This is a genomic window from Bacteroidetes bacterium endosymbiont of Geopemphigus sp. (assembly GCF_002904345.1).
Classification (GTDB): Bacteria; Bacteroidota; Bacteroidia; order Flavobacteriales; family Blattabacteriaceae; genus GSPS2-BC2016.
In genome coordinates, this window is record NZ_PEIH01000005.1 from 482125 (window position 1) to 536930 (window position 54806).

At 37.3% G+C, this 54806-nt stretch carries 72 protein-coding genes and 1 pseudogene (1 of these 73 running past the window's edge); 23 read left to right on the forward strand and 50 right to left on the reverse strand.

Annotated features, from left to right (window positions below):
- Positions 1-424: 424 nt before the first annotated feature.
- From CS842_RS08140 to CS842_RS03550, 3 genes and pseudogenes are all read right to left on the reverse strand, one after another.
- Positions 425-525, reverse strand: a pseudogene (locus tag CS842_RS08140) (TM2 domain-containing protein); the annotation flags it as partial.
- A gap of 446 nt (positions 526-971) precedes the next feature.
- A complete protein-coding gene (argS, locus tag CS842_RS03545; RefSeq protein WP_103327504.1) occupies positions 972-2744 on the reverse strand; it encodes an arginine--tRNA ligase in 1773 nt (590 codons plus the stop codon).
- Positions 2745-2772: 28 nt separating this feature from the next.
- Complete coding sequence (locus CS842_RS03550; RefSeq protein WP_103327505.1) at positions 2773-3843, reverse strand: branched-chain amino acid aminotransferase; 1071 nt, start codon at positions 3841-3843, stop codon at positions 2773-2775.
- Between the two features lie 142 nt (positions 3844-3985).
- Here CS842_RS03550 and CS842_RS03555 point away from each other — a divergent pair, with 142 nt between their 5' ends.
- From CS842_RS03555 to CS842_RS03565, 3 genes are all read left to right on the forward strand, one after another.
- On the forward strand, positions 3986-4204 hold the full coding sequence (locus CS842_RS03555) for a hypothetical protein (protein ID WP_103327506.1): 219 nt from the start codon (positions 3986-3988) through the stop codon (positions 4202-4204).
- A 65-nt stretch (positions 4205-4269) separates the two neighbouring features.
- On the forward strand, positions 4270-4725 hold the full coding sequence (locus CS842_RS03560; RefSeq protein WP_103327507.1) for an MnmC family methyltransferase: 456 nt from the start codon (positions 4270-4272) through the stop codon (positions 4723-4725).
- Positions 4718-5074 carry an NUDIX domain-containing protein gene (locus CS842_RS03565; protein ID WP_241518433.1) on the forward strand — a complete coding sequence of 119 codons (357 nt, stop codon included), beginning with the start codon at positions 4718-4720 and terminating at the stop codon, positions 5072-5074. Before CS842_RS03560 ends, CS842_RS03565 begins: the two co-directional genes overlap by 8 nt.
- On the opposite strand, the gene CS842_RS03570 is transcribed toward CS842_RS03565, so the two are convergent.
- Positions 5068-7521: an alpha-ketoacid dehydrogenase subunit alpha/beta gene (locus CS842_RS03570; RefSeq protein WP_103327509.1), complete on the reverse strand. Its 2454-nt coding sequence runs from the start codon at positions 7519-7521 to the stop codon at positions 5068-5070. The two genes, CS842_RS03565 and CS842_RS03570, sit on opposite strands and share 7 nt — an antisense overlap.
- Before the next feature lie 118 nt (positions 7522-7639).
- On the opposite strand from CS842_RS03570, the gene ndk reads away from it, so the two are divergent.
- The 11 genes from ndk to CS842_RS03620 all read left to right on the forward strand — a co-directional run bounded on the left by ndk (position 7640) and on the right by CS842_RS03620 (position 15322).
- Positions 7640-8059 (forward strand): nucleoside-diphosphate kinase, encoded by a 420-nt coding sequence (gene ndk, locus CS842_RS03575; RefSeq protein WP_103327510.1) that lies wholly within the window; start codon positions 7640-7642, stop codon positions 8057-8059.
- A gap of 318 nt (positions 8060-8377) precedes the next feature.
- Positions 8378-8749 carry a zinc-binding metallopeptidase family protein gene (locus CS842_RS03580; protein WP_103327511.1) on the forward strand — a complete coding sequence of 124 codons (372 nt, stop codon included), beginning with the start codon at positions 8378-8380 and terminating at the stop codon, positions 8747-8749.
- 293 nt (positions 8750-9042) lie between these two features.
- The gene (locus tag CS842_RS03585; RefSeq protein WP_103327512.1) at positions 9043-9507 is read left to right on the forward strand and encodes a zinc-binding metallopeptidase family protein; all 465 of its coding nucleotides are present in this window, start codon (positions 9043-9045) and stop codon (positions 9505-9507) included.
- A gap of 330 nt (positions 9508-9837) precedes the next feature.
- The gene (locus tag CS842_RS03590) at positions 9838-10119 is read left to right on the forward strand and encodes a hypothetical protein (RefSeq protein WP_265614163.1); all 282 of its coding nucleotides are present in this window, start codon (positions 9838-9840) and stop codon (positions 10117-10119) included.
- A gap of 16 nt (positions 10120-10135) precedes the next feature.
- On the forward strand, positions 10136-10252 hold the full coding sequence (locus CS842_RS07440) for a hypothetical protein (RefSeq protein WP_277621785.1): 117 nt from the start codon (positions 10136-10138) through the stop codon (positions 10250-10252).
- A 470-nt stretch (positions 10253-10722) separates the two neighbouring features.
- The gene (locus tag CS842_RS03595) at positions 10723-11166 is read left to right on the forward strand and encodes a hypothetical protein (RefSeq protein WP_146037445.1); all 444 of its coding nucleotides are present in this window, start codon (positions 10723-10725) and stop codon (positions 11164-11166) included.
- Between the two features lie 126 nt (positions 11167-11292).
- Complete coding sequence (locus CS842_RS03600; RefSeq protein WP_103327514.1) at positions 11293-11511, forward strand: hypothetical protein; 219 nt, start codon at positions 11293-11295, stop codon at positions 11509-11511.
- A 51-nt stretch (positions 11512-11562) separates the two neighbouring features.
- Entirely contained in the window at positions 11563-12165 is a 603-nt protein-coding gene (locus CS842_RS03605; protein ID WP_103327515.1) for a LemA family protein, read from the forward strand.
- An 18-nt stretch (positions 12166-12183) separates the two neighbouring features.
- Positions 12184-12627, forward strand: a complete 444-nt coding sequence (locus tag CS842_RS03610) for a TPM domain-containing protein (RefSeq protein ID WP_103327516.1) — start codon at positions 12184-12186, stop codon at positions 12625-12627.
- Positions 12596-13375, forward strand: coding sequence for a TPM domain-containing protein (locus CS842_RS03615; RefSeq protein ID WP_103327517.1), 780 nt, complete (start codon positions 12596-12598; stop codon positions 13373-13375). The genes CS842_RS03610 and CS842_RS03615 overlap by 32 nt, the downstream gene beginning before the upstream one ends.
- A gap of 78 nt (positions 13376-13453) precedes the next feature.
- Positions 13454-15322, forward strand: a complete 1869-nt coding sequence (locus CS842_RS03620; protein ID WP_103328026.1) for an LTA synthase family protein — start codon at positions 13454-13456, stop codon at positions 15320-15322.
- 64 nt (positions 15323-15386) lie between these two features.
- Here the strand turns inward: CS842_RS03620 and CS842_RS03625 are convergent, their stop codons facing one another.
- Complete coding sequence (locus tag CS842_RS03625; protein WP_103327518.1) at positions 15387-18026, reverse strand: valine--tRNA ligase; 2640 nt, start codon at positions 18024-18026, stop codon at positions 15387-15389.
- 106 nt (positions 18027-18132) lie between these two features.
- Here CS842_RS03625 and CS842_RS03630 point away from each other — a divergent pair, with 106 nt between their 5' ends.
- A complete protein-coding gene (locus CS842_RS03630) occupies positions 18133-18501 on the forward strand; it encodes a DUF1573 domain-containing protein (protein WP_103327519.1) in 369 nt (122 codons plus the stop codon).
- A gap of 43 nt (positions 18502-18544) precedes the next feature.
- On the opposite strand, the gene CS842_RS03635 is transcribed toward CS842_RS03630, so the two are convergent.
- From CS842_RS03635 to CS842_RS03645, 3 genes are read right to left on the reverse strand one after another with little or no spacing between them, the layout of a single operon-like run.
- On the reverse strand, positions 18545-18955 hold the full coding sequence (locus CS842_RS03635; protein ID WP_103327520.1) for a hypothetical protein: 411 nt from the start codon (positions 18953-18955) through the stop codon (positions 18545-18547).
- 4 nt (positions 18956-18959) lie between these two features.
- Positions 18960-19295, reverse strand: a complete 336-nt coding sequence (locus CS842_RS03640; protein WP_103327521.1) for a hypothetical protein — start codon at positions 19293-19295, stop codon at positions 18960-18962.
- A 40-nt stretch (positions 19296-19335) separates the two neighbouring features.
- Positions 19336-19608 (reverse strand): YtxH domain-containing protein, encoded by a 273-nt coding sequence (locus tag CS842_RS03645; RefSeq protein ID WP_103327522.1) that lies wholly within the window; start codon positions 19606-19608, stop codon positions 19336-19338.
- A gap of 137 nt (positions 19609-19745) precedes the next feature.
- On the opposite strand from CS842_RS03645, the gene CS842_RS03650 reads away from it, so the two are divergent.
- The 4 genes from CS842_RS03650 to CS842_RS03665 are packed head-to-tail and all read left to right on the forward strand — an operon-like array spanning position 19746 to position 23868.
- Positions 19746-20951 (forward strand): pyridoxal phosphate-dependent aminotransferase, encoded by a 1206-nt coding sequence (locus CS842_RS03650; RefSeq protein WP_103327523.1) that lies wholly within the window; start codon positions 19746-19748, stop codon positions 20949-20951.
- Entirely contained in the window at positions 20948-21967 is a 1020-nt protein-coding gene (gene murB, locus CS842_RS03655) for a UDP-N-acetylmuramate dehydrogenase (RefSeq protein ID WP_103327524.1), read from the forward strand. The genes CS842_RS03650 and murB overlap by 4 nt, the downstream gene beginning before the upstream one ends.
- A gap of 28 nt (positions 21968-21995) precedes the next feature.
- Positions 21996-23051, forward strand: coding sequence for a tetraacyldisaccharide 4'-kinase (lpxK, locus tag CS842_RS03660; protein WP_195909861.1), 1056 nt, complete (start codon positions 21996-21998; stop codon positions 23049-23051).
- Positions 23014-23868 (forward strand): purine-nucleoside phosphorylase, encoded by an 855-nt coding sequence (locus CS842_RS03665; RefSeq protein WP_103327526.1) that lies wholly within the window; start codon positions 23014-23016, stop codon positions 23866-23868. Before lpxK ends, CS842_RS03665 begins: the two co-directional genes overlap by 38 nt.
- Before the next feature lie 69 nt (positions 23869-23937).
- On the opposite strand, the gene CS842_RS03670 is transcribed toward CS842_RS03665, so the two are convergent.
- The 38 genes from CS842_RS03670 to gpmI all read right to left on the reverse strand — a co-directional run bounded on the left by CS842_RS03670 (position 23938) and on the right by gpmI (position 49139).
- Positions 23938-24141 (reverse strand): hypothetical protein, encoded by a 204-nt coding sequence (locus CS842_RS03670; protein WP_103327527.1) that lies wholly within the window; start codon positions 24139-24141, stop codon positions 23938-23940.
- 299 nt (positions 24142-24440) lie between these two features.
- Positions 24441-25739, reverse strand: a complete 1299-nt coding sequence (eno, locus tag CS842_RS03675) for a phosphopyruvate hydratase (RefSeq protein ID WP_103327528.1) — start codon at positions 25737-25739, stop codon at positions 24441-24443.
- A gap of 80 nt (positions 25740-25819) precedes the next feature.
- Positions 25820-26356, reverse strand: coding sequence for a 50S ribosomal protein L17 (gene rplQ / locus CS842_RS03680; protein WP_103327529.1), 537 nt, complete (start codon positions 26354-26356; stop codon positions 25820-25822).
- Positions 26357-26366: 10 nt separating this feature from the next.
- Positions 26367-27359, reverse strand: coding sequence for a DNA-directed RNA polymerase subunit alpha (locus tag CS842_RS03685; RefSeq protein WP_103327530.1), 993 nt, complete (start codon positions 27357-27359; stop codon positions 26367-26369).
- 27 nt (positions 27360-27386) lie between these two features.
- Positions 27387-27995: a 30S ribosomal protein S4 gene (gene rpsD / locus CS842_RS03690; RefSeq protein WP_103327531.1), complete on the reverse strand. Its 609-nt coding sequence runs from the start codon at positions 27993-27995 to the stop codon at positions 27387-27389.
- Positions 27996-28021: 26 nt separating this feature from the next.
- On the reverse strand, positions 28022-28405 hold the full coding sequence (gene rpsK, locus CS842_RS03695; protein ID WP_103327532.1) for a 30S ribosomal protein S11: 384 nt from the start codon (positions 28403-28405) through the stop codon (positions 28022-28024).
- 22 nt (positions 28406-28427) lie between these two features.
- Positions 28428-28805, reverse strand: coding sequence for a 30S ribosomal protein S13 (rpsM, locus tag CS842_RS03700; protein WP_103327533.1), 378 nt, complete (start codon positions 28803-28805; stop codon positions 28428-28430).
- Positions 28806-28808: 3 nt separating this feature from the next.
- Entirely contained in the window at positions 28809-28925 is a 117-nt protein-coding gene (gene rpmJ, locus CS842_RS03705; protein ID WP_103327534.1) for a 50S ribosomal protein L36, read from the reverse strand.
- A gap of 10 nt (positions 28926-28935) precedes the next feature.
- Positions 28936-29175, reverse strand: a complete 240-nt coding sequence (gene infA, locus CS842_RS03710) for a translation initiation factor IF-1 (RefSeq protein ID WP_103327535.1) — start codon at positions 29173-29175, stop codon at positions 28936-28938.
- A 9-nt stretch (positions 29176-29184) separates the two neighbouring features.
- Positions 29185-30564 carry a preprotein translocase subunit SecY gene (secY, locus tag CS842_RS03715; RefSeq protein ID WP_103327536.1) on the reverse strand — a complete coding sequence of 460 codons (1380 nt, stop codon included), beginning with the start codon at positions 30562-30564 and terminating at the stop codon, positions 29185-29187.
- Between the two features lie 12 nt (positions 30565-30576).
- Positions 30577-31026, reverse strand: coding sequence for a 50S ribosomal protein L15 (gene rplO / locus CS842_RS03720; RefSeq protein ID WP_103327537.1), 450 nt, complete (start codon positions 31024-31026; stop codon positions 30577-30579).
- A 5-nt stretch (positions 31027-31031) separates the two neighbouring features.
- Complete coding sequence (gene rpmD, locus CS842_RS03725) at positions 31032-31223, reverse strand: 50S ribosomal protein L30 (RefSeq protein WP_103327538.1); 192 nt, start codon at positions 31221-31223, stop codon at positions 31032-31034.
- A 3-nt stretch (positions 31224-31226) separates the two neighbouring features.
- Positions 31227-31751 carry a 30S ribosomal protein S5 gene (gene rpsE / locus CS842_RS03730; RefSeq protein WP_410468505.1) on the reverse strand — a complete coding sequence of 175 codons (525 nt, stop codon included), beginning with the start codon at positions 31749-31751 and terminating at the stop codon, positions 31227-31229.
- A gap of 18 nt (positions 31752-31769) precedes the next feature.
- The gene (gene rplR / locus CS842_RS03735) at positions 31770-32120 is read right to left on the reverse strand and encodes a 50S ribosomal protein L18 (protein WP_103327540.1); all 351 of its coding nucleotides are present in this window, start codon (positions 32118-32120) and stop codon (positions 31770-31772) included.
- A 10-nt stretch (positions 32121-32130) separates the two neighbouring features.
- Positions 32131-32679, reverse strand: a complete 549-nt coding sequence (gene rplF / locus CS842_RS03740) for a 50S ribosomal protein L6 (RefSeq protein ID WP_103327541.1) — start codon at positions 32677-32679, stop codon at positions 32131-32133.
- 10 nt (positions 32680-32689) lie between these two features.
- The gene (gene rpsH / locus CS842_RS03745) at positions 32690-33091 is read right to left on the reverse strand and encodes a 30S ribosomal protein S8 (protein WP_103327542.1); all 402 of its coding nucleotides are present in this window, start codon (positions 33089-33091) and stop codon (positions 32690-32692) included.
- Between the two features lie 22 nt (positions 33092-33113).
- Positions 33114-33383: a 30S ribosomal protein S14 gene (gene rpsN, locus CS842_RS03750; protein ID WP_103327543.1), complete on the reverse strand. Its 270-nt coding sequence runs from the start codon at positions 33381-33383 to the stop codon at positions 33114-33116.
- A 3-nt stretch (positions 33384-33386) separates the two neighbouring features.
- Positions 33387-33935, reverse strand: a complete 549-nt coding sequence (rplE, locus tag CS842_RS03755; RefSeq protein WP_103327544.1) for a 50S ribosomal protein L5 — start codon at positions 33933-33935, stop codon at positions 33387-33389.
- A 14-nt stretch (positions 33936-33949) separates the two neighbouring features.
- Positions 33950-34261, reverse strand: coding sequence for a 50S ribosomal protein L24 (gene rplX / locus CS842_RS03760; RefSeq protein WP_410468504.1), 312 nt, complete (start codon positions 34259-34261; stop codon positions 33950-33952).
- 12 nt (positions 34262-34273) lie between these two features.
- A complete protein-coding gene (gene rplN / locus CS842_RS03765) occupies positions 34274-34642 on the reverse strand; it encodes a 50S ribosomal protein L14 (protein ID WP_103327545.1) in 369 nt (122 codons plus the stop codon).
- A gap of 4 nt (positions 34643-34646) precedes the next feature.
- The gene (gene rpsQ / locus CS842_RS03770) at positions 34647-34901 is read right to left on the reverse strand and encodes a 30S ribosomal protein S17 (protein WP_103327546.1); all 255 of its coding nucleotides are present in this window, start codon (positions 34899-34901) and stop codon (positions 34647-34649) included.
- 10 nt (positions 34902-34911) lie between these two features.
- A complete protein-coding gene (gene rpmC, locus CS842_RS03775; protein WP_103327547.1) occupies positions 34912-35112 on the reverse strand; it encodes a 50S ribosomal protein L29 in 201 nt (66 codons plus the stop codon).
- Between the two features lie 11 nt (positions 35113-35123).
- A complete protein-coding gene (rplP, locus tag CS842_RS03780; protein WP_103327548.1) occupies positions 35124-35546 on the reverse strand; it encodes a 50S ribosomal protein L16 in 423 nt (140 codons plus the stop codon).
- Between the two features lie 11 nt (positions 35547-35557).
- A complete protein-coding gene (gene rpsC / locus CS842_RS03785) occupies positions 35558-36268 on the reverse strand; it encodes a 30S ribosomal protein S3 (protein ID WP_103327549.1) in 711 nt (236 codons plus the stop codon).
- 5 nt (positions 36269-36273) lie between these two features.
- A complete protein-coding gene (gene rplV, locus CS842_RS03790) occupies positions 36274-36675 on the reverse strand; it encodes a 50S ribosomal protein L22 (protein ID WP_103327550.1) in 402 nt (133 codons plus the stop codon).
- 21 nt (positions 36676-36696) lie between these two features.
- Positions 36697-36975, reverse strand: coding sequence for a 30S ribosomal protein S19 (gene rpsS, locus CS842_RS03795; RefSeq protein ID WP_103327551.1), 279 nt, complete (start codon positions 36973-36975; stop codon positions 36697-36699).
- 9 nt (positions 36976-36984) lie between these two features.
- Positions 36985-37809 carry a 50S ribosomal protein L2 gene (gene rplB / locus CS842_RS03800; RefSeq protein ID WP_103327552.1) on the reverse strand — a complete coding sequence of 275 codons (825 nt, stop codon included), beginning with the start codon at positions 37807-37809 and terminating at the stop codon, positions 36985-36987.
- Between the two features lie 12 nt (positions 37810-37821).
- Entirely contained in the window at positions 37822-38112 is a 291-nt protein-coding gene (rplW, locus tag CS842_RS03805) for a 50S ribosomal protein L23 (RefSeq protein WP_103327553.1), read from the reverse strand.
- A 7-nt stretch (positions 38113-38119) separates the two neighbouring features.
- On the reverse strand, positions 38120-38749 hold the full coding sequence (rplD, locus tag CS842_RS03810) for a 50S ribosomal protein L4 (RefSeq protein WP_103327554.1): 630 nt from the start codon (positions 38747-38749) through the stop codon (positions 38120-38122).
- Positions 38740-39366, reverse strand: coding sequence for a 50S ribosomal protein L3 (gene rplC / locus CS842_RS03815; protein ID WP_103327555.1), 627 nt, complete (start codon positions 39364-39366; stop codon positions 38740-38742). The genes rplD and rplC overlap by 10 nt, the downstream gene beginning before the upstream one ends.
- A 23-nt stretch (positions 39367-39389) precedes the next feature.
- Positions 39390-39695, reverse strand: a complete 306-nt coding sequence (gene rpsJ / locus CS842_RS03820) for a 30S ribosomal protein S10 (protein WP_103327556.1) — start codon at positions 39693-39695, stop codon at positions 39390-39392.
- 21 nt (positions 39696-39716) lie between these two features.
- Positions 39717-41816, reverse strand: coding sequence for an elongation factor G (fusA, locus tag CS842_RS03825; RefSeq protein WP_103327557.1), 2100 nt, complete (start codon positions 41814-41816; stop codon positions 39717-39719).
- Between the two features lie 2 nt (positions 41817-41818).
- Positions 41819-42295, reverse strand: a complete 477-nt coding sequence (rpsG, locus tag CS842_RS03830; RefSeq protein WP_103327558.1) for a 30S ribosomal protein S7 — start codon at positions 42293-42295, stop codon at positions 41819-41821.
- A gap of 21 nt (positions 42296-42316) precedes the next feature.
- Positions 42317-42697 (reverse strand): 30S ribosomal protein S12, encoded by a 381-nt coding sequence (gene rpsL, locus CS842_RS03835; protein WP_103327559.1) that lies wholly within the window; start codon positions 42695-42697, stop codon positions 42317-42319.
- A 2207-nt stretch (positions 42698-44904) separates the two neighbouring features.
- On the reverse strand, positions 44905-45138 hold the full coding sequence (locus tag CS842_RS03840; RefSeq protein ID WP_103327560.1) for a hypothetical protein: 234 nt from the start codon (positions 45136-45138) through the stop codon (positions 44905-44907).
- Between the two features lie 1245 nt (positions 45139-46383).
- The gene (map, locus tag CS842_RS03845) at positions 46384-47190 is read right to left on the reverse strand and encodes a type I methionyl aminopeptidase (protein WP_103327561.1); all 807 of its coding nucleotides are present in this window, start codon (positions 47188-47190) and stop codon (positions 46384-46386) included.
- Positions 47187-47390, reverse strand: a complete 204-nt coding sequence (locus CS842_RS07165; RefSeq protein WP_241518434.1) for a hypothetical protein — start codon at positions 47388-47390, stop codon at positions 47187-47189. The genes map and CS842_RS07165 overlap by 4 nt, the downstream gene beginning before the upstream one ends.
- Before the next feature lie 225 nt (positions 47391-47615).
- The gene (gene gpmI / locus CS842_RS03855) at positions 47616-49139 is read right to left on the reverse strand and encodes a 2,3-bisphosphoglycerate-independent phosphoglycerate mutase (protein WP_103327562.1); all 1524 of its coding nucleotides are present in this window, start codon (positions 49137-49139) and stop codon (positions 47616-47618) included.
- A 423-nt stretch (positions 49140-49562) separates the two neighbouring features.
- Between gpmI and CS842_RS07890 the strand changes: the two genes are divergently transcribed.
- From CS842_RS07890 to CS842_RS07445, 3 genes are all read left to right on the forward strand, one after another.
- A complete protein-coding gene (locus CS842_RS07890; RefSeq protein ID WP_146037490.1) occupies positions 49563-49784 on the forward strand; it encodes a hypothetical protein in 222 nt (73 codons plus the stop codon).
- A 467-nt stretch (positions 49785-50251) separates the two neighbouring features.
- On the forward strand, positions 50252-50602 hold the full coding sequence (locus CS842_RS03860; RefSeq protein ID WP_195909862.1) for an FAD:protein FMN transferase: 351 nt from the start codon (positions 50252-50254) through the stop codon (positions 50600-50602).
- Positions 50603-50853: 251 nt separating this feature from the next.
- Entirely contained in the window at positions 50854-50985 is a 132-nt protein-coding gene (locus tag CS842_RS07445) for a hypothetical protein (RefSeq protein WP_265614158.1), read from the forward strand.
- Between the two features lie 280 nt (positions 50986-51265).
- Here the strand turns inward: CS842_RS07445 and tsf are convergent, their stop codons facing one another.
- The 4 genes from tsf to rplM form a co-directional block, all read right to left on the reverse strand.
- On the reverse strand, positions 51266-52087 hold the full coding sequence (tsf, locus tag CS842_RS03865) for a translation elongation factor Ts (RefSeq protein ID WP_103327564.1): 822 nt from the start codon (positions 52085-52087) through the stop codon (positions 51266-51268).
- 85 nt (positions 52088-52172) lie between these two features.
- The gene (rpsB, locus tag CS842_RS03870; protein WP_103327565.1) at positions 52173-52940 is read right to left on the reverse strand and encodes a 30S ribosomal protein S2; all 768 of its coding nucleotides are present in this window, start codon (positions 52938-52940) and stop codon (positions 52173-52175) included.
- Between the two features lie 131 nt (positions 52941-53071).
- A complete protein-coding gene (gene rpsI, locus CS842_RS03875; protein ID WP_103327566.1) occupies positions 53072-53458 on the reverse strand; it encodes a 30S ribosomal protein S9 in 387 nt (128 codons plus the stop codon).
- A 5-nt stretch (positions 53459-53463) separates the two neighbouring features.
- On the reverse strand, positions 53464-53919 hold the full coding sequence (gene rplM / locus CS842_RS03880; RefSeq protein ID WP_103327567.1) for a 50S ribosomal protein L13: 456 nt from the start codon (positions 53917-53919) through the stop codon (positions 53464-53466).
- 339 nt (positions 53920-54258) lie between these two features.
- Between rplM and dnaK the strand changes: the two genes are divergently transcribed.
- Positions 54259-54806 carry the 5' portion of a molecular chaperone DnaK gene (gene dnaK / locus CS842_RS03885; RefSeq protein WP_103327568.1) on the forward strand. The gene runs 1381 nt beyond the window's last position, so only the first 548 of its 1929 coding nucleotides appear in the window; the start codon lies at positions 54259-54261; its stop codon lies off the right edge, out of view.

A 54806-nucleotide genomic window follows, 5' to 3' on the forward strand; every position in this document is an offset into this window, starting at 1 on the left:
GTATAGCGTTTACTTTATAAAGATCTGCTCTAGAATATGTTTTACAAGTTTTTTTAAGAGAAATCTGGACACAAATTTTTTCCAAATATTACTATTACTATAAATTAATAAAATAGCTAACCAAAATAAAAGGCCATTAGTCTCTATGTGTTAGCCCCCCTTTCTTTATTAGGATTTAGCCTTTATATTATCATATTTTTCAGACCCATGAAGGGTAGTCTCTTTATCTTGAGGATATATTTCAGGACGAAGGTAAGGTTGTTCTTTATACGTAAGCTAATTTTTTAAAGAGAACAAGTTGGGCATTATTCAATTTTCTAACTTTTTTATTACGAAAACTTGCTGTTAAGTAATTATCAATCAATTCAACTTTTCTAGTTGCTAAATAAATGCGATTTACTTCTTTAAGTTGTTCTATTTGATTTTAACCGTATTTCATTGCAAAGCTCTCTCATATGACATACACGAATAAACAATAAATTCGATGAAAGCAATAATCCCTGGAATAAAAGTCCAACAAAGAATAAAATCTGCATTCATATTTTTTGTAGCTGAAAGCTATTTATTTCTTTTTACTTTCTCAGTATATTTGGTATTTTCTACTGAGATTAAAAAATTATCCATTTTTTGAATGTTTTAGTGTATTGATATAAATTAAGTTGGTTGCGTAAGGTATCAACTAAATACTGTATCGCATCTTTTTTTTGCGATTTTTCAATATGTATTTTTGCAATCTTTTTTAAACAACCCAACTAATACTGTCAAATTCTGTGAATTGGCTCTGAATAATTTTTTTTAAAACTTTAATAATATAATCTTGATCATTATATTTATCCATATATAATGTAAGAAACCTATTAATATACTCGATAGAGTTATCTTTTAACACCATAAGATAGGATTACAAAAAGATTTTACATAGGAAGTGCAAACTTTAATCACATCACTTTAAAATTAAAACACCTTTTAGGTTACATATTATCAGGCATATTGATTCCCAAAAATTTCATGGCAATTTTCAAAACTTTTCCACATGTGAGAGCGAGTTTTAAACAAAAAGCCGCCTTTGAAGGATCGTGAGCTTTAAGAATATTTACATTTTGATAAAAATCATTGAAAGATTTGGCTAGTTCATAGACGTAGTTTACCACAAGGGAGGGATTAAGATTTTTAGCGGAAAAATTTATGGAGTCAGGATATTGTTCTAAAATTTTCAGCAAAGATTTCTCATATTCTCCTAATAAGCAGACCGAGAGATTTTCATAGGCGTTTCCACAAGCCTTAGATTCAAGTGAGCGAATGCGTGCATAGGTGTATTGTATATAGGGACCTGTATTGCCTTTAAAATCTACGGAAGCTTTTGGATCAAATAATATGCGTTTTTTAGGATCTACTTTTAAAATATGATATTTTAAAGCGCCCAGACCAATAGTTTCATAAAGTGATTCTTTTTCTTCAGGAGCACTATCTTTCAACTTTCCCAAATCTTGTGTGAACGATTTGGCTACCTGATGCATTTGTATCATCAGATCATCCGCGTCTACTACAGTTCCCTCACGAGATTTCATCTTCCCTGAAGGAAGCTCCACCATTCCGTAAGAGAGATGAAAAAGTCGATCGGCCCATGGATAGCCCATACGTTTTAAAATAAGGAAAAGCACTTGAAAATGATACTCCTGTTCCTCTCCAACAGTGTAAATAAGCGCTTCTATGGGATATTTTTCAAAACGCTCTACCGCAGTACCCAGGTCTTGGGTAATATATACTGATGTGCCGTCCTTCCTTAAAAGAAGTTTTTCATCAAAGCCTTCAGCAGTCAAATCAACCCACACTGAGCCATCCTCTTTATGAAAAAAAACTTTCTTTTTAAGTCCTTCTTCGATAATCCTCTTGCCCAGTAAATAGGTATTGCTTTCATATTGCGTATCGTCAAAATCAATTCCCAAGCGCTGATAAGTTTGCTCAAAACCCTGATATACCCAGCTATTCATCCTGCGCCAAAGGGCTATAGTTTCAGCATCTCCCCTCTCCCAAAGACGCAATAATTTATGAACCTCTTGCATCATTGGAGCTTTTTCTTCAGCTCTGACTCTCTTATAACCTTGTGCGCATAGGTCAGCTATTTCTTTACGATAGGCTTTTTCAAAAGCTACATAATACTTTCCTACAAGGTGGTCCCCCTTGAGATTACTGCTTTCAGGGGTTTCACCGCCTGAAAATTTCTTCCAGGCCAACATAGATTTGCAAATATGTATCCCACGATCGTTGATGATCTGCGTTTTAATGACCTTTCGACCCATGGACTTAAACAACTCAGCTATCGAATGACCCAGGAGATGATTTCGGATATGCCCAAGGTGCAGGGGTTTGTTAGTATTAGGCGAAGAATACTCTATCATCAAAGTACCTTTGAGAGAAGATTTTTGGAAAAAAAAGTCATCTTCACAAAGATCTTGCAATAGCCTGAAGTAATAATCATCGGTACACTCGAAATTCAAAAAACCTTTGACAAGATGAAAAGAGCGAACCATGGGTGCATGTTCTTTGACATAAGAGCCTATCTCCCGTCCTATATGCTCTAATGGTTTTTTAAAGATTTTGAGCAGAGGGAAAAGGACTAGGGTAATATGACCGGAAAATTCTTTTCGCGTAGGCCGAATATCAAGTTTTACAAGACTTACCGAAGAGAGATGTTGAACAGCCTCATATAAAAAAGGTTTTAAACGCTCGAGTGTAGTTTTCACTGAGATTTTTTTTAATGAACTTTAAATCTTAACCAACAGTAAAAGAGCTTTTTACAAGCTTCCTCCAGCCAAAAAAATCTTCTGAGCGATTGTATTGAATTTCCATTAAACGACTTTTCAAACGCAACCCAAATGATTTATCATCGGAAATTTGAGGTAAAGAAAAATCTTTACCTTGATAACCTATGATTTTGTAAGGACAAACAACTACAGCCGTTCCGGTGCCAAAAGCCTCTTTTACCATACCCTTCTTAAGGTTTTCCACAAGCTCAGCTACTGTTAATTCACGCTCCTGCACTTCTATACCGTCATGAGAGGCCAATTCTATAAGGCTTTTGCGTGTAATACCACCTAGTATTTTATCGCTGATAACAGGGGTAATCAGTTGATTTCCTATGCGGAAAAAAGCGTTCATCGTACCGGATTCCTCAATACGATCATGGGTGGGTGAATTGGTCCATAAAACCTGATCGTAAGATTGCTCATTGGCTAAACGAGTAGGATAAAAAGCTGCCGCATAATTACCAGCTGCTTTTGTAAAACCTACACCTCCTTGTGTAGCACGACTGTACTCCTGCTCGATTTTAATACGCAAAGACTGTGAATAGTACGTATTAACAGGAGTACAGATGATCATAAGTAAAAATTCACGAGAAGAAGATGCGAGTATTTTTGCCTCATTGGCTATCATAAAAGGCCGTATATAAAGCGCCTGGCCATAACCTTGAGGCACCCAGTGACGATCCAAATCAACAAGCTTAGAGAGGCCTTCCAAAAAGATTTCTTCAGAAAAAGAGGGCATGTTAAGGCGCTCTGCTGAGCGATTCAAACGCCTAATATTTTCCTGAGGGCGAAATAAAAAAACATCGCCATTTTCATCTTTATAAGCTTTCATACCTTCAAAAACAGCTTGCCCATAGTGAAAAACCGATGCAGCCGGTGAAAGGGTCAAAGGCTCTAAAGGCTTGATTTTTGGTCTTTGCCAACACCCCTGTCGATAAGCGCAATAAAACATATGGTCTGAGAGTTCAGAGCCGAAAGAAAGATTTTTTAAATCTACATCCGATATTCGTGAATGCAAAGATTTTTTGATCAGCATGATTTTAATTTTCAACAGGGGGGTAAATATAGCCATTTTCATTGAGCTCCTACAAGAATTTAATAGCTGAAAAAAGCTTAAATACCTTAATCTCAAATACCTTAATATTGTAGATATTTTACCTATACCTTTTAAGTATTCTATGAAAAGAACTCTAGAGATAACAGCAGATGGCTCCACCAGTCTTTACCTGGTGGATTACAAGGAATCTTATCACTACATATACAGCGCTATACAAGAAACTAAACATATATTTTTACGCAATGCTCTTAATGAATTTGTAAATAAAGAAAAAATTAGTATCTTGGAAATGGGCTATGGCATCGGTCTAAATCCTTTCCTAAATTTTTTTGGAAAGTGAAAAAGTCCTATGAAATCGATTTACGGCCATAGAGAAATATCCTTTAAAAAAGAAAGAATAGGCAAATGCTCAATCATCTTTACCTGTTAAAGGCCGAATCTTACCCCGATAGTTACGAAAAACTTTTCACCAGCCCATGGGAAACTTCTATACCGATTTTCGGTGGTTTTTCATTGACCAAAATGAAACAAGACCTTCATAATTTCCATTCGGAAAGGCGTTTTGATATTATTTATTTCTATGCCTTTATCCCAAATATACAAGCTGATCTTTGGAGCATAGCTTTTATCAAAAAACTCTACGGCATGACGGCTAATGGAGGTCTTTTACTTACCTATTATTCCAAGGGAGATGTGCGCAGAAATTTACAAGCCGCCGGTTTTATTATAAATAAAACGACCACAGGACCTCCTGAAAAAGAGAAACCACACAAGCTTTTAAACCTCATAAAATATGACCGGACAATTCAATGTAAGAGTATACGGAATTCTAAGGGAATCGGGAAAGATTCTATTGCTTGAAGAGCCCTACACCGATAAAATCCTCACTAAGTTTCCGGGAGGCGCCCTTGAATTCGGCGAAGGTCTTAGAGAGGCGCTTCAAAGAGAATTCCTTGAAGAGCTAAACCTTCCGGTAGAGATCGGTCAACATTTTTACACTACTGATTTTTTTCAGCCTTCAGCCTTTAAAAAAAATGAACAACTCATCGCTATCTATTATAAGGTTGACACCTTTCATATAGAAGCCCTCCGCATTATGGAGAAAAAGATACGGCAGCTTCACTGGATCGCCGCGGAAGATCTAAGGGAAGATAAGGTGACGCTCGCGGTAGATAAAAAAGTGGTCGATCTTTTAAAAGTCGCTCAATAAATCAAAGGATATTTCTGCGGATCACTCTCATGCATCAATGCATATACCCCTTCCACTACATCTTCAACAGAAGGTTTTGAAAAATAGTCGCCATCTGAGCCATAAGCCGGACGATGTTCTTGAGCAGTGATGGTGATGGGTTGACTATCGAGCTGATAATAGCCGTTTTGCTCTTGCAGTATTTTTTGCAAAATATAAGCCGATGCACCTCCCGGAACATCCTCATCGATGATGACCAACCTATGGTTTTTTTCCAAACTCTTTACGATATCATGTGACAAATCAAAAGGAATCAACGACTGAACATCAACTACTTCAGCTTCTATTCCTTTTTGAGCCAATTCATCGGCAGCGACCATAACGATACGCCAGGTAGAACCATAACTCACTAAGGTCACGTCTTTTCCCGAACGGGTGCGCTCGATTTGACCTACAGGGGTTCTGAATTCTCCAAGGTTTTCAGGCATTTTCTCTTTAAGGCGATAAGCGTTAAGGCATTCGATGACAAGCGCCGGCTCATCAGTTTCCATCAACGTATTGTAAAAACCGGCTGCTTTGGTCATATCACGCGGCACGAGCAAAAGCATTCCTCGTAGAAAATGGATCAGCCCCCCCATTAAAGAGCCTGAATGCCACATGCCTTCCAGACGATGACCGCGAGTGCGCACGATAACCGGAACTTTCTGAGCCCCTCTGGTACGGTATTGCATGGTGGCTATATCATCACTCATCAACTGCAGGGCATATAAAATGTAGTCGAGGTACTGTATTTCAACAATAGGACGCAAGCCTCGCATAGCCAGTCCTATACCCTGACCGATCATACTAGCTTCGCGTATGCCCGTATCGCCCACGCGCATCTCGCCATATTTTCCCTGGAGACCTTCCAGTCCTTGGTTGACATCACCGATCTTACCGGCATCTTGGCCAAAGATCAGTAACTGTGGGTTTTTATCAAGCAAACGATCAAAATTATCCCTTAAAATAATGCGCGCATCTACCTCTAAAGACTCATCGCTATAGGTAGGAATTACCTCTTGAACAGTGAGTACTGAAAGATCAGAACAACTGTAAAGATGAGAAGAATAGTTCTCTCTTTCTTTTTCCATATTTTCCCGATACCATTGCGCGAGAGATGACTTTTTTTCAGCAGAAACAGAGGATACCAGATAAAGACTTTTACGAACGGCGGAAAAGACATTTCTTTTACTAAGCTCCTGCTTTGACTTTACGTCTTCTAAAAGTTTAGCAAGTGTGTTTTTATCCTGATCATCAGAGACGCTCTCATAAAGATTTACCATCAGGTCTAAGGCTTCGTTCTTAGAGCTCACAAGTGATCCCTGAAAAGCGTCCCAGGCAGCTTTCTGCTCTTGACGAACATATTTTTTAGCATCTTCCTCTATTTGATCCAATACCTCAGAGGTGGTTAATTGAAATGGTTGCTGATCGTCTGTAAGTTCGAAATCAAGAATCCATTGACGAAATTTTTTCAGGCAGTCATAGGTACGTTCCCATTCAAGACGCTCAGAAGATTTATAGCGCTCATGAGAGCCCGATGTGGAATGACCCTGAGGTTGGGTAAGTTCGGTAACGTGCACTAGAACAGGAACATGCTCTTCACGAGCGATCTTCTCGGCGCGGGCATAAGTTTCAATCAATTCCGTATAATCCCAACCCTTGACGGAAAAAATTTCAAAACCACGTTCGGAATTCGCGCGTTGAAATCCGCTCAACATTTGAGAAAGGCTCTTTTTAGTGGTATGATATTTTCCAGGCACCGAAATTCCATAATCATCATCCCATACCGAAATAATCACAGGAACCTGAAGTACACCAGCTGCATTAAAAGTTTCCCAGAACAAACCCTCAGAAGTGCTTGCATTACCGATGGTTCCGAAAACAATTTCATTTCCGCCATTGGAAAAACGCTCGGAATACGACTTGAGAGAAGGAGAATCTTTATAGATTTTTGAGGCCTGAGCTAAACCGAGTAATCTTGGAATTTGAGAGGCCACGGGAGAAAGGTCAGAAGCTGAGTTTTTTTGTTTTGAAAGCATGAGCCAGTGGCCGTTTTCATCCAGCAAAGGCATACCAAGATGATTTGTCATCATTCTTGAAGAAGAGCTCGGTTCCGCTTTAGGGTCGGCATGTGCATAGAGCTGGGCAAAAAATTGTTTTACCCCAAGTGCCCCGATAGCTATCATAAAGGTCTGATCGCGATAATAACCTGATCTAAAATCCCCTTCTTTAAAAACCCGAGCCATAGCCAACTGAGGCAATTCTTTCCCGTCGCCAAATATACCAAATTTGCTTTTCCCGGTCAAAACCTCCTTACGTCCTAAAAGGCTAATTTCTCTGCTGGTACAGGCAAGTCGGTAATCTGCTAATACAGATTGTCGAAATTCTTCAAAAGATAAATTTTTATCGGTTTGCAGTTCTGGTTGCATTAAAAATATTTTTATAGAAATAGCTTGAAAACCAACAAAATTAATAATTTCATAATAGCTCTAATGCAAATTCATAAAATGATTTATACTAAGTTTGCGTTCTTGTTGATTTCAAATTATGCCAGGAAAAAACACCTTCGCCATGATTAAACCCGATGCTATAAAAAAGGCTTGTATCGGTCCTATTTTAAATAAAATTCATCTTGCTGGCTTTGATATAATAGCGCTGAAGATGTCTAAATTAAGCAAAGAAGAAGCCCAGAGTTTTTATATCATTCATAAAGAGCAGAGGTTTTTCGAGTCCTTAGTAAATTTTATATCATCAGGACCGATAGTGGCGGCTGTTCTTGAAAAAGAAAATGCTGTGGAAAATTTCCGCACACTTATTGGCTCTACTAACCCGCAAGAGGCAGCTGGGGGAACTATACGAAAGCTTTATGCTGAATCTATAGAGCAAAATGCTATTCACGGTTCTGATAGCGATCAAAATGCGCTCAAAGAAATCGCTTTTCATTTCTCCAGACGGGAGCTACTATAACAGGTTCTCCTGCTTTAAAACTTTCTTTTTTAAAGGAGTTATTTCCATATTTGATAAAAAAAGTATATTTATGGGAATCTCTGCGCTTGAACCCAAGTCGCTCTGGGAAGTTTTCACTCAATTGAACGCCATCCCGCGTCCTTCTAAAAAGGAACAAAAGGTAATAGAGTTCGTGAAAATTTTGGCGAAAAGTGCAAGCTATCCACTTCTGTTGATGCCGCAGGGCATGTAGTGATAAAAAAAACTGCTACCAAAGGCTTTGAAAAGCATCCAACGACACTATATGCCAGGGCCGTTTTTATATAGTACACCAGAAAAATGCTGAAACTGAATTCGATTTTACTACCGAAGGCATTCACGTGTATATCGATCAAGATTGGGTGGAAAGTCCAGGGCACCACTCTAGGCGCTGATAATAGTATCGGAGTGGCGACGATATTGGCCTTATTAGATTCTGATAAATTGTCGCATCCATCATTAGAGGTGCTTTTTACAGTAGATGAAGAATCTGGAATGGGGGGCGCCCAAGGTCTAGATGCAAAAATGTTATCTGGAAATATTTTACTCAATCTTGATTCTGAAAAAGATGATGAGCTTACCGTTGGATGTGCCGGAGGAATAGAAACCACTATTAGTGGTTCTTATAAAATGAAAAACATTCGAAAAAATCAGGATTTGAGATTCGTATAAAAGGACTCTCAGGAGGTCATTCAGGTTTAGATATTCATCTTGGACGAGGCAACGCAAACAAGCTTATCAGCAGAATTCTCTATGAGTTCTTGCAGATATGTTCGATAAATCTTATTGAAATTCATGATGACCCAGAGAGGCTTTTGCCGTCATAAGTATTTCAAAAAAAACACGAAGGAATCTTTGAAAAAAGAATCGATAAAATCTCACAAGAAATTCAAGAAGAATTTAAAAGTAAAGATCCGAATCTGGGAATTCATTACACAAAACTTAATAAATTCCCTAAAAAAGTCATGGGAAAAGACTCTCGCAAAGCCTTGCTCAAATCATTGCTCGCCTGCCTTGATTGGGTACTCTCGATGAACTCTGACATCCAAGAGCTTACTGAAACCTCTTTGGGTTTCTCAAAACTCGAGATACAAGACGGAAGGATTTATATAGAGAGTTTGCAACGCTCATGTGTTAATTCTGCTAAAAATTACATGGCTGAAAGTTTCGGAACTGCCTTTGAAGCCATAGACTTAAAAGTAAAACATAGAGAGTCATATCTTGGATGGGTACCGAACAAGAATAAATCTATTATTAGCTCTCATGAGAAACTCTCTATGAGACTCTTTTTAGTGAAAATCCGGAAATTTCTACCGGACCTACCATTGAATATTCGCATTCACCCCGATGAGCGCGTGAAGATTTCATCGGTACAAAAATTTTGGAAATATTTAACGGATATCCTGGAGGATATCACTAAAAACGATTGAATTATAACATTTTATAATATTCATTCCAATAATTATTTTATTTTCATTAGATAATATGGAGTTAAAGGAAAAACGAAAACAACAGCGCAGAGCATGGCGGCACCAAGAACGCATGACGTTATATTTCAGATCAGCTCATTATTACGATCATTATTACTGGTATAGTTATCAGATGCTTCCGAGCTTGACCACTAGTTCTCTGTTTTTATACTTTATGCTCAGATAATTTAAGAAATTTAAAGTGGACGATGGAACAATAGTGTTGTACACCTTAGCGCCGAAGAAATCACCTCAGAAGTATTAAATGACCTATGGATTAACCAGCATCAATTGGAAAAACAGGGCAAAAAACCTGTGATCATCGTTGAGATGATTCGAAATAAATCACATGAACATATTGAAAATGAACCCTTCACTAAGGATTTAGAAAAGGGTTTTGTTCGCACAGGAAAAATTCGAGTAGTGGAGGGAGAAAAAGAACGCGAAGCATTGCGCACTAAAAGGGACGATCAGCAGCAAAACGCCACTGTGGAAACGATAAAGAAATGGAGATTGGAAACAACAGGAGCGGACTATATATTACAAGGCAGTATCAACTACTATCGTAGATAGCTACAAACGAAAAAAGGTGGTATACTATCAGATAGATTTACAACTTACTGATCTTCAGACAAATGAAGTGATCTGGATAGGTGATAAAAAAAATTTAAAAACTAAAATTATAATATCTTATGTTTTTGAATAATATTCAGAGATGAAAAAGAAATTCTTCGTTTGTAAAATACGACGCTTTTTTTTCATACTTATTTCTGTTATTTTTTTTAGAATCTTGCAGAATTTATCATCAAAAAGCTTTACTGTTTCAACGAGATTTGCAATATGAAGACCCGGAACATGCGCTTTTATCACTTGAACAAGTTAAAGTATTAAAAAAAAACGTAATGACCTCCTGTATTTAGTTGAAAAAAGAAAGCTCGAGTACTTAAACGCAAGACCTAAAGAGAGCAGCAAATTTTTTAATAAAGCTGATTACCAGATAGAAGATTTTTAAACGGCTTTGGCAAGCCAGGCGCTAAGCTATTTAATCAATCCCGAGGGGTAGCACCTTACAGACCGTAAGATTTTGAAAAGGTAAAACAATTCATTATTACAAAGCTTTGAATTATCTAGCCCTGAAAGCCTATAATGTCGTAGAGCTCTATGAGAGCCGTCCTAATGCTTCTTACTATAGTATTACTGTTTCCCAAACAGATAAAAAAGGATATTATACATACGGCAAGTCTTATTGATTTTGAAGAGGAAAGACGCTATTATGAAAAACGCTGGAGTTTATCAGCTAAAAAAAACCTCTCCCCGGAGAATGGCGAACTGGTCATTTTTTGGGAAACAGGTCTTCGGTCAGTAAAATCTCAAATCTACTATGGATTTACTCTGCTTCCGGGAATCGGTGGTGTGGATACCGTATATAATAAAGAACTAAACCTAACGCTTCCTATACCTATGAGCACCTCCGGTGAAGGGAGTAAGTTTTCTAATATTGAAACGTTTCAGATCGCTTTTCCAAAATACAAAGACCGACTGCCGCTTTACATCCGTAGCAAGGTGCGATTTACTCAAGGAAAAGTTGCTTTTAGAAAGTACAGGATTTTAATCAATTAGCTAAAGAAAACCTTAAGGATCGCGGTATTCGTAAGTTGAGTCAAGCTGCTCTGAGAGTAGCTGCTAAAAAAATTTCTGAACATATTGTGCGCAAACAAAATCAAGACTTAGGATTCTATACTGGGATTGATTAATGTATTTACTGAACGTGCTTATACGCGAAACTGGCAAAATCTGCCTTCGGAAATCCAATATGCTCGTATTCCGTTAAAAGAAGGTGAAAATATTATTCGAGTAGAGCTTTTCGGAGCAAAAAACGAAAAGAAAGAAAAAGAGATTAAAGTTTTTGGAAAAAAAGGTTTGCAAGTGTACTCATTTAACAGTCTACAAAACAGCTCATCATAGGTAACTAAGAAAACAGAAAAATTCTGTTAACTTTACGAAAATTTAGATCTTATGAAAAAAGGATGTCTTGTTATAGTTCTTATAATTTTAGGCGCGATGGCCATAACTGCATTTTGGGGTATAGGCAAGTACAATTCTTTGGTAGGGCTTAATGAAAGAGTGAAAGGCCAATGGGGACAGGTAGAAAATGCCTATCAGCGCCGCTCGGATCTTATTCCTAATTTGGTCAACACAGTGAAAGGAGTTGTTAATTTTGAAAAAAGCACTCTTACAGAGGTCATTCAGGCACGCTCCAGGGCTACTTCGGTTACTGTAAATGCCGATAAACTCAGTCAAGATCAAATCAATAAATTTCAAAACGCGCAAGAAGGATTGAATGGTTCTTTAAGCAAATTACTTGTAAGCGTGGAGCGTTATCCTGAATTAAAAGCAACGCAAAATTTTACAGAATTACAGAGTGAAATAGAAGGTACTGAAAATCGCATCAACGTAGAGCGCAATCGTTTCAATGAAGAGGTAAAGGTTTTTAACAGCACACGCAATAGTTTTCCAAATATTTTCATCGCTAATTGCTTTTCGCAATTTTCTGAAAAAGGATACTTTAAATCACAAGAAGGGTCTGAAAAAGCACCTGTAGTAAATTTTGGAGAATAATCCAAAGCTAAATCTATCATGAAGCAAAAATTTCCTTTTCTTGATTCTTCAGAAGAAGAAAAGATCGTTCATGCCATTAAAGAAGCTGAACGAAACACTTCAGGTCAGATACGTGTTCATATTCAGGAATATTCCAAAAAAGGAATTTCAGACCTCAAAGCAGCTAAGAGAGTTTTTGTAAAGCTAAATATGACGAATACCAATCTTCGCAATGGGGTTCTTTTTCATGTGGCTACAGATCGTAAAAGTATAAGCATAATAGGCGATAAAGGCATCTACCGATCAGTTCCTAAAGACTTTTGGGAAGATGTTAAAGAGACCATACTTAGTCATTTTAAAAAAGAAGCCTATGCCGAAGGTCTCGGAAGGGGGATTTATATGGCCGGACAGGCATTAAAAGAATACTTTCCCTATCAAGAAGATACCATCAATGAATTACCGGATCAAATTTCAAAGTCTTAATTATCTGTGGTATGTGCTGCTTTTGTTGCATTCAGTCCCTGAGCTGTGGGCTCAGTTCAACATTCCGCAAGCACCAGCAAAAATCTATCCGGTAAATGATTATGCTCAAGTTTTAAGTTTAGAGCAACGTGGGGCTTTAAATGAAAAATTAATCACCTATGGAAATTCCACCTCAACAGAGATAGTACTGATCAGCGTACAAAATCTCAATGGAGAAGATCCAAATCTTGTAGCAGCCAATTGGGGAGAAAAATGGAAAATAGGCCAGGAAAAACAAGACAACGGTATTCTTATTTTACTGAGCGTCGAGGATAGAAAAATAAGTATACAAAATGGTCGTGGCATAGAGCCTTACCTTACCGACGCGCTTTCACGACGGATCATTGAAAATGAATTTATACCCTTGCTTAAGCAGGGAAATTACTACGGAGCCTTCGATAAAGGAACGGATGCTATTTTTCAGGTGCTCAAGGGCACCTATAAAAATACCAAACCCTCTAAAGAGGGTTCTGAATGGGGCGGTTTGCTGTTTTTTGTTTTATTACTATTGTTATTTCTACTTCTCTTTCGCGGCAGCAATGGAGGTGGAGGAGGAAAATCATCAATAGCAAGCGATCTTCTCACAAGCATTCTACTTTCAGGTATGGGCAGAAAAGATGGCGGAAGCTTTGGAAGAAGTGATGGAGGTTTCGGCGGCTTTGGAGGAGGAGGTAATTTCGGCGGCGGAGGTGCCAGCGGTAGATGGTAATCTAAATTTTAATCTTTGTTTAAAGTGAGAAAAAAAGGCTCTTTACATACGGTGATCTTTTATAGATTTTTATTACTGATGCTTCTTTACAGTTTATGTCGCATCGGTTTTTATCTATATAATATTCGATTGTTTCAAAATACTACTCTTGAAGGATTAGCCCGTATTCTGCTAGGAGGGATGAAATTTGACCTTAGCGGGCTGCTTTATCTTAATTTACTCTATATATTTTTGCAAATCATTCCTTTAAAAATCAGATTTCGTAAAGGATATCAGAAGTTTTGTAAGTATTTATTTATCATTACCAATGCACTTGGACTTGCTGCTAACCTGATCGATTTTACTTATTATCCCTACACTTTAAGAAGAACTACTGTCAGTGTATTCTCCGAATTCAGACATGAAACCAACAAAGTGGCCTTATTTTTAAATTTTTTAAAAGATTTCTTTCCTATTTTTATAGTGTTTGCCTTTCTGGTTTTTTTGCTGATTTTTCTTTATGGAAAATTTTATATAGGTAAACCTAAAATAAAAAATCCGATAATCTATTACCTAAAGGAAAGCGTGATAATGGGGATTATCGGATTTTTAGTAATTATAGGTATACGTGGCAGTATAGGACATAGCTCACGTCCTATTACCATAAGCAATGCCGGAGAATTCGTGAAAAACCCCGAAGAAACCGCCATAGCGCTCAATACACCTTTTTCTATTATACGAACCCTTAAAGTAAAGCCTTTTCATAAAGTTTATTACTTTAATGAAAGTGAGTTAAAAGAAATTTATAATGTAGAGCGATATCCCCGTCCTTTTAAAGCTTTCGAGAAAGAAAATGTCATATTTATAATTTTAGAGAGTTTCGGGAGAGGGCATATAGGAGCGTTAAATAAAGATTTACAGAACGGTCAATACAAAGGATTTACGCCCTTTCTAGATTCGCTTATGAGCGAGAGTCTCGTAATGTTAGATGGCCTGGCCAACGGACGTAGATCTCTTGAAGCGCCCCCCTCAATAATCGCGAGCATCCCGGGAACGATTGAACCTTTTGTTCTTTCGTTTTATTCAAATAATACTTTTGATAGTCTTGGCAAAATTTTGTCAAAGAAAGGCTACCACACCTCTTTTTTTCATGGAGCTCCCAATGGATCTATGGGATTTTCTTCTTTTGCCAATATGGCAGAAATACAACACTATTACGGAAAAACCGAATACAATAATGATAAGGATTTTGATGGAGCATGGGGCATATGGGATGAAGAATTTTTTCAGTTTTTTGCAGATCAGCTAAATGGTTTTCAACAACCTTTTTTCAGCACTATCTTTTCAATGAGCTCACATCATCCTTTTAAAATTCCCAAACGCTATCAAGGAAAATTCCCTGAAGGACCTCTTCCTTTACAAAAATGCATTGCGTATACCGATTATGCACTGAAGCGATTTTTTGAAAAAGCCTCAAAAACCCCCTGGTTTAAAAATACACTTTTTGTGATTACTGCAGATCATTACTCCGAAACACATTTAAAGGAATATCAAAATGCAGCCGGTAGGTTTGCTGTACCTATACTCTTTTATCGCCCTGGAAATTCATTGAAAGGAGTGATCAAAACGCCTGTTCAGCAGATTGATATAATGCCAAGTGTGCTAGATTTGCTCAACTACGATCAGCCTTATTTGGCCTTTGGAGAAAGTATTTTCAAAAAATCTCCCAATAAGTTTGTTGTAAATTACCTCAACGGGAATTACCAGGTTTTTTATGACCAGTACCTCTTGCTATTCAACGGAAATAAATCTACAGGTTTATATGATAGAAAGAATGATGCGCAACTATTGAAAAACATCCTGGATCAAAAACCCGAAATTCAAAAAAAGATAGAAAGTATGGCCAAAGCCTTTATTCAGCAATACAATAATCGTTTAATAGAAAATAGACTTTTAATTAATAAGTGATATATTTGTAAATGGTAGATAATTTATAATTTTCGGATTTATTAATACAATCCTCATAAACTATTTAATGTAAAGCATTCAGTTCCTGAAGGCGCTCTTGCAGTGCCTTTATTTTTGTCATCGTATCGGACTCTTTTTTGTACTCTAAATCTACTATCTTTTTTGGAGCCTTAGAGGTAAATCGTTTATTGGAGAGTTTTTTTCGTGCAGCGTCCAAAAAATTCTGTTGATATTCAAGGGACTTTTTCAGGTTATCAGATTCCTCAGCTTTATTGACTTTTCCTTTGAAGAAAACAAAATACTCTTGTGTGCCGATGAAAAAAGAAAATTGATATCCAAGAGGTTTTTCCCGGGTATAAACAATTTGAGAGAGTTGTACCAGTTTGCAGATTATCGGATCGAACTTGGATTTCTCATCTTTAAAGTCAGTAAAAACTGAAAGCAAATTTTTTGAAGAGAGTTTATGATGTTTTCTCAAAGCGCGCAATTCTTTGACAAGAGAGACCATGTGATCAAAATCTTGCAGGATTTTATGATCAAAATTCATTCTCCTGGGCCATGAACTGATGATAAGCGCTTCGCTTTTGGATCGAGCATTGATCTTTTGCCAAATCTCTTCACTGATAAAAGGCATATAGGGATGAAGCAATCTCAGTAAATTCTCAAAAAATAGCAATGTCTTTGAATAAAGAAATTCAGAAATACCCATTCCTGATGAAGGCTTTATAATTTCCAAATACCAGGAGCAGAAATCATTCCAAATGAGTTTATAAATAAGCTTCAAAGCCTCAGAAATCTTATATGTTTCAAAACATTCCTCCACTTGCACGAGAGATTGATGAAAGCGATTTTCAAACCATTTCACAGTCAGATTTTCTGAATCTGAAAGCAGAACTTTCGGAGCTGACTCCCAGCTTTTGATCAAACGAAAAACATTCCAAATTTTATTAGCAAAATTCCTGCCTTGCAAGCAGAGGTCTTCATTAAAAATAAGGTCATTTCCAGCCTGTGCGCTAAGTAACAGACCTACACGAACGCCGTCAGTACCATATTTATCCATTAAGGCGATCGGGTCAGGTGAATTGCCCAGAGATTTAGACATTTTTGTGCGTTGATGATCTCGGACAATACCTGTGAAATAAACATTTTCAAAGGGTTTCTGATCTCGAAAAGCATAGCCAGCCATGACCATGCGCGCTACCCAAAAAAATAAAATATCAGGAGCAGTCACCAAGTCCTTTGTTGGGTAATAATATTTGATATCTGAATTCTCCGGATGAGAGATGCCGTCAAATACGGAAATAGGCCAGATCCAGGAGGAAAACCAAGTATCGAGCACATCCTCTTCTTGTTTAAGATCATCTAAAGACAAATCTGTACAAGCGGCTTTTTGGCGAGCCAGTAGTAAGGCTTCTTCTTGGGTTTCAGCTACGACATAGTCCTCTGGGTTTGATCCGAAATAATATACCGGAATGCGATGTCCCCACCATAGTTGACGCGAAATATTCCAGTCGCGTATATTTTCCATCCAATGGTAGTAAGTATTTTCGAACTTTTTAGGGTAAAAATGAACGGCTCCGCTTTTTAACGCTTCGATCGCTTGCTGAGCCATGGTTTGGGTACGTAAAAACCACTGCATAGAGCGACGAGGCTCAACAACGGCTCCCGTGCGCTCAGATAGGCCCAGTTTATGAGTTAATGGATCTATCTTAATTAAAGCGCCTTTTTCTTGTAATTCCTTTAGAATTTCTTTGCGAACCTCAAAACGATCTTTTCCTTGATAATGAATCCCATTTTGATTCAAGGTACCATCATCATTAAAAATATCTATAAATCCCAGCTGGTGTTTTCTGGCGAAAAGCTCATCGTTGATATTGTGAGCCGGCGTGATTTTAAGGCAACCGCTTCCAAATTCCCTGTCTACATAGTCATCTTCCACAATCGGTATCATACGTTCGGTAACGGGCACCAAGACCTGCTTGCCTTTCAAATGGACATAACGCGCATCCTTCGGGTGTATGGCAACGGCTGTATCACCAAATAAGGTTTCAGGACGTGTAGTGGCAATTACCAAGTGATCCTGAGTTTCTGCAACAGGGTATTTGATGTAATAAAGCACTCCTGGACACTCTTTGTAAAGAACTTCTTCATCAGAAAGAGTAGTTTTTGCCTCAGGATCCCAATGGACCATTCGATGGTCTCTGTAAATAAGTCCACGTCGATATAAATCTATAAAACAGCGAATTACCGATATCGAAAGTGTTTCATCCATTGTAAAACATGTGCGCTTCCAGTCACAAGAGCAGCCTAGTTTCTTAAGTTGCTCGAGAATAACACCACCATGTTTGTGTGTCCATCCCCAGGCACGCCCTAAAAAAGCTTCTCGTCCGAGTTGACTTTTCGATATTTTTTCTTCTTTAAGCTGCGCCACAACTTTTGCTTCAGTGGCGATAGAGGCATGATCTGTTCCGGGCACCCAACAAACATTATAACCTCGCATACGAGCGCGTCGCACAAGCACATCTTGCAAGGTGTTATTAAGCATATGACCCATGTGAAGCACACCGGTGACATTAGGTGGTGGAATCACTACGGTATAAGAAGGTCTCAAATCAGGAACCGAATGAAAGTAATCGCCTTCAAGCCAATAGTTATATATCTTATTTTCTATATTCTTGGGAAGGTAACGAGTTGATAATTTCATAATTCTCTGGAAAACATTTATAAGTAACCTTTTCATGAAAGGCTGGGTCAAATTTAGCATTTAAGTATATTTCGCTACATTTATTTGCTGAAAAAAATAGAAGATCATGAAAAAGAGTTTGATTGTAGTGGTGCTAAGTATTTTTGGATGGTATGAAAGCCATGCCCAGCGTATTGAATTCAAAAATGAAACCCTCCATTACGGGAGAATAAAAATGGGAAGTAATGGTGAGCGTGTATTTAAGTTTAAAAATAGCGGAGATAAACCGCTTATCTTATCAAATGTATCGGCTTCTTGTGGATGTACTACACCCAAGTGGTCCACGAATCCTGTTTTACCTAAAGAATCAGGAAAAATAAACGTAGTTTATGATACGCAACGTATAGGACCCTTTAAAAAAAGCGTTACCATATTTTCCAATGCCATTAATACGCAAAGAAAAATAATCTATGTTGAAGGTGAGGTGGTCAAATAAATCCCTTCATTTATAGAGAATAAAAAAGCCTTTAAAGGTTTTTTTATTCTAAAATTTCAGCATCTACATCTTCTATATCCTTATCTGATTCATACTTCCACCAATTTCTGACTTTTACAAAACCAAAAACTAAAGTAGCTACCAAAAAGACCCGAAAGATGAGTTTAGGAAGTCTGCTTAAGGTTTTAAAAAGAAATTTAGCTCTGCTAAATAACACGTTTTCAGTGAACAGAAGATTTCTTATAAGACTAAAAAGAAAACCTAAATTAAGATGGGAAGAATAACTAAAGTTAAAAGGCAGACCTTTACATGTTAATGTATTTTTCGAATGATCAGAAATATCTCTTATGGAGATCACCCTAGAGGGTGATTTTTTAGAGGATTTTTCTTCCTTACGGATAGACCTGATCATCTTTTTTAAATCTTTATAATTTTTAATCTTGTCGTCTTGCATAAAGCTATTTTTCTTTCCCGAAATTTAGATTTTTAGATACCATACGTGTTAAAAAATTCTTTAAAAACCCGTTGAACCAATAGGTGTGAGAGGCAAAAAATACGATTACTATGATAGTATAAAACAGAGCGACTATACCAAAACCCAAAGTGTAGCTGTTATAGTAATGTGAAATCCAAAGGGCAAAAGCGACGCTTACAAAAAAAAGAATCATAAACAAAAGAACAGCAAAAAGAAAACCCGCTAAAACAATAGCCGAAAAAGAAATTGCCAGATCTATAAATCTATATCTGGCCAAAGATAGTTTTCTGGATAAATAACTTCTGAGATTTCCAAACATGTTTAAGTGTTTAGATTAAATTTTATCCTCATAGGATGATTTAAGTTCCAAGTTCATCTTCTATGCGATCTACTTTATCAGCGGCGCTGTTTTTAGCCCTTACCCATTTGGTTTCAAGCTCTGACTTTACATTTTGGGCTTTTCTGCTCAGATTTTTAGTGACATCTCCGAGCATATTTTTAAGTTCTTCGGCTTTTCTGCCCATTTTTTTACGAACTTCAGATCCTTTTTCAGGAGCCAGCATTATTCCAGCCGCCCATCCTAAGAGTACCCCTACAATAAAAGAGCCCAATGAATTTCCGTTTTTACTCATAACAGTGAATATTTAGTTTTAAAAAACTATCTTTTTTTTGACTCTTAAAAAAATTAAAGAGTATTTTAATACTACTTATTCTCCAAATATACAAACAAAATCCATAGCTTTAGGGGGGACTTAAATTTCTCAATATTATGCCAAAAATTTCTAAAAAGGGGGTATATCTTCCTTCATCCCCTATAAGGAAACTCAGTTCTTTTGCGGACATGACCAAAAAAAAAGGTATTAAAATTTACCACCTTAATATCGGACAACCGGATATTCCCACACCTTATCACGCTATTGAATCTTTAAAAAATACATCTATTGAAACTTTAGCTTACGGCCCTTCCGAGGGCTTTGAAAACTACCGTAAAAAGCTGGTAAAATACTATGAAAAATGTAATATTTTTCTCTCACCAAATGACTTGATCATCACCACGGGCGCCTCTGAAAGCCTTGCTTTCACAATGGCAAGTATAGCTGATACAGATGATGAAATCATCATACCAGAGCCTTTTTATGCCAATTATAAGACATTTGCACAAGTCTACGGTATTAAAATTATACCAATTTTATCATCTATCGAAAATCATTTTATGCTTCCGCCCATCAGTGCCTTTGAGGAAAAGATCAGCGTAAATACCAAAGGTATCCTTATTTGCAATCCGAACAATCCTACCGGTGCTCTTTATACTGAGAGAGACCTGCATGCTTTAAAAGGACTAGTAAAAAAACACGATCTCTTTCTCATTTCTGATGAAGCCTACCGGGAGTTCGTTTACCAAGATAAACAGGCGCCTTCTTTGCTTTCTATTGCAGATCTAGATCAACATGCCATCATGATAGATTCAGTTTCCAAGCGTTATAGTATGTGCGGAGCGCGTATTGGATGTATAGGATCAAAAAATAAAGTGTTCATGGAGAGTGTTTTAAAATTGGCTCAGGCGCGTTTGTGTCCTCCTACACTTGAGCAGTTCGCTGCCGAGGCGGCATTGGATACTCCTGATCAATATTTCGAAAGTATTCGGGCAGAATATAAGCAAAGACGCGATACCTTAATCGAAGGTCTTTTGAAGATGAAAGGGGTGGTATGTCCTCAACCTGAGGGCGCTTTTTACTGTATGGCAGAATTTCCTATTGAAGATACAGATCACTTTGCACGTTGGTTGCTGGAGGATTTTCACCATAAAAAAGAAACGGTCATGGTAGCTCCGGCAAGCGGCTTTTATAACCATGGTGCATTAGGTAAAAAACAAATCCGGCTGGCTTACGTGCTAAAATCGCAAGAACTAAAAAGGGCTACTGAGATACTAAATTCCGCCCTGGAAAGTTATCTCGGAAATACCTTCGAATTATGAAAATCTTAAAGGATTTTTCATTACAATCATTGAATACCTTCGGTGTGGAAGCCAAGACAAAATATTTTGTCAATATACAAACACGAGAAGAATTTTCAGAATTGTTCTTAAATGAGAAACTCCATAGTCTGCCGCTACTTATCTTAGGAGGAGGGAGCAATATTCTTTTCAGAAAGAATTATTTTGAAGGTCTTATAATAAAAGTTAGCCTTAAAGGAATTGAGATAGTTAACGAAGATCAAACAAGAGCAATACTAGAAGTTGCAGCCGGAGAAAACTGGAACGAACTGGTAGATTATACCTTAGAAAAATCATGGAGTGGACTAGAAAACCTCTCTTTGATTCCAGGAAGTGTGGGGGGAGCGCCCATACAAAATATCGGCGCTTATGGAGTGGAAATTAAAGAGGTGATAGAAGAACTCGAAGCTTGTGAAATCGCCACAGGCAAAAGAATATATTTCTCTGCAGAAAATTGTCAATTTGGCTACCGCGATTCATTTTTCAAAAATGAGGGCAAAGATCGTTTTATCATACTATCAGTGCGTTTTAGTCTATCGAAAGGAAACAGGATAAACCTTTCTTATGGTGCGCTACGACAAGAGCTACAACAGATGAATATACTGCAGCCTGATCTAAAAGAAATAAGCCGAGCGGTGATTCGTTTACGCACAAGAAAACTTCCCGATCCCAAAATAAAAGGCAATGGGGGGAGTTTTTTCAAAAACCCTGTAATCAAAAAGGAAGTATATGAAGTATTAAAAAAGAAATATCCGGAAATCGTGGGATATACTATTTCAAAAAATCATATAAAACTCGCCGCCGGTTGGCTCATTGAAAAAGCAGGTTGGAAAGGCAGGAAGATTGGACGTGCAGGTGTGCATCCCTCGCAAGCTTTGGTACTGATCAATAGCGGAGGAGCCACAGGGGAAGAAATTTATGGACTTTCAGAGTACATTATCAAAGATATTCGTGATCTCTTTGGAATTACTCTTGAGCGCGAGGTACGTATCATATGACATTAAATCTAATCCCATACTTAAACAAATGAAATCTTATCGATATCTTCTTCAAGCGATTTCTTATCTCTATGGAGGGAGCACGCGTTTAAGAAATTATCTTTATGATCATAAATGGCTATCTTCTGCTCCTTTCCCCCTTCCGGTTATATGCATAGGGAATCTCAGCAGCGGAGGTACAGGTAAAACTCCACATACAGAATATTTAATTCGGCTTTTTAAGGATACTTATAAAGTCGCGACACTTAGCAGAGGATATGGTCGAAAGACCAAAGGATTTATATTGGCAGATGAGTATTCTACGGCTAAAAACATTGGAGATGAGCCTTTACAATATTTTAAAAAGTTTGGACATCAAATCAGTGTAGCTGTCGACGAAGATCGCGTGCACGGCATAAAAGAATTATGCATAAGGAACAACATTGAAATAGTATTATTAGATGATGCTTTTCAACATAGACGCATCCAAGCAGGCTTAAATATACTATTAACGGGCTTTTACCATCTTTATTCTGAGGATACTCTCTTGCCAATGGGCCGTTTACGTGAAGATAAAAGTCAGGCAAAACGCGCGCATATCATTATCATCACTAAATGTCCCGATACACTTGATGAATCTTTACAAAAAGAGATTATTAACAAATTAAAACCTGAAAAAAAACAAGAGGTTTTTTTTTCCTTTATCCAATATGCCAAATATCTGAGAGATTATTATGAAAATGAAGTACCTCTTTCAACATTGCAAAAAAAACAAGTGTTACTCATCACAGGTATTGAGCAATCTGAGCCGCTTGTAAAATTTCTAAAGAAAAAATGCAGCCAACTTATCCATCTTTCCTATCCTGATCATTATAAATTTCGAACAAAAGACTATTCAGAAATTAATCTGATTTTTAAAGATTTAGCCGGAGAAAAATGCTTTCTAACAACAGAAAAAGATTATATGCGCATAAGAGATATCAACTCGTGGGCTAAGTGTATATTTTATATTCCTATTTTTACCAGAATAAATAGAAAAAATACTTTCGATCAAAAAATTATAGATTATGTCAGATCAACTACGAGAGTTGGAAAAATATTATGAACACATAGACGAGACCGTTGATTATATAAGGAAAACCGTAAGAGAAATCCCCGAATTCGGAATCGTTTTAGGATCAGGCCTGGGAAAACTGGCTTGCGAAATAAATAACCCTATCACTATTTCTTACGATAAGATCCCTAACTTTCCACAAACTACTATAGAGGGGCACTCCGGTAAATTGATCTTTGGAGAAATAGAAGGTAAAAAGGTGCTGACGCTCTCTGGCCGTTTTCATTATTATGAGGGCCATAACATGTCTAAAGTAGTTTATCCGATTAGGATATTCAGAAAACTTGGTATAAAAAAACTAATTTTATCGAATGCCTCTGGAGGGGTAAATCCAAATTTTAAGGTGGGCGATATTATGTTGATCAGAGATCACATCAACATGATGATGCAAAACCCTCTAATAGGACCTAATATCGATAAACACGGACCACGTTTTGTTGATATGCATGAACCTTACGATTTAGAAATGCTTGAAAAAGCAGAAGAGATTGCAAGAGAGCAAAATATTATAATTCATAAGGGAGTATATGTAGCTTTGCAAGGTCCAACTTTTGAAACGCCGGCCGAGTACGGAATGATCCGATATATAGGCGGAGACGCTGTAGGTATGAGTACCGTCCCTGAAGTAATCGCCGCAAAGCACATGGATATGCGCGTTCTTGCGCTTTCGATAATTACAGACTTAGGCGGTCCGGATATCAGTTCAGCTGTCAGCCATAAAGAAGTGCTGGAAGCTGTAGACAAAGCTATGCCTCAGGTAATACTCATCGTAAAAGAGTTAATCAAGCTTACTGATGATTACAATTAAGCTTTTGACTTACTATTTATATAATTATCCGGAACTAGCAAAATTGGAATTTGACTTTCTTTTATCACACTATGATAGACACTCCCTACCAGGGCTTGATATAGAGTATACCATGTCCATGTGATCCGATGATGATAAGGTCAATATTTTTTCCATAACCACTTCGAGAATAAAATCCGATGGAATGTCTTCTTTTAATATTCCCTCACATTCTATGCCTGCATTTTTGATCTTTTCTACCATCCTTAAAAGTTGCTTTTTTCGCTCTTTCATAATCTTATCATCGCTCTCTCATTAGATAAATATTGAAATCCAACGTCCGGAACTATATAAGCAGGCTTTAGGGGTGCTACGTAAATCACATAAGTATTTGCTTTCATAATATGTAGATATTCTATGGAATAGATCAATTATTTTTCCGGGAAAATCAGATAAATCTATAGATATCAATACATTTTTCATTTCTCATATTTTATTTGTTCTCAAATTTTATTTGATAGTATAAACATAATTTTTTAAACCCTAATAAAAAAATCCCAGACAAAGTCTGGGATTTAAGAAGTATAAAAATACTATTTGTTTATACGTCCTTTAAAGGACTCCCATTGAGGATAGCAGGCCGCCTCGGCAAGTTGTTCTTCGATACGCAAGAGTTGGTTATATTTAGCCATTCGGTCCGAACGAGAAGCCGAACCAGTTTTAATCTGTCCGGTATTGAATGCTACAGAAAGATCTGCGATAATATGATCTTCCGTCTCGCCTGAGCGATGAGACATAACCGCGGTATATCCAGCATGTTGAGCTTTTTTGATAGCTGCTATGGTTTCAGTAAGCGTACCTATTTGATTAACTTTTACAAGAATAGAATTAGCTACACCTTTTTTTATGCCTTTTTCGAGAAATTTTGTATTGGTAACAAAAAGATCATCTCCTACCAATTGTACTTTTGAGCCGATCTTCTCTGTAAGTATTTTCCATCCTTTCCAATCATTCTGATCCATACCATCTTCAATAGATTGTATAGGATATTTATCACATAAAGCAGCCAAATATTCAGTCTGCTCTTCTGAAGATCGCTTAGCGCCTTTACTTCCCTCAAAGCAAGTGTAATCATATACGCCGTTTTTATAAAACTCAGATGAAGCGCAATCAAGTGCCAACATGATCTGATTCTTAGGTTGATATCCCGATTGTTCAATAGCTTTCAAAATAGTATCTAACGCATCTTCAGTTCCTTCAAAATCAGGCGCAAAGCCACCTTCGTCACCTACAGCGGTACTTAACTTTCTGTCATGTAATATTTTTTTAAGCTGATGAAAAATTTCTGTTCCTGCTTTTAATGCTTTAGAAAAGCTATCAAATTTCACAGGCATAATCATGAATTCCTGAAAAGCAATAGGCGCATCGGAATGTGCACCTCCATTGACAATATTCATCATTGGCAATGGTATGGTACAAGCATTTACACCTCCTAAATATCTATAGAGCGGTAAACCCACACTAGATGCAGCAGCTTGTGCAGCAGCTAAAGAAACACCCAGCAATGCATTTGCACCCAATTTGCTTTTATTGGGTGTGCCATCAAGATCAATCATGCGTCGATCCAGGGAAAACTGATCGAATACACAATGACCAACAAGCTCATTGGTCAATACTCCATTAACATTTCTCACTGCTTTCAACACACCCTTTCCACAATAGTCTTTTCCACCATCACGTAATTCTACCGCTTCATGTTCACCCGTGGAAGCTCCTGAAGGAACCGCCGCTCTTCCCACAATTCCCTCATCGGTAATAAGGTCGACTTCAATGGTAGGATTGCCTCTTGAATCAAAAATTTGTCTTGCATGAATGGTCTTTATAGTGCTCATTTTTAAAGTATTTTTAAATTAAAAAAGGACAGAACTATTTAAAGTCTATCCCTTTATTTTATCTTATTTGAAGTACAAAATCATTCGCCTTCAGGGGATGTTTTGTGAGTGAGTTCTTTAATATGGTTCTCTGAAGGAAGAACTTTTAGTTTATCCTCAGAAGATGATGCCTGGACTGAAGATTCCATCGCATTTTTTGAGGTTCTACGACGACGAGTTGCCTTCTTTTTATATTTCTCAATATTGTAGATTTCATTGAAATCTACTAGTTCTATTAAAGCTTTTTCTGCGCCATCTCCTAGCCGAGAGCCAGTTTTGATAATACGAGTGTAGCCTCCAGGTCGCTCTGTAATTTTAGGAGCTATCTTTATGAAAAGCTCTGAAATAACTGACTTGTCCTGAAGACAGGAAAAAACCATGCGACGGAAATGAGTGCTGTTAGTTTTGCTTTTTGTAAGAATAGGCTCTATGAAACGTTGAAGTGCCTTGGCCTTAGCTAAAGTAGTATTGATTCTTTTTTGTTCATTAATGATAAGGGAGCATGCCATATTAGATAACATAGCTTTGCGATGTGCTGCTGTTCTCTTAAGGTGATTTATTTTTCTTCCGTGTCTCATTGTAGTGGATTTACTCTTTATCTAATTTATATTTTGAAAGCTCCATGCCAAGTTGTAAACTTTTCACTTCTAAAAGTTCGTTAATCTCATTCATGGTCTTAATTCCAAAATTTCTGACTTTCTTCAAATCATTTTCAGTTTTGCTAACGAGTTGACCAAGTGTAATGATTTCAGAAGACTTCAGACAATTCTGCGCTCTTACCGAAAGTCCAAGATCTGCCAAATTTGAATTAAGCAGTTGTCTCATATGCAATGCTTCTTCATCGTAATCTTCTGTTTTTTTCTGCTCATTACTCTCTAGAGCAATGCGCTCATCTGTAAAAAGAGCCAAATGCTGAATTAAAATATTTGAAGCTTCTGTAAGCGCATCCTTGGGATGGATAGATCCGTCTGTTTTGATTTCCAAAGAAAGCTTTTCATAATCGGTTTTTTGCTCGAGACGGTAGTTTTCTACAGTGTATTTAACATTTTTTATTGGCGTATATATGGCGTCAATAGCAATGGTACCCATAGGAGCTTCAGATTTTTTATTTTCTTCAGCAGGAACATAACCCCTTCCTCTATCAATAACAAAGGTAATTGTAAAAGGAGTTAACTTTTCTTTATTGCAAATAACTAGCTCAGGATTCAGGATCTGAAATCCTGAAATAAATTTTCCAAGATCACCAGCTGTGATTCGTTCTTGCTCTTTAAAAGAAGCGTTTACTACTTCCCCTTCGCTGTTTTCAATTTGCCTTTTAAAGCGAATTTTTTTGCAGTTTAATATAATTTCAGTGATATCTTCTACTATCCCTTTTATCGTGGAGAATTCATGATCTACCCCTCCAATTTTGACCGAGCTGATCGCAAAACCTTCCAAAGAAGAAAGAAGAATACGCCTGAGACCATTCCCTACGGTAATCCCAAAGCCTGGCTCTAAAGGCCTAAACTCGAAAGTCCCCTCACAAGCCGTAGCTCTTTTCATTATTACTTTTTCAGGCTGTACAAAATTTAAAATCGCCATATTATAGGATATCTGATTCTTTTTTAATTATTTGGAATACCATTCAACGATGAGCTGCTCATTAATATTTTCGGGAATATGTACTCTATCGGGTACAGATTGGAAGGTTCCACTGAGTTTTTCCTCATTCCAAACCAACCACTCAACTATGGACCTCCTGGAAGAGTTCAAAGCAGTTTGAATTGCCGGATGATTTTTTGATTTTTCGCGAATCATCACTATATCTCCAGGCTTTAGCAAATAAGAAGGAATATTCACCTTACGCTCATTTACAGTTAAATGCCCATGAGATACCAATTGACGCGCACCAGATCGAGAAGTAGAAAGACCTAGCCTGTAAACTACATTATCCAGACGCATCTCAAATAACTGCAATAAAACCTCGCCAGTATTGCCTTTAACTCTCAAAGCATTTTCAAACATTTTTCTACACTGACGCTCTAAAACACCATAGGTGTATTTTAGTTTTTGTTTCTCAGCAAGCTGAATACCATATTCCGAACGTTTGCCACGTCTTCGGCTATTGCCATGCTGACCAGGGGTATATTTCCGGCGTTCGAAATATTTATCTTCACCGAAGATGGCTTCTCCAAATTTACGTGCAATTTTGGTTTTAGGTCCTGTATATCTTGCCATGAAGTATATCTTTTATAATATTAAAATTAAGCCCTCCTACGTTTAGGTGGACGACAGCCATTATGTGGTAAAGGAGTACGATCAGTAATGCTAACTACTGAAATAACTTTACTCAGGGAACGAATCGCAGATTCCCTGCCAATACCGCAACCATTGATGATAACATCTACTTTTCTAAGGCCTGCGTTGAATCCTTCTTCCGCAACCTTTTCTGCAGTGCGTTGGGCGGCATAAGGCGTGTTTTTCTTGGATCCCTTAAAACCCATTTGTCCTGCAGAACACGAACATATGGCATCGCCTTTGTTATTCGTCAAGGTAATGATGATATTGTTAAAAGAGGAACTTATATGTGCCTGACCCATAAAATCAACTTCAACTTTTCGTTTTTTCGTCGCTGTCGTTTTTGCCATGTTTTTTTACTTATCTATGATTTTACTTAGTAGCTTTTTTCTTATTTGCCACTGTCTTTTTTCTGCCTTTCCTAGTACGTGCGTTATTCTTAGTTTTTTGCCCTCTAAGTGGTAATCCAACCCTATGACGAATACCCCTGTAGCAACCTATATCCATCAGACGCTTGATATTAAGTTGATATTCTGAGCGGAGTTCTCCTTCGGTTTTTATGTTTTCAAGAATAGCTTTACGTATATTATTGATCTCTTCATCAGTCCAGTCGCTTACTTTCTTATCCTGAATTACACCAGCTTGTGAAAGCACCTTTGCGGCTGTACTTTTTCCCATTCCATATATATAAGTGAGCCCTATAACACCTCTTTTATTTTTCGGCAGATCTACGCCTGAAATTCTTGCCATATATTATGCCTGTCTTTGTTTAAACTTAGGATTTTTTTTGTCAATGACAAACAGACGTCCTTTACGTCTGACGATCTTGGAGTCCGTGCCTCTCTTTTTTAAAGATGTTCTTACCTTCATTGTAATATACTTAATATCTATAAACTACTCTGCCTTGATTCCAATCATAAGGGGAGATCTCCGTACGGACTTTATCTCCTGGAAGGATTTTAATATAATTTTTTCTGATTTTTCCGGATATATGCGCATTGATAATGTGTCCGTTTTCCAGCTCGGCACGAAATCTCGCGTTAGGCAAAGCCTCGATAATTATAGCATCTTTCTCTATAAAACCTTGTTTTTTTTTATTCTCTATTTGCTTTTTAGACATAATTTAAATTCATTTTTTAATGGCTCTTTTACCTTGCATTAGACCGTCGTAATGGCGATTGAGCAAATAAGCGTTGATTTGCTGAGCTGTATCAAGTACTACTCCAACAATAATCAGCAATGAAGTTCCTCCATAGAAAAGTGCAAAACCTTGAGTTACTCCAAATTTTATCGTAACAGAAGGAAGAATAGCTATAATAGCCAATAAAATTGATCCAGGAAGTGTAATTCTGGATAGAATATTATCCAGAAAATCAGCTGTATCTTTTCCAGGCTTTATTTTTGGAATATGTGCTTCGTTTCTCTTTAGATCATCCGCCATTTGATTTACAGGAATAGTAATTGCCGTATAAAAAAATGTAAACAATATAATAAGAGTGGCAAATACAAGATTATACCAAAAACCATAAATATCTTCAAAAACTTTCCCAAACGTTTGTAATTTTTCATTTCCAACGTAGGTAAGTAAACCTGCAGGCAATAACATGATAGCCTGTGCAAATATAATTGGCATTACTCCTGCTGCCGTAACTTTCAGAGGGATATACTGACGAGCTGATTGTTTAACAGATCTGATATAATTACTAGTATTTCCTTGTGTGTGACGTACATATTGTAGAGGAACCTTTCTAACCGCTTGAATAATCAATATGGAAAATAAAATGACGAGCAGCCAGACCATGGATTCGAGAAACAAAAAAATCAAACCACCATTTCCTACTTCCAGACGATTACGTATCTCCATAATTATAGACTCGGGAAAGCGCGCTATAATACCTGCCATAATGATCAATGAAATACCATTGCCTATTCCCTTATCGGTAATTTTCTCCCCAAGCCATAAAGAAAACAAAGTACCTACAGTTAACAATAAAACAGATATTGCCCAAAAAAGAACTCGTCCACCTGAAGTGGTAATATCCAGCAAATAAGCCTGAGGAACAGAAGAGAAGGGCAAAAATTTTGTAGTGAGCATGGTAAGATAAGCAGGTGCCTGAACCATACATATTCCAATGGTCAACCAGCGAGTAATACGATTTATCTGTTTGCGACCACTTTCTCCTTCTTTCTGGATTTTTTGCAAATAAGGCAAGGCAAGGCACATAAGCTGTACGACAATAGAAGCGGAAATATAAGGCATAATACCAAGCGCCAGAATGGAGGCACGATTAAAAGCACCTCCTGTAAAAGAGGAAAGAATTTGCATGAGACCTTTTGCGCCAGGATTCACCTTGTCTATGAAATTACTGATCTCTTGAGGGTCGATTCCCGCTAAAGGCACATAAGCGCCAAAACGATAAACCAACAGAAGAAAAAGCGTAATACTTATTTTTCGCCGCAGCTCTTCTGTCTTCCAGATATTTTTAATTGTATTTAAAAATTGGTTCATCAAAAAGAACTTTTACAGGGAAATGATTTCGCCACCTGCTTTTTGTATCGCTTTCGTAGCAGCTTTACTAAATTTATGAGCTGAAATCTTCAGTTTTGAGGTTAATTTACCACGACCCAAAATCTTAACTAAATCATTATTAGATACCAAGCCGGATTTTTGGAGAATTTCTAAATTCACCTCATTCTGAATTTTACCTTTTTCTGCTAAAGCTTGTAAAACGTCGATATTAACACTGGTATAAGATTTTCGATGAATATTTTTGAAGCCGAATTTAGGAACGCGACGTTGTAAGGGCATTTGACCACCTTCAAATCCTAATTTCGCGGAATTTCCCGAACGAGATTTCGCGCCTTTATGCCCTCTGGTTGAAGTACCCCCTTTGCCAGAAGCTTGCCCCCTGCCGAGGCGTTTTCGATTTTGTACAGAACCAACTGCAGGCTTTAGATTTTCTAATCTCATTTTTTTCAAATTTCCTCTACTTGCACAAGATGCTTTATTTTACGTATCATCCCAAGTATTTGTGGAGTAGGTATATGCTCAACTTGATGATTAATTCTTCTCAATCCTAAAGCCTTAAGCGTTAATTTTTGCTTTCTAGGACATTTGATTATACTTTTTAATTGCCTAATGTTAATCTTAGCAGAGGTCTTATTCATGATCTAACCTTTAAAAATTTTCTGCATACTTATACCTCTTTCCTTGGCCACACTCTTTAAATCACGCATACTTAAGAGAGCCTTAAAGGTTGCCTTGACCACATTATGAGCATTTGAAGAGCCTTTAGACTTGGAAAGCACATTACGAATACCAGCTACCTCCAAAACAGCACGTACAGCGCCTCCTGCAATCACACCAGTACCTTGAGAGGCGGGTCTCATAAACACACAGGCACCTGAATAACGTGCCTCTTGCTCATGTGGAATACTTCCATTGAAGGTAGGTATTCTGAGGAGTTTTTTTTTAGCGTCTTCTTCCGCTTTTGAGATGGCTTCAGAAAGATCTTTTGATTTTCCAGATCCATACCCGACTACCCCTGTTTCATTTCCAACCACTACAAGAGCTCGATAACTAAAATCTCTCCCTCCTTTGGTAACTTTAACTACTCTATCCACACCAATGAGCTTGGAAATTTTTTTTTCCAGCGCAGTAGGCTTAACTTTTTCTATATTTTTATACCTCAACATAATTTATTCGTAATACGCTCAGAACTCCAATCCCGCTTCTCTGGCCGCCTCAGCTAAAGCCTTTATTCTACCATGATAAAGGTAACCATTACGATCAAAGATTACACGCTTTATCCCTGCTTTGGAAGCTTTTTCACCTAGTTTTTTACCCACTAATGTAGCTTTTTCAGACTTATTTGCTTTTATCTTTAAATCCTTCTCCTCACTCGCAGATGAAATAAGCGTAAGACCATTAGCATCATCAATCACTTGAGCAAAAATTCCTTTATTACTTCTGTATACTGATAATCGTGGTCTCTCAGGGGTGCCAAAAATTTTCTTTCGCACACTTTGTTTGATCTTCTTTCTTCTTTTGCTTTTTACATTCATTTTGATGGATTTAAGCGGATTTTCCTGCTTTCCTTCGTATATATTCTCCTACGTATCTTACACCTTTACCTTTATAAGGCTCAGGCTTTCTAAAAGAACGAATCTTTGCAGCGACCATGCCGATCAATTGCTTGTCATAAGATCTAAGAATGATCAAAGGATTTTTTCCTTTCTCAGCTTTGGTTTCAAGTTTAATTTCTAAAGGCAATTCCATCACAATGTTATGAGAAAATCCCAAAGTCATTTCCAGAATCTGGCCCTGAGCAGTAGCCCTGTATCCCACACCTACTAACTCTAACTCTTTAGTAAATCCCTGATTTACTCCTATAATCATGTTATTAATAAGCGATCGGTAAAGACCATGCATAGCCTTATCTTGTTTACTCTCAGAAACTCTCTTGAGCAAAATCTGGTCCTGATTCAATTCCAAATTGATCCTTGGAGATAATTGTTGAGACAATTCTCCCAAGGGTCCTTTAATTCTTACTATATCATCTTTCAAATCCACAACGACTCCCGGATGTGGTATAGGAACAGGTAATTTTCCGATTCTTGACATAAATCAATTTTTAATATACATGACAAACAACTTCACCACCAATGTTTTTTTCACGAGCCTGTTTATCTGTCATCACCCCTTGAGAGGTGGAAATAATTGCAATTCCCAGACCATTCAAAATACGTGGTAAAGTATCAGCTGAGCTGTATTTTCTTAAGCCAGGCCTGCTTAAACGCTTGATAGATTTGATAATCGGTTTACGTGTTCTACGGTCATACTTCAAAGCGATTTTAATTCTTCCCTGAGGAAAATCAGTTTCCTCAAATTTGTAACATAAAATATACCCCTGATCAAATAGTATTTTAGTGATTTCTTTTTTAAATCTTGAAGAAGGAATATCTACTACACGATGACCAGCGCTTGAAGCGTTGCGGATACGTGTCAAAAAATCAGCTATAGTGTCTGTATACATAGTTATAAAATTGTAAAAAAGCTTACCAGCTAGATTTTTTCAAACCAGGGATTAAACCAAAACTTACGAGCTCTCTGAAAGAAACACGAGAAATACCAAATCGTCGTATATATCCTCTTGGACGTCCCGTAAGCTTACAACGATTGTGTAAACGAACAGGTGAGGAATTTTTAGGAAGCTTTTGGAGCGATTCATAATCGCCCGCTTCCTTAAGTTGGTTGCGCTTTTTAGCGTATTTTTTACATAATTCTTGGCGCTTCTTCTCACGCGCCTTCATAGATTCTTTAGCCATGTATCAATTCTTTTTAAAAGGCAACCCGAGATGCCTCAGCAATGAAAGCGCTTCTTTATCACTCTTGGACGAGGTAACAAAAGTAATGTCCATTCCAGAAATTTTCTTAATCTTATCAATGGAGATCTCTGGAAATATAATTTGCTCTGAAATCCCCATGTTATAATTACCACGGCCATCAAAACCTTTGGGATTAATTCCGTTGAAATCCCGAACCCTTGGCAAAGCTGCCGTGATTAGACGATCGAGGAATTCAAACATTATATCTCTTCGCAAAGTCACTTTAACACCGATAGGCATGTCCTTGCGTAATTTAAAACCAGCCTCATCACGTTTAGAAAGACAAGGTACCGCTTTTTGACCGGAAATAGCGCTCATTTCCTGAATAGCATATTCTACAATTTTTTTATCAGCTACAGCAGAACCAAGGCCCTGACTTAATACAATTTTTTTAAGTCGAGGAATTTGCATGGAAGAAGAATATTTAAACTCTTCTATTAAAGCCGGCACTTTATCCTTATATAAATTTTTTATTCTCGGCGAGTAAACCATCTTTTTTATTTTTCTTATGACAATACTTTTCCGGAGCGTTTAGCTATACGGAACTTTTTGCCTTCTTTTATCTGAAAACCTATACGTGTGGGCCTACTACTATCTGGATCCAGAATAGCAATTTTTGATAAATCAATCGGAGTCTCCTTTTCGAGGATCCCACCCTGGGGATTTTGAGCATTAGGTTTGGTATGTTTTTTAATGAGGTTGACTCCTTTTACAAAAGCCTTATTTTTTTTAGGTAAAACACTAACCACTTCACCCTTCGATCCTTTATAGTTTCCACTTAAAACTATCACCTGGTCTCCTTTTTTTATCTTTATCATGATATCAAATAATTAAAGTACCTCAGGTGCGAGTGAAATGATTTTCATGTACTCCTTATCTCTAAGCTCTCTAGGAACAGGACCAAAAATACGAGTACCTCTGACCTCTCCTGTAGCACTGATGAGGACACAAGCATTGTCATCAAACGATATATAGGAGCCATCTTTACGTCGGATTTGTTTTTTAGTACGTACAACAACTGCCTTAGATACCTGTCCTTTCTTAACGTTCCCTGAAGGAATCGCCTCTTTCACAGTTACTACTATTTGATCACCTACCGAAGCATAGCGTTTTCTGGTACCACCAAGTATGCGGATGAGCAGCACCTCTCGGGCACCTGTATTATCTGCCACTTTAAGTCTAGATTCTTGCTGTAACATATTTCTATTTTGCTCTTTCTATTATCTCAACCAATCTCCAACGCTTGCTTTTGCTCAAGGGACGTGTTTCCATCAACTTAACAATATCACCTTCATTGCAGCTGTTTTGCTCATCATGTGCTGCATATTTTTTTCTTCTCGATACAGCCTTTCCATAGGAAGGATGCTTAACTCGCTTATTTTCCGTTACTATAATGGTTTTATCCATCTTATTACTTGTAACAATACCTGTTTTTTCTTTTCTTAAAGTCCTTTTCATAAAAACATAATCATTGAGCGGCTTCTTCTAATTTTTGCTGAAGTACAGTAGATATACGAGCTATAAGCCTTCTGTTATTTCTAAGTTTTATTGGATTTTGCAATGAAGAGACTTTGTGGCTAAATTTTGCACGTTCGTATTCAGTGGTCTGATTTTTCAATTTTTGTCTAATTTCTTCTATCGATAGATTCCTTATATCAGTTATTTTCATTCTATAAAAAATCAATTTTTTAAAAAATCATTTGCCACGACAAACCTTGTTTTCACAGGTAATTTTTGAGCAGCAAGACGCAATGCTTCTTTAGCCACTTCTAAAGACACTTCACTGAGTTCAAAAAGAATTCGACCGGGCTTTACAGGGGCTGCCCAAAATTCCACCGCTCCTTTACCTTTTCCCATACGCACTTCTTGAGGTTTTCTGGTAAGAGGTTTATCAGGATAAATATTAATCCATAATTGCCCTTCTCTTTTCATATAACGCGTGGCGGCGACACGCGCCGCCTCAATTTGACGAGCTGTTATAAAACTTGACTTTAGAGTTTTTATACCGAAGGTACCGAAAGAAAGACTATAACCTCTGGTAGCATTTCCTTTCATACGCCCTTTCTGCTGCTTTCTATATTTGGTTTTTTTAGGCTGTAACATGAGTTATACAATTATTTTCTCCTTTTTTCCAGCATAGGCCTTATTGGAGACTTTTGCTTTTTTTGCAAACCTAGTAGCGGAGATAATTCTCTTCGTTTTTGATATATTTCTCCCTTCATAATCCAAACTTTAACACCAATCACACCGTAAGTGGTATGTGCCTCAGCTACTGAATAATCTATGTCAGCGCGAAGCGTAGAAAGAGGAATACGACCTTCTTTGTAAGACTCATTACGAGCCATTTCTGCACCATTCAAGCGGCCAGCTATTTGTATCTTTATACCCTCAGCATCCATACGTCTGGCGTCAGAAATAGCCACCCGAATAGCTTTCTTGTAAGACACCCGATTAGATATTTGATGAGCGATATCTTTTGCTACCAGACGTGGATCTAAAGCAGCATGGCGTATTTCAAATATATTGATCTGAACCTCTTTATCAGTAACTTTCTTAAGTTCTTCCTTTAGCTTATCTACTTCCTGGCCTCCTTTTCCAATAATAACGCCAGGGCGAGCTGTTGTAATGGTAACAGTAATTAACTTTAAAGTACGTTCTATGTAAATTCGAGATACACTAGCCTTTGAAAGGCGCGCTTCAATATACCTGCGCACTTGGTGGTCTTCCAAGATTCTATCGCCATAATTTTTACCTCCATACCAATTGGAATCCCAGCCTCTTACTATACCAAGACGATTGGCAATCGGATTTGTTTTCTGTCCCATATATATTAGTCGTCGTTTCTATCTCCCAGAATAACACTTACATGATTCGAGCGTTTTCTGATTCTATGCCCTCTTCCCTGAGGCGCAGGACGCATCCTCTTGATCATACGTGCGCCATCCACTTTAATTTCTTGAATATATAATTCAGCTTCTTCAATATCTTTACCTTCATTTTTAAACTGCCAGTTAGCAAGCACAGAAAGTAAAAGTTTCTCCAAATGAAGAGAGGCGTGTTTCTTATTATATTTTAACACAGCTAATGCTTTATTAGCTTGCATATTTCGAACCAAATCTGCAACGAGTCTCATTTTCCTAGGAGAGATAGGAACATTATTTAACTGAGCAAAGACAAGACGTTTTTTAACTTCCTTTCGATTCTCAGCGCATATTCTTTTTCGTGAACCCATAACAATTCAAGCTTATATTTTTTATTTTTTACCCTTGTTTTTAGAGCCCGAATGACCTCGAAAGGTACGTGTGGGGGAAAACTCTCCGAGCTTATGCCCTACCATATTTTCTGTAACGTACACCGGTATAAATTGCTTTCCATTATGAACTGCTATAGTCTGCCCAACGAAATCCGGAGAAATCATCGAGGCTCTGGACCAAGTCTTTATGACGTTTTTTTTAGACGCTTCAGAATTAGCAAGAACTTTTTTGTATAACTTATAATGTATATATGGGCCTTTTTTGAGTGAACGTGCCATGCTTTATGATTATTTTCTTCTGTCCTCCATTATGTATTTTCCAGATCTTTTCTTCGCAGATCGTGTTTTGTATCCTTTTGCAGGGATACCTTTTCGACTTCTCGGATGGCCACCCGAAGCTCTCCCTTCACCCCCACCCATAGGATGATCGACAGGATTCATCGCTACCGCCCTGGTACGCGGCCTTATACCCAACCAACGGCTTCTTCCAGCTTTTCCTGAAACTTCCAGTTGATGATCGGAATTAGACACCGAACCTATGGTAGCCATACAGGTAGTTAAGATCATGCGGCTCTCCCCTGAGGGTAACTTGATAATAGCATACTTACCATCCCTTGCAGAGAGTTGTGCATACGAACCTGCACTTCTGGCAATTTTCGCTCCTTGCCCAGGCTGAAGTTCAATACACGAAATAATAGTACCTAAAGGTATATCGCCTAAGAAAGTAGCATTCCCAACTTCAGGGGCAACAGCCTCTCCGGAAATAATTTTCTGCCCAACTTTAATCCCATTTTGCGCAATGGTGTAACGTTTTTCACCGTCGGCATAATAGAGTAAGGATATAAAAGCCGAACGATTGGGATCATATTCTATAGATTTAATTACAGCAGGTATCCCTGATTTATCTCTCTTAAAATCGATGATACGATACTTTCTTTTATGACCGCCACCAGTGTAGCGCATAGTCATTTTTCCCTTGTTATTTCGACCGCCAGATGAAGCTTTACCTACAGTAAGAGTTTTTTCAGGAAAAGATCTGGTAAGTTCTTGAAACTTATTAACAACTCTAAACCTTTGACCAGGAGTGATGGGTTTTAATTTTTTTACTGACATGGAACAACTCTACTAAATATTACCATAAAAATCTATTGACTGTCCTTCTCGCAATTCCACCAATGCCCTCTTAGTTTTATTAGACTTACCCCATACGACGCCACTTTTTGTATTTCGTCGCATAGTTTTAGGCGCATATATGATAGTTCGGACATTTTTTACAGAGACGCCATAACGGGCCTGAATTGATTTTTTAATTTCCACTTTATTGAACTGGCGGCTTACCACAAAGGTATAAACGTTTCTTAACTCACTAGCTGAATTAGCTTTTTCAGTTATTATCGGCTCAATTAATAAGCGCATATCTGTCTTATTTTTTTAGATTTTCCTGAATTTTTCTCACAGCACTCTCCGAAAAAATCAAATGTGAGGCATTCATTAAGTCATAACTACTTAATTCATTGACAGTTGTGATTTTTTTGCCATGTAAATTTCTGGACGACAAATATAGGCTTTTATTTAGTTCCGCTAAAACAAACAATGTTTTTTTATTATACGACTCAAGCGAACGCAACATATTTACGAAATCTTTGGTCTTAGGTTGCTCAAAAGAAAAGTCCTCTACTACTTTTAATGCATTATCTTTAAGCTTCTGACTAAGAATAGATTTTTTGGCCAGCATTCTTGAAGATTTATTTAATTTCTGGTCATAAGATCTCGGCTTTGGCCCGAATACCCTGGCTCCTCCGCGGAATAAAGGATTATTTATGTCTCCTTTTCTTGACCCGCCTGTTCCTTTTTGCCGATGCAATTTCCGGGTACTCCCCGAGAGTTTACTTCGCTCTTTAGCTTTATGAGTTCCCTGGCGTTGAGAGGCAAGATATCTTTTAATTTCTAGGTATACCACATGATCGTGAGGCTCAACCTCAAAAATAGAGGCATCTAATAATACATTACGACCGGTGGCTTTACCTTTACTATCGAATACAGCTACTTCCATCTTCTGATTGTTAAATATGTATGGTTATGGCCAGGTACAGCGCCTTTCACAATGATAATATTATGACCAAAATCTACTTTTAACACTCTAAGATTTTGAACAGTAACGTTTTGAGCTCCCATTCTCCCCCCCATACGCATGCCTTTAAATACACGTGAAGGATCCGAACCAGCACCGATAGAACCAGGAGCTCTTAAACGATTGTGCTGCCCATGAGTACGTTCTCCCACACCCGAAAAACCATGCCGCTTAACTACACCTTGAAAGCCTTTTCCTTTGGAAAGACCCGTTATGTCTACAAATTCTCCTTCTGAGAAAAGATTCACATCCAACTGATCTCCCAATTTTAAATTATTGACAAAATCTCCATAAAATTCTACCAGCTTCCTTTTAGGCGAGACACCGGCTTTTTTGAAGTGTCCTTGAAGCGGTTTAGGGGTATTTTTTTCTTTTTTATCATCAAAACCCAACTGAACGGAAGAATATCCATCTTTCTTAAGGGTTCTGATCTGCAGAACCGAACATGGACCCGCTTGAATGACCGTACATGGAATATTTTTTCCATTTTCGTCAAAAAGGCTGGTCATACCAATTTTTTTTCCTATAATACCTGACATTAATACTAAAATTATATATCACACTATACTTTTATCTCAACTTCTACACCACTGGGAAGCTCTAATTTCATAAGAGCATCAACGGTTTTAGATGAGCAACTATAAATATCCAACAATCTTTTGTGGGTAAGCAGTTCATATTGGTCACGAGATTTTTTATTGACGTGAGGTGAACGCAAAACGGTAAATATCTGCCTATGTGTAGGTAAACATATGGGACCATTTACCACAGCTCCCGTAGGTTTGACAGACCTTACGATCTTATCTGCGGATTTATCCACTAAATTGTAGTCGTATGATTTTAATTTTATTCTAATTTTCTGACTCATCTTTAATCAGTGTGATTTAACTTAAACATTAGTACCTTTTACCTTAGCTATAATTCCTTCAGCGACATTTTGTGGAGCTCCTTCATAATGGGAAAATTCCATTGTAGAGGTGGCACGTCCTGATGAGAGCGTACGCAAAGTAGTCACATAACCGAACATCTCAGCTAAAGGAACCTGCCCTTTAATTATTTTAGCCTTGTTACGATCATCCATACCTTGTACTACACCACGCCGACGATTCAAATCACCTACAACATCTCCCATATTTTCTTCCGGAGTGACCACCTCAAGCTTCATAATAGGTTCAAGCAACACAGGCTTGGCTTTCTTTGCCGCCTCCTTAAAGCCAATCTTTGCTGCCAGTTCGAACGATAATTGATCGGAATCCACAGGGTGATAGGAACCATCTAATAAAGTGACCTTCATTGCATCGATTTCATAGCCTGCCAGTGGTCCGCTTTTCATCGCTTGCTTAAAACCCTTTTCTACAGAGGGAATGAATTCCTTTGGAATATTTCCCCCTTTTATAGCGTTGACAAACTCCAGAGAATTCTTATCTTCTTGAGCTGGTTCAATCCTAAATAGGATATCCGCAAATTTACCCCGACCTCCGGTTTGTTTTTTATAGACTTCTCTATGTTGATATTCTGTAGTAAGCGCTTCTTTGTATTCTACCTGAGGCTTTCCTTGATTCACTTCTACCTTGAACTCCCTTTTCATACGATCGATGATGATTTCAAGATGGAGCTCACCCATTCCCGATAGAATGGTTTGTCCACTGGCCTCATCCGTACGTACCTGAACTGTAGGGTCTTCTTCGGAAAGTTTCGAAAGAGCCATACTCATCTTATCAATATCAACCTTAGATTTAGGCTCTACCGCTAAACCTATTACCGGATCCGGAAAGGACATGCTCTCTAAAACGATAGGTTTCTTTTCATCACAAAGAGTATCGCCGGTTTTAATATCTTTAAATCCTACAGCAGCCCCAATATCACCAGCTTGAATAGTATCGATGGGATTTTGCTTATTGGCATGCATTTGATAAATACGTGAAATCCTCTCCTTACTATCCGAGCGTGTATTAAGTACGTAAGAGCCCGCATGGAGTTTTCCGGAATAAACGCGAAAAAATGCCAGACGCCCTACGAAAGGATCTGTAGCAATCTTAAAAGCCAAAGCAGCAAAAGGTTCGTTTTCACTAGGTTTTCTTTTTTCCTGACTCTCGGTTTTAGGATTCATTCCAACAATGCCTTCTACATCCAAAGGAGAAGGAAGATAGCGACATACTGCATCCAGCATAGCTTGTACACCTTTATTTTTAAAGGAGGATCCGCAAAGCATGGGAATCACCTTCATCTGAACAGTAGCCTTTCTTAAAGCTTCAATCAACCCATCTTCAGAAATTGAGTCCGGATCTTCAAAGAATTTCTCCATAAGACTATCATCATATTCCGCAACAGCCTCAATGAGTTTTCCACGATATTCAGCAACGGTTTCTTGAAGATCTGAAGGAATGGCAACGGTCTGATAAGTCATTCCATAATCATCTTCATTCCATATGATGGCTTGATTGGAGATAAGGTCTACCACGCCTTTAAAATCTGCCTCGTTACCTATAGGAACTTGCAGAAGCAAAGGATTTCCCCCAAGCATTTCTTTAACCTGACGAGAGACATTGAAAAAGTCTGCCCCCTGACGATCCATTTTATTAACAAAACCTATCCTCGGAACACCATATTTATCAGCCTGACGCCATACGGTTTCCGATTGAGGCTCCACACCATCCACAGCGCTGAAAAGCGCAACCATACCATCAAGAACACGCAAAGATCTCTCCACCTCTACAGTGAAGTCAACATGCCCGGGCGTATCTATAATATTAATGTTGTATTTGTCCTTAACATAGTCCCATTCACAACGAGTGGCGGCTGCGGTAATGGTAATTCCGCGCTCCTGCTCCTGAGCCATCCAATCCATGGTGGCGGCGCCATCATGTACCTCACCTATCTTATAGGTAATACCTGTATAAAAAAGAATGCGCTCAGTAGTAGTAGTCTTACCCGCGTCAATATGGGCGGCTATACCTATATTCCGAGTGAATTTTAAATCTTTTGCCATGATCAGAACCTGAAATGTGAGAAGGCTTTGTTCGATTCTGCCATTTTATGAGTATCCACACGTTTTTTTACCGCCGCTCCTTCTTCTTTAGCTGCCGCAAGGATCTCAGAAGCAAGTTTTAACGCCATGCTTTTCTCCTTTCTGCGACGCGCATAAAGTATAAGCCATTTCATGGCCATAAATATTTTTCTATCAGGACGAATTTGCATGGGAATCTGAAAAGTGGCTCCTCCCACACGTCGACTCCTGACCTCAACATGAGGCATAATATTGCTTAGCGCTAGCTTCCAAATTTCAAGTTCGCTTTTTTCCTTATCCTCGTTGCGCTCTTTTACTCTTTCCATAGCGTCGTAAAATATGGTATACGCCAATATTTTTTTGCCATTTCTCATCAAATTATTGGCAAAACGAGTAACCAGAGTGTCGTTAAATTTTGGATCGGGAAGTAAAGGTCTTTTCTGCGCTTTGGCTTTTCTCATAACTTCGTGTTGCTATTAAGGCTATTTTTTATCTTTTGGACGTTTCGCTCCATATTTACTACGCGCTTGTTTACGTCCCTGAACACCCGCGGTATCCATAGCTCCACGCAATATATGGTAACGTACTCCGGGTAAATCTTTTACTCTTCCACCGCGGATCAAAACAATAGAGTGCTCTTGCAGGTTATGACCTTCCCCGGGAATATAGGCATTCACTTCCTTTCCATTGGTTAGGCGTACCCGCGCAACTTTACGCATCGCCGAGTTGGGCTTTTTTGGAGTGGTTGTATAAACACGTGTACATACGCCTCTGCGTTGTGGACAGGAGTCAAGGGCTGCAGATTTGCTCTTTTTTTTAAAAACTTCTCTTCCTTTTCTTATTAACTGTTGTATCGTTGGCATAAAAGCTTATCTTAGGAAAACTCAATTTAGATAAATTAGGGTGCTAAGCTATGTTTTTTTTTCTGTAAAAAAAACCTATTTGATTTAAATTCTTTATAAAGTTGCTAGAAATCTTCAACCGAGGCCTTTCCTGTGTCATAAATTTTTCTTTTAAAAAACTTTTCAACTATGCCAATAGGCTCTAGAAGCAGCCCTACAAAAGGGCGGCTTTAGTCTATAATAAATATATTTATCTGATAATTTTTATAGCAGTAGGCGAATCTTTATATGGTTCAAGCTATTTTTTAAAATCTACTTAAAGTGAGCTAAATCAAATGGGGCTTTTCTTTATCATCTTTGGTTTTCTCGCTCGAGCAATCTTAAATAGGTTCATAACCTCTCTATGATTTCCATTCTTATCAAACCATTTAGCTCAATTATCTTTGAACTCTACCTTAACGCCTGCATTTATAAGAGAATTGATAACCCTTGTATAGGGATAGACACATGAAGCGAGGTTCTCCCATCAAATATTTAGCATTCACAATCTACCCCCTTTTAGCTGTAAGAAGCTTGACAACTTCTGTATTGTCCCTAAAAACTACTGAATAAAGTAGAGTTTGAACATTATGATCTTCTAGGTCTTACTTTGGTTCTTTTTGCTATAAGAAGTTTAAGAGTCTTTGTTTTCCTATTTTAAACAATATAATGAAACAAAGTGTTCCCATCTTTAGCTTATACGGGGCCCTTTACTAGGATAAGCTTAACTGCCTCTTTATGCATTATTAACATTAGCAAGATTAATAGCTGCTCAATGAAGCTGGATGTAACCACTCTTATCTTTAGCATTTACATCGAGAGCTTTTGTTATGAGGAATTTAACGACTTTTGTATTACCATTCCAGAGATCCTGATGAAACCAAATTCTTCTCTTTATTTACATTTATCATTTATATCGGATTTTAATGAAAAATCGATATAAAGTTCGTTAGTATAATTAGGCAAATGAATACAATCATCTGGCATTCCTTCTATCAGAAGTCAACAATTCACTGAATCAACACGCTCTTTATGAGAAAAATTTTACTCCAAAACGCAATAAGGAAGAGCATACCTAGTTATAAGTGATAAGCAGATAACTATATCATATAATATATTTTTAATATAGTATTTAATATTTATTTTAATTATTTTACATATAATTATATTATTTATTAAATAAAATTCATATTAATTCTGAGATATCATTAGTTAAATTTTTATTAGTATATAAAACACTGACTCTTGCTAAAAGCTTCTCATCCTTGTTAAAGCACTTCCGTTTTTTAAGTTGATATGTGTGAAATCAGTCCGCCTGTAAGTACCCTTTAAGATCTAAGGTTTTTGACCCACTGTTTGAGCAGCAAAGAAGCATACCATCTGAAACTCATCAGGGTTTATCTGTTTAACTCCTTATGATACTTTGAGCTTTTTTACATAAGAACGTTTATATCTGATCGAAATCACGCTCGATAAGCTCAGGGAAAGTTATCTATATAACCTCCATTCTCATCTGCCCTGATAACTCCATAGGATATTTTGATTTTTGTTTTAATGAATTTACAAATTTTTTGTCTTTATATATAAGAAAAAAATAAATACTATTACCATACAGAAATAAAAAAAAACCTGGGATTATTCCCGAAGCTTTTTAAGAAGTTTTCGTAAAATATCGGAAATCTATTTTAAAACGTATGATCTACACCTACTTAAAATTGAGAGTTTTTAGTGGATTCTTTTATGTCTTTTGCTACCTTACCCAGGTATTATGTATAACGAAGATTAGAGTTCCATCTATCATTAAAATGATAACCTGCCCCTAGGGCTAACATAGGGTCAAATTTATTAAGGTTAAGATTGTTTTTAAAATGATTATTAACTTTTTTTTTCTAAACCATCTTCGGAATTATCAAGACTCTTACTGGAAAGAAAACCGAATTTTGGACCAGGCTTTCTATATAAATTCCTTCGGAAAAGGTATCCTGCACCAGGATGGGTATGTTAGTATAAGAGATTATTATAGAAAGTTTACCTCCAAGTTCTGTATGTTTAATATTCACTCATTGTTTAGAATAGATCAATTCTTTTTGCAGAGAAAGGGAATCATTAAATCTATAGCCTCCATACATTCCGGCGGTGTATGAAAAAGTAGATAAAGTTTTCAACTTATTAATTTTTTTAAAATTTTTCTAAATATTTTTAATTTTTTCTTTCTTATCTGTAGTAAAATCTTTAAACTTTAGAAGAGTGGGAAAAATCACCTTATCAAAATTTGAAATACCCGCGATACCTTCCCCTGCCTTAATCCCGAAATTAAGTTTACTTCTCTCAAGAGAGTTTTTAAAAGGGGTAATCTCTTGCGCTTTGAGCGCATTTGTTGCAAAAAGAGAGCACGAAGATAAATAAGTGATTATTCTTTTCATAAAAGTTAATACGTTTTGGTTAGAAAATGTAGTATTATTTTATAATAACAAAAAAATTAATACTAAAATAGTGTGAATTTTTTACTTCAACAAGTATTATCAGCTTTATAAACTTTGGATCGTATCTATAGTATATTACGTGTTAAAGTTGAGATTAGGACCTTTAGAATAGTGACCCGCATCATATTCAGTCCCAGGTGTCAGACTAAAATTAAACCCATCGGATTTTACAGAAATGACACAAGGGCAATCATTACTATTGCTAATAGTAAAGACGAATTGAAATTCTCTCTCAAAAGCAAGCGCGCGGGCAAATCCGCCCTTTTCATAAATATTGATTTTAAGCTAAATCAAATATCTCTCTATAATTTAGTTACTAGTTAGTAAACTACACAGAAAAAGACTGTGTAAATTCTGAGGGAAGTACATATAAAAAATTTGATAATCATTATTATAAAATTTATAAAACAATGACTTAAATAATATATTCATTATTATTTATCAATATCATATAAATCACCTATTATTTTTATAATAACGTATTATCTCAAATAAAATATTTTTAAAAGAAAAAGGTGTTTTTTATTAATTATACTCTAAGGCAATTATGCTTTTATGTGAAGAAGAGCTTTTTACGACCGGAGTGGTCATGTTGTATCGCGTTTCGTCCTGATGCGGGTAATATTTTGGTTTGTTTAACTGTCGTTAGCGCTTCTTATTGCTCTTCCTTGACGTGCTCAAGAGCAGATATGTCGATTTGTTCAATAGATGCGTCGTTTTTTACTGAGTTCTTTGATATATTATATCTTAAAGGACATAAGTTTACCTTTCTTCTTCAGGGGGCGCTATTCATCTTTTTCTAGCAAAGGCTCAGGTTTTTGTAAAGGCTTTCTATCGATACTTTGAATCTAAAGTAGTAAATACAATAAACGCTTAGAGCGTCATACAAAATAATAAAAAAACCTTGAATTAAAATGAGATTTTTGAATCTATAAGAGTCATCAGCGTTCGATAGAAAAACCAGCGGGTGATAAAAGACAAAAATGCTTACATCCCTGGACAAAGAGTAAAAAGTATTTAAACTCTTGCTTATATGAAGTTTATATAGGAGTTTGCCTTAAAATAATAAAAGATCATATGAATTGGCTTTGCGTGCAATAAAATGAACTAGAAGGCACAGCGAGAGGAGCGTTTAAAAAATAAGATTGCCCTTCGTTATTCGTTTTAAACCTTATTCATAAGAATTCACTGAGGTAAAAAAGGTGCTTCCTCTTTTGAGGAAATACCCAGAGCTTTATAGATATAATCAAAAGTAGAAAGCAAAATCGGCTTTCCTTCTGCTATAGCCACGTCATGCTCAAAATGAGCGGAAGGTTTTTTATCGGCGGTAGTAACCGTCCAGCCGTCTTTATGAAATCTCACCCTATGAGTACCTTGATTGATCATGGGTTCAATAGCCAATACCATCCCTTCAGCGAGCTTCATTCCATGACCTTTGCTTCCATAATTGGGTATTTGAGGATCTTCATGCATCTGCTTACCAAGCCCATGTCCCACAAGTTCGCGCACCACGCCGTAACCATATTGTTCCACATGATTTTGGATGGCATAACCAATATCGCCCGTGCGATGACCTTTCCTGCAAGCGTTTATTCCGATATAAAGAGAATCTTTTGTAGCTTTTAACAATTCTTTTATCTCAGGTTTCACTTCACCTACCTCAAAAGTATAAGCGTGATCGCCATAATAATCATTCATCAACACACCACAGTCTATGGAGACAATATCTCCCTCACGCAGAACTTTATCATTAGGAATCCCGTGTACCACTTGCTCATTAGGCGATATACAAAGGGTATTAGGAAAATTGTAAAGCCCTAAAAAACCGGGTATACCGCCATGATCGCGTATGAACGCCTCTGCCATAAGATCTAAATAAAGAGTGTCAATACCCGGCCGGATTTCCGAAGCCAGCATACCAAGGGTTTTGGAAACCAACTGAGCGCTTTCTCTGATTAAGGAAATTTCATCTGCGTTTTTTAAACAAATCATCGGGCGAACCATTTAAAAAATCCTCTTTTCATTTGAGGAACTAACTCAGGACTCAAAGAATAAATCACTTTTATGGCCGCACGGTTTTTAATAATCTGATAAACAGCCCCCTCATCCGGGAAAACCTCCAAGATTTCTATCATCGATAAAAATATCAGCCTGGATCTTACCGCTGCTTTCCGCGAAATTATAAGATTCATTTTCAAAGCTATCATTAACGGTATAAAAGTCAGTCCGTTTCTTTCTGCAAAAGACTATATCGTCTTCCAGCGATTTTCCGCTGCAACAGGTTCAGAAGATAAGTTGTAGCCCTCTTGTTCAAGTTTCTTAAGCGTATCAAAGGCAAATTACCGATAACGGGGTAGGCATCTTCAACGATGGTTTCGTCAAAGTTCACAGAAATAATTTTGGCTTCCATAAGCTATTTATTTTGAAAACAGAGAAACTCCGGTCATTACAAGAGGTTGCGCAAGGTCCATCCAATCAAGGATAGTTGGCGCTATATCTCCTAATTTTCCTTTATTAAGAGCAGGATGGGTGTTTTTATGCATAAAAAAACAAGGAACTTCATTGGTAGTATGCGCTGTATTAGGAGTCCCGTCGGGGTTGATCATATACTCTGCGTTACCATGATCAGCCAGCATAATTACGGCATAATCATTAGCCATTGCCGCCTCGCAAACTGCGTGCGCGCAGCTATCAACCACTTCACAGGCCCTTACAGTTGCTTGCATCACACCCGTATGACCTACCATATCGGGATTGGCAAAATTTAGGCAGATAAAATCTGCTTCTTTTTTATTGAGCTCCGGTATAATCTTATCACATAACTGAGTTGCGCTCATTTCGGGCTGCAAGTCGTAAGTGGCTACCTTGGGTGATGAACAAAGGATACGTTTCTCGTCCTTAAAGGGTTTTTCGCGACCTCCGGAAAAAAAGAAAGTCACATGTGGATATTTTTCCGTTTCAGCTATGCGAATCTGCTTTTTAGCATGTTTTTCAAGAATTTCCCCCAGAGTATCGCGGAGATCTTCCTCCTGGAAGAGTATCTCTACATTCTTAAAGCTGTGATCATAAGACGTCATCGTTACATAATACAGATTCAATCTGCTCATATTTTCTTCAGGAAAATCTCTCTGGGTAAGCGCCTCGGTGATTTGCCTTCCGCGGTCGGTGCGGAAATTAAAACAGATAACCACATCTCCCGAGGTCATTTTCGCTATGGCCTCTCCTTTAGCGTCAGTCATGACAATAGGCTCAATAAATTCATCGGTAAATCCTTTGGTATAGGAATCCTCAAAAGATTTAACTACATCTGTACTTTTTTGCCCAATGCTTCTTGTCATCACATCATAAGCTTTTTTTACTCGATCCCAGCGTTGGTCACGATCCATGGCGTAATAACGTCCCGTTACCGTTGCTAGCTGCCCTGTAGATTTTTTAAAGTGTTTAAGCAGTTGTGTTAAATAAGATTTACCTCCCATCGGATCAGTATCGCGACCATCGGTAAAGGCATGGACAAAAACATCTTCTAAGCCACTTGCGTAAGCAGCGTCTAATAATGCAAAAAGATGCTGGATATGGGAATGCACCCCTCCATCGGAGAGTAAGCCCGTAAAATGTATTTTTTTAGCGTTTATCTTAGCGTATTGAAAAGCTCTTTGAAGCGTGATATTTTGAGCAAGTGAACCATCTTCTATCGCTCTGTTGATCTTAACCAGATTTTGATAAACCACGCGACCTGCTCCTAAATTCATATGTCCTACTTCGGAATTGCCTATCTGCCCCTGAGGAAGTCCCACGGCAAGACCTGAAGCTTGAATTTGGGTATTTGGATATTTATCATAACAAGCATCCACAAAAGGAGTCTGTGCGCAAGATATCGCAGATACTGAAGCATCCTGTGGAATACCCCAGCCATCGAGAATTATTAATAAGAGTTTTTTCATAAATGACTTACTGTACTAAAGCTAAGGCAAATTTAGCTCTTTTATAAAAAGATTTTTCCCAATAGTATTTATATTGTTAATATTACATGGATTTAAAATTTAATGTATATATTTAAACCTTTTTCGTTATATTTAAATACATTTTAGTTTGTATTGTATTAAAATTTTTTTATACAAAATATCTGTCTTATTACAAAGAGGGTCGAAGAATAGAAGATCTTTTTACTATGGAAGTAACGAGGGATAGCATACATTTTTTAGGGATATCTACAGAAGTAGTTTTTCTACTAAAAAACTCTCTGGCCAAAAGTAGCTGTAAACGAAAAGATTAAAAGCGTAATTACCGAAAGATGTAACTAAATATCAATTATAATTCTGTTTATATCTTTTGTATTCGCCTTCTCATCGAGCTAGCTCAGAACCCTGGCTTTTGCATTAATAGGCATAATTTTTATTCATCTACTCAATATAGTGAGAATTGGTCTGCTAAATTGTATATATTTCTATTATAGTGAATATCAAGAGATCTCACATGATTACTTATTTCCTTCTCTTATTTATGGAAGTACTCTTACTTTAATAATAGTATGGATTATTTTTTTTAAAAGCGAAAAAATAATATCCATGTGTATAGAAAACTACTAATAAGTTATTTATTTATTTGATTTTAGCAAGAAGATATGAATATATTTTTGATTCATTGATTATTTGTTTTAAACATTTCTGATCAGCAAAAAGTTTTCCCGATATTGATCTTTCAAGGCATCTTATCTCCATAAGCTTGCGATACCTTCTCAATAGCTCGTTTTCCATAAGAATAATTTACTTGCTTTTCCTTCGCAGAGATTATATGTTTTTTTTGGTCTTTTACACTTGCATGTTTCTTATATCTATGCCCATATAATACTTATTATATAGATACTCATTTTAACAAAGGTTTTAAAGCTGGATTTTACATAAGAAGATTCCTATTACATCCTATGTTTTTATTTATTCTTATCTCCACTTTAATTTATCAAATTAAATCACAGAAAAGTAGTGCAAAATTGATGGTGTACATTAGGCTTTAAAATCAAAATTATACAGCCATATTTATAAATATGCTCAGCTTTATGTTATGCAAGCTCTCTGATTTTTTCCTCCTGCGAGGAAAATCAGAGAGCATTGAACTCAAAGGAAAAGTCTTCGGCACTTACTATCACATCAAATATAGAGGCACAGAAAATTATGCTACTTCTATAAATTTGCTATTTGAAGAGATGATTCTGACGTTTTCAATCTACACGCCCGAATCTGATATATCAAAATTTAATGAAGGGAATTCACCAATAGAGATGAATAAACATTTTCAGATTATTCTAAATAAAACCCGAGAGATTCACAAAAACTCTAGAGGTGCTTTTTGGTTAACCTATGGGGCTTCGGTCCGAAGCCTGGAGCAGATGGATTGCTGGATTCTTTAATGGTAAAATCGCTGATGAAAAAAACAGATCTGAAAAAAGTGCTTGTTAAAAACGGTAAAGTTTACAATTCAAAAGGTGTTTTTTAGATTGTAACGCTATAGCTTAAGGGGTATGTGGTAGATGTCGTTGGAAATTATCTGGAATAAAAAGGTGTTCTTAATTATATAATTGATATTAGAAGAGAAATCAGGCCAAGAGAAAAAAATAAAAGGGAAAAATCTGGCAAGTAGGTATTGAAAAACCTCTGGAAAATGAACCACTGGAGAAAATTTTTTTTCAAATTTTCTCTTGAAGATAAAATCATAGCTACTTCGGGAAAGTACAGAAAATTCAAAGAGGATAAGAAAAATGAAAAAAACATACGGCCTTACCATAAGCCATAAATCGGCTATCCTGTACAAAACAACATCCTTTCTGTCTCGGTAATAGCAGAGGATTGCATCAGCACTGATGGCTATGTGCCACAGCTTTTATGGCTTAGGGATTGGAAGAATATAAGAATTTACATCACTTCGCATCTAGAACTTCAGGATGAAACTATAATCATCTATAGAGATAACGGAAAAAAGTAGCGATTTATAAAACAAAGGGCTTTCCAAAGCAGCAATAAAAAAACTAACTTTCCTATAAAGTTAGTTTTTTTATTTAGATCGTATATGAAACCTACAGGGCTACTCTTCTATAGGCAGTAATGCGAATACTGGTATCAAAATTTTTTAAGTAAGTTGCGACAGATAATTTTTGATCCTTGATAAAGGACTGATGGATAAGGGTATTTTCAGAATAAAATTTCTTTAACTTTCCCTGAGCGATATTCTCAAGCATATTTTCGGGCTTACCTTCTTTACGCAATTGCTCCTTAGCGATTTCTTTTTCCTTTTCGATCAGATCGACTGATAAGTCTTCCTCAGTTAAAGCCATGGGATTCATAGCAGCTACCTGCATAGCCAAATCTTTACCTACTTGATCCACCCCTTCAGGGGCTATTGAAAATCCTATTAATGTAGCTATTTTATTTCCGTGGTGAGTATAAGAAGCTACAAAAGGAGACTCAAGAAATTCAAAAGTACCTAGATCAAGCTTTTCCCCTACCACTCCGGTTTGCTCGATAAGCTTTTCTTTGACAGTAATAGCTCCTATAGGAGCTTCTAAAAATTCTTCTTTATCTTTATAGATAAGAGCTTTTTCAGCCAGCTCATGAGCTAGTTTTGTAAAATTATCGTTTTTGGCGACAAAATCCGTCTCGCAATTCAAACCTACGATTACACCTTTTGTTCCTGCTGTATTTACCTTAGCTACAAGCGCACCCTCATTAGCCTCACGATCAGAGCGGTTCATCGCGATCTTTTGACCTTTTTTGCGAAGTAAATCAATAGCCTTGTCAAAATCACCCTGGACTTCCGTAAGGGCTTTTTTACAATCCATTATGCCAGAGCCGGTCTTTTTTCTTAACTTATTTACTTGGTCAGCGGTTACCTGATACATTTTTAATAGATATTTTTAAGACAAAATCAAAGCTTGTCTTATATAAAGCAATATATTATTCTTTACCAGAGATTGCCTGAACTTGCTAGGTTTCTTTCTCTATAATTGTGGCTTCTTCAGGTTGATTTTTTTCTTTAACTTCGGATTTTTGCTTTTCTCGCTCAGCTTTTCTCGAAGAAAGTCCTTCAGCCATAGCTTCGCTTAAATATTTAAAAATAATCGCAATGGATTTTGAAGAGTCATCATTAGCAGGTATGGCGTAATCCACTTCCCTAGGATCAGAATTGGTATCTACCATGGCAAAGATGGGGATATTGAGTTTTTGAGCTTCTCTAAGGGCAATGCTCTCACGAAAGATATCTACTATGAAAATAGCAGCCGGAAGGCGGGTCATATCTGCAATCGATCCGATATTTCGTTCAAGTTTTGCCTTGGCGCGATCCACCATTAAGAGTTCTTTTTTTGATATAGAATCATAAGCGCCGCTTTTCTTTTTTCGCTCAATTGTGTTGAGTTTGCGAGCTGCCTTACGAATGGTAACGAAATTAGTGAGCAAACCACCCAGCCAACGCTCAGTGACATAAGGCATATTGTTCTTCTCAGAAGTCTCCGCAACTATTTCTCTAGCTTGCTTTTTTGTAGCTACAAAAAGCATTTTCTTACCTGAAGCGACAATACCCTCTATGGCTTTACAAGCTTCTTGTAGCTTTACTGAAGTTTTGTAAAGGTCTATAATATGAATTCCATCTTTCTCCATATAGATATACGGAGCCATGTGGTTACACCATTTTCGTGATAAATGCCCAAAGTGGACATCCGCTTTTAGTAACTCTTGAATACTTGCTTTTGACATTTAATTTATAAATTAGTTTAAGTTCCTGCGTCTTATTTCAGACTAGCAAATCAACCGCAAAACGGGTTAAGGTTTGGACGCTAAACCAATTAGGTTTTCTTTTTATTATTGATAAATTTCAATTAAATAATTTAACGTTTAGAGAACTGGAATCTCTTGCGTGCTTTCTTTCTTCCGAATTTTTTACGTTCTACTTTTCTCGGATCACGAGTAAGAAAACCTTCAGGTTTCAATAGAGCTCTGTGATTTGTATCCAAATTACAAAGCGCGCGAGAAATGGCCAAACGTATAGCCTCGGCTTGTCCGTTGACCCCTCCTCCGCAAACGCGGACCCTCAGGTCAAATTTGTCGATACTTTCAGTAAGTGAAAAAGGCTGAAGGATTTTATACTTAAGAAGTTCTTGTGGAAAGTAATCATTATAATCCCTCTGGTTAATAGTTATTTTTCCTTCCCCCGGAGCTAAGTACAAACGCGCTACTGAGTTTTTTCTTCTTCCTATGGTGTGAAAAATTTCCATATCAATTAATGCTTTTTAGTAAAGTTGAACACTACAGGTTTCTGAGCTTCATGCCCGTGATTAGAGCCCGTATGTACGTGAAGATTTTTGGAAATCTGATTTCCTAAACGATTTTTTGGTAACATACCTTTAACAGCTTTTTCTATAATGATACGAGGGTCTTTAATCAATTGCTCGCGAGCGCTCGTAAAGCGCTGACCACCGGGATAACCTGTATAACGAATGTATTCTTTAACTTCCCAGTTATTTCCCTTAAGGCCGATTTTTTCGGCATTGATGACAATTACATGATCCCCGCAATTAATATGGGGCGTGAAAGAACTCTTGTGCTTTCCTCTTATAATTTTAGCAACGCTAGAGGCAAGCCTGCCAAGGCTTTCGTCGGTTGCATCAACGACCAACCAGCGCTTTTGCAAAGCTGACCTGGACACCGAAATCGTTTTAAAACTTAAACTATCCACGTTTTTTTATAAATTAGTGTTTGGCTGAACAAATAAACTATTCAGTTCTTCCAAGGGTGCAAATATAAATATCTTATATCAGTTAACAAAATCTGAGCGTTATTCTTTAAGGACATTCCTATCCAAGGACCGTAAAGAGATTAAAAAATTTCTTTTTAAGATATAAATAAAACCAGCATAATACGATAAAATTCATGACAAGGACAACGAAATAATGACTTTATGTCATTTCATAGTCTATATCTTTCAACGGACAACTGACATAATTCAATTTAAGAAATCATTTCTTTATTTATGGCATAATGCTTGACAAAAGCAAGAGAGATAAAAATTAAAAAGATGAGTAAAATTATTGGCATAGATTTAGGAACCACTAACTCCTGTGTTGCCGTAATGGAAGGGAACGACCCTACGGTAGTCCCTAACTCCGAAGGAAAACGAACTACCCCTTCTATGGTGGCTTTCGTCGAAGGAGGCGAAATAAAAATAGGCGATCCGGCCAAACGTCAAGCCGTTACTAATTCACAAAAAACTATTTTCTCTATCAAACGCTTCATGGGAACGAAGTTTTCGGATGTTTCTCATGAAGTTGGTCGTGTACCTTACAAAGTAGTAAAAGGACCTAACGACACCCCAAGGGTAGATAGGTTAGATATAGATAGCAGACTCTATACACCTCAGGAAATTTCGGCGATGATCTTACAAAAGATGAAAAAAACGGCCGAGGATTATCTTGGTCAAGAAGTGAGTCGCGCAGTAATCACCGTTCCTGCTTATTTTAACGATGCCCAGCGTCAAGCCACTAAAGAAGCCGGAGAAATCGCAGGTTTAAAGGTAGAGCGTATCATTAACGAACCTACTGCGGCGGCCTTGGCCTATGGACTGGA

Bases quoted from the DNA above. Each gene is read 5' to 3' on its own strand.
- CS842_RS03550 (WP_103327505.1), bottom strand. From the start codon at position 3,843: ATGCTGATCAAAAAATCTTTGCATTCACGAATATCGGATGTAGATTTA.
- CS842_RS03555 (WP_103327506.1), top strand. From the start codon at position 3,986: ATGAAAAGAACTCTAGAGATAACAGCAGATGGCTCCACCAGTCTTTAC.
- CS842_RS03560 (WP_103327507.1), top strand. From the start codon at position 4,270: ATGCTCAATCATCTTTACCTGTTAAAGGCCGAATCTTACCCCGATAGT.
- CS842_RS03570 (WP_103327509.1), bottom strand. From the start codon at position 7,521: ATGCAACCAGAACTGCAAACCGATAAAAATTTATCTTTTGAAGAATTT.
- ndk (WP_103327510.1), top strand. From the start codon at position 7,640: ATGCCAGGAAAAAACACCTTCGCCATGATTAAACCCGATGCTATAAAA.
- CS842_RS03580 (WP_103327511.1), top strand. From the start codon at position 8,378: ATGCTGAAACTGAATTCGATTTTACTACCGAAGGCATTCACGTGTATA.
- CS842_RS03585 (WP_103327512.1), top strand. From the start codon at position 9,043: ATGGGAAAAGACTCTCGCAAAGCCTTGCTCAAATCATTGCTCGCCTGC.
- CS842_RS03595 (WP_146037445.1), top strand. From the start codon at position 10,723: ATGCTTCTTACTATAGTATTACTGTTTCCCAAACAGATAAAAAAGGAT.
- CS842_RS03605 (WP_103327515.1), top strand. From the start codon at position 11,563: ATGAAAAAAGGATGTCTTGTTATAGTTCTTATAATTTTAGGCGCGATG.
- CS842_RS03610 (WP_103327516.1), top strand. From the start codon at position 12,184: ATGAAGCAAAAATTTCCTTTTCTTGATTCTTCAGAAGAAGAAAAGATC.
- CS842_RS03615 (WP_103327517.1), top strand. From the start codon at position 12,596: ATGAATTACCGGATCAAATTTCAAAGTCTTAATTATCTGTGGTATGTG.
- CS842_RS03620 (WP_103328026.1), top strand. From the start codon at position 13,454: ATGCTTCTTTACAGTTTATGTCGCATCGGTTTTTATCTATATAATATT.
- CS842_RS03625 (WP_103327518.1), bottom strand. From the start codon at position 18,026: ATGAAATTATCAACTCGTTACCTTCCCAAGAATATAGAAAATAAGATA.
- CS842_RS03630 (WP_103327519.1), top strand. From the start codon at position 18,133: ATGAAAAAGAGTTTGATTGTAGTGGTGCTAAGTATTTTTGGATGGTAT.
- CS842_RS03635 (WP_103327520.1), bottom strand. From the start codon at position 18,955: ATGCAAGACGACAAGATTAAAAATTATAAAGATTTAAAAAAGATGATC.
- CS842_RS03640 (WP_103327521.1), bottom strand. From the start codon at position 19,295: ATGTTTGGAAATCTCAGAAGTTATTTATCCAGAAAACTATCTTTGGCC.
- CS842_RS03645 (WP_103327522.1), bottom strand. From the start codon at position 19,608: ATGAGTAAAAACGGAAATTCATTGGGCTCTTTTATTGTAGGGGTACTC.
- CS842_RS03650 (WP_103327523.1), top strand. From the start codon at position 19,746: ATGCCAAAAATTTCTAAAAAGGGGGTATATCTTCCTTCATCCCCTATA.
- murB (WP_103327524.1), top strand. From the start codon at position 20,948: ATGAAAATCTTAAAGGATTTTTCATTACAATCATTGAATACCTTCGGT.
- lpxK (WP_195909861.1), top strand. From the start codon at position 21,996: ATGAAATCTTATCGATATCTTCTTCAAGCGATTTCTTATCTCTATGGA.
- CS842_RS03665 (WP_103327526.1), top strand. From the start codon at position 23,014: ATGTCAGATCAACTACGAGAGTTGGAAAAATATTATGAACACATAGAC.
- CS842_RS03670 (WP_103327527.1), bottom strand. From the start codon at position 24,141: ATGAAAGAGCGAAAAAAGCAACTTTTAAGGATGGTAGAAAAGATCAAA.
- eno (WP_103327528.1), bottom strand. From the start codon at position 25,739: ATGAGCACTATAAAGACCATTCATGCAAGACAAATTTTTGATTCAAGA.
- rplQ (WP_103327529.1), bottom strand. From the start codon at position 26,356: ATGAGACACGGAAGAAAAATAAATCACCTTAAGAGAACAGCAGCACAT.
- CS842_RS03685 (WP_103327530.1), bottom strand. From the start codon at position 27,359: ATGGCGATTTTAAATTTTGTACAGCCTGAAAAAGTAATAATGAAAAGA.
- rpsD (WP_103327531.1), bottom strand. From the start codon at position 27,995: ATGGCAAGATATACAGGACCTAAAACCAAAATTGCACGTAAATTTGGA.
- rpsK (WP_103327532.1), bottom strand. From the start codon at position 28,405: ATGGCAAAAACGACAGCGACGAAAAAACGAAAAGTTGAAGTTGATTTT.
- rpsM (WP_103327533.1), bottom strand. From the start codon at position 28,805: ATGGCAAGAATTTCAGGCGTAGATCTGCCGAAAAATAAAAGAGGTGTT.
- rpmJ (WP_103327534.1), bottom strand. From the start codon at position 28,925: ATGAAGGTAAGAACATCTTTAAAAAAGAGAGGCACGGACTCCAAGATC.
- infA (WP_103327535.1), bottom strand. From the start codon at position 29,175: ATGTCTAAAAAGCAAATAGAGAATAAAAAAAAACAAGGTTTTATAGAG.
- secY (WP_103327536.1), bottom strand. From the start codon at position 30,564: ATGAACCAATTTTTAAATACAATTAAAAATATCTGGAAGACAGAAGAG.
- rplO (WP_103327537.1), bottom strand. From the start codon at position 31,026: ATGAGATTAGAAAATCTAAAGCCTGCAGTTGGTTCTGTACAAAATCGA.
- rpmD (WP_103327538.1), bottom strand. From the start codon at position 31,223: ATGAATAAGACCTCTGCTAAGATTAACATTAGGCAATTAAAAAGTATA.
- rpsE (WP_410468505.1), bottom strand. From the start codon at position 31,751: ATGTTGAGGTATAAAAATATAGAAAAAGTTAAGCCTACTGCGCTGGAA.
- rplR (WP_103327540.1), bottom strand. From the start codon at position 32,120: ATGAATGTAAAAAGCAAAAGAAGAAAGAAGATCAAACAAAGTGTGCGA.
- rplF (WP_103327541.1), bottom strand. From the start codon at position 32,679: ATGTCAAGAATCGGAAAATTACCTGTTCCTATACCACATCCGGGAGTC.
- rpsH (WP_103327542.1), bottom strand. From the start codon at position 33,091: ATGTATACAGACACTATAGCTGATTTTTTGACACGTATCCGCAACGCT.
- rpsN (WP_103327543.1), bottom strand. From the start codon at position 33,383: ATGGCTAAAGAATCTATGAAGGCGCGTGAGAAGAAGCGCCAAGAATTA.
- rplE (WP_103327544.1), bottom strand. From the start codon at position 33,935: ATGGTTTACTCGCCGAGAATAAAAAATTTATATAAGGATAAAGTGCCG.
- rplX (WP_410468504.1), bottom strand. From the start codon at position 34,261: ATGATAAAGATAAAAAAAGGAGACCAGGTGATAGTTTTAAGTGGAAAC.
- rplN (WP_103327545.1), bottom strand. From the start codon at position 34,642: ATGTTACAGCAAGAATCTAGACTTAAAGTGGCAGATAATACAGGTGCC.
- rpsQ (WP_103327546.1), bottom strand. From the start codon at position 34,901: ATGAAAAGGACTTTAAGAAAAGAAAAAACAGGTATTGTTACAAGTAAT.
- rpmC (WP_103327547.1), bottom strand. From the start codon at position 35,112: ATGAAAATAACTGATATAAGGAATCTATCGATAGAAGAAATTAGACAA.
- rplP (WP_103327548.1), bottom strand. From the start codon at position 35,546: ATGTTACAGCCTAAAAAAACCAAATATAGAAAGCAGCAGAAAGGGCGT.
- rpsC (WP_103327549.1), bottom strand. From the start codon at position 36,268: ATGGGACAGAAAACAAATCCGATTGCCAATCGTCTTGGTATAGTAAGA.
- rplV (WP_103327550.1), bottom strand. From the start codon at position 36,675: ATGGGTTCACGAAAAAGAATATGCGCTGAGAATCGAAAGGAAGTTAAA.
- rpsS (WP_103327551.1), bottom strand. From the start codon at position 36,975: ATGGCACGTTCACTCAAAAAAGGCCCATATATACATTATAAGTTATAC.
- rplB (WP_103327552.1), bottom strand. From the start codon at position 37,809: ATGTCAGTAAAAAAATTAAAACCCATCACTCCTGGTCAAAGGTTTAGA.
- rplW (WP_103327553.1), bottom strand. From the start codon at position 38,112: ATGCGCTTATTAATTGAGCCGATAATAACTGAAAAAGCTAATTCAGCT.
- rplD (WP_103327554.1), bottom strand. From the start codon at position 38,749: ATGGAAGTAGCTGTATTCGATAGTAAAGGTAAAGCCACCGGTCGTAAT.
- rplC (WP_103327555.1), bottom strand. From the start codon at position 39,366: ATGTCAGGTATTATAGGAAAAAAAATTGGTATGACCAGCCTTTTTGAC.
- rpsJ (WP_103327556.1), bottom strand. From the start codon at position 39,695: ATGAGTCAGAAAATTAGAATAAAATTAAAATCATACGACTACAATTTA.
- fusA (WP_103327557.1), bottom strand. From the start codon at position 41,816: ATGGCAAAAGATTTAAAATTCACTCGGAATATAGGTATAGCCGCCCAT.
- rpsG (WP_103327558.1), bottom strand. From the start codon at position 42,295: ATGAGAAAAGCCAAAGCGCAGAAAAGACCTTTACTTCCCGATCCAAAA.
- rpsL (WP_103327559.1), bottom strand. From the start codon at position 42,697: ATGCCAACGATACAACAGTTAATAAGAAAAGGAAGAGAAGTTTTTAAA.
- CS842_RS03840 (WP_103327560.1), bottom strand. From the start codon at position 45,138: ATGAAAAGAATAATCACTTATTTATCTTCGTGCTCTCTTTTTGCAACA.
- map (WP_103327561.1), bottom strand. From the start codon at position 47,190: ATGATTTGTTTAAAAAACGCAGATGAAATTTCCTTAATCAGAGAAAGC.
- CS842_RS07165 (WP_241518434.1), bottom strand. From the start codon at position 47,390: ATGAATCTTATAATTTCGCGGAAAGCAGCGGTAAGATCCAGGCTGATA.
- gpmI (WP_103327562.1), bottom strand. From the start codon at position 49,139: ATGAAAAAACTCTTATTAATAATTCTCGATGGCTGGGGTATTCCACAG.
- CS842_RS03860 (WP_195909862.1), top strand. From the start codon at position 50,252: ATGTTATGCAAGCTCTCTGATTTTTTCCTCCTGCGAGGAAAATCAGAG.
- CS842_RS07445 (WP_265614158.1), top strand. From the start codon at position 50,854: ATGAACCACTGGAGAAAATTTTTTTTCAAATTTTCTCTTGAAGATAAA.
- tsf (WP_103327564.1), bottom strand. From the start codon at position 52,087: ATGTATCAGGTAACCGCTGACCAAGTAAATAAGTTAAGAAAAAAGACC.
- rpsB (WP_103327565.1), bottom strand. From the start codon at position 52,940: ATGTCAAAAGCAAGTATTCAAGAGTTACTAAAAGCGGATGTCCACTTT.
- rpsI (WP_103327566.1), bottom strand. From the start codon at position 53,458: ATGGAAATTTTTCACACCATAGGAAGAAGAAAAAACTCAGTAGCGCGT.